Below are 57,671 nucleotides of genomic sequence, written 5' to 3'. Positions count from 1 at the left end.
ATCGCCGGCCAGCTTTTCTTCAACGCACGTGCGGAATACACGGAAGTGCTCTTCACGCAACGTGACGCGCTGGAGTCGAAGATTGATCTGATCGAGCTGAAGCAGGAGCAGTTGAATGCTTTTGTGAAAGCCTACAAGGCTCTCGGCGGCGGCTACAACCGTGCGGCGGACGGCTCCGGGAACACGACGAAGATGGCGGTGCCCAAGGTGGTGGGTGAGCTGAAAGGTGGCAACTAGCCGCCAACGCACCGGACGGTGCCTGCATGCTCAAAGCGTTGCAGGCACCGGCGGCTTTTGGAAAGGCGGTCTGAGCTGATCGTCCCGGAAGGTGGTGGAGCGCTTGGTGGTTTTGCTGAAGGCGTATTGATTGGCCACCTCCTCAATGACGCTGTGATCGGCCTTGCTCCAGCGCCGGAAGCAACGATCCACACGATGGCCGACCTCATGGTAGAGCAGATGGCTGCGAGTTTGTCGAGAGCCCCGCGCTTTTCGCCTTGTTTGATGCGGCTGACCGTCTTTATACGGACTCCCACCATGAAACCACGCCTTCTCCTTGCCGCATTTGCCCTGGCCGTCTCGATTTCTGCTTTCGCTGATGACTTTGTGTCACTCTTTGACGGCAAAACGCTCACGGGCTGGAAGAACCCGTATGAGTGGGGCCAGATTGACATTGTGGACGGGGAAATTCATCTCACGGGCGAGAAGAAGTTCTTTGTGGTGACGGAGAAGACGTACGGTGACTTCATCTTTGAAGGCGACATTCTGCTGCCTGCCGGCCAGGCGAACAGCGGGTTCATGTTCCGGGCGCATGTGGAGAAGAACAAGGTCTTTGGTTATCAGGCGGAAGTGGATGGTGATGCGAACCGCAAGTGGAGCGGCGGCTTGTATGATGAAGGCCGCCGGATGTGGTTTGCGAGTCCGATCAAGGGCAACAAGGAAAGCGAAGCGGCTTTCCGCGCGCGCGCGGGAGATGCCTTCAAGCGCAATGACTGGAACACTTACCGCATTGAGTGCCGCGGGAAGAGTCTGAAGATTTTCGTGAACGGGGTGCTGACGACGGATGTGGAGGACGACAAGGATGCGAGCGGCGTGATCGCCATTCAGCATCATGGTGAGAAGGGGCAGACGTACAAGTTTCGGAATCTGCGGATTCAGGAGCTCAAGTAGGGGCGGAGAGGGGTGGAGTTTCGGTTGAAGAGGCGAAAGGACAGAAAGGACGGAAGGGACGATATGATCGGGGGCTCTGGAACGGAGGGAGGGGGCGAGGCGGGGCGACTGGTGCTTGCAGAGGGCTGCGGACTGGAAGTCCGCGCTCCTTTGGCGCTGGGCTCTTGAGTGCGGCTACAAGCCCTGCATGGCATCCATGATGGCCTGGCTGAGTTCGGAGGCGGCCTGGCCATCGGTGTAGTGATTGATCATGAGGGCGTAGCAGTATTCTTCGCCGGATTTGGTTTTGGCGTAGCCGGTGAAGGTGCGGATGCCGGACATGGCACCGCCTTTCCAGATGAGGCCGTCTTTGGAGAGGAGCGAGGCTTTGTAGGCAGCGCCCAGAGGGCCTTTGCCGGCGAAGTACTGAAGTCGGGCGAGATCCAGCGGGCGGATGAAATCGGCGCGGGCGAGGCCGCAGCCGTCTTCCATGCGCAGGCCGATGAAGTCGAGGCCGCGTGACTTCCAGTGGTCGCGGATGACGTCTGCAGGGGGCTTGCCGGCCTTGATGCCGAGCATGCGAAAGACGCACTCGGTTTCCTGATTGTCGGAGGTGGCGTGGATGCTTTTGATGATTTCGAGCAAGGGGGGCGAGTCGTGTTTGAGCAAGGAGTGAGTGGCAGGAGCGGTGGATGCGCGACCGCCCACCTGAATGCCTGCGGCGATGAGAAGGGCACGGAAATGATGTGCGGCAAAACGTGCGGGGTCTGGCACGGCGCCTTTGGCCTGAAATTTTGCGGCGCCGAGCGGCACGGTGCCGCGAAGATGAATTTCTGAGGTTTTTTCGCCCCCGTGAATGACGGTGCCATCGCCAGAATCGGCGGGGCCGGTGGTGACCTCGTTGTTCCAGTTCGCGTCGGGGACTTCGAGATTGATGCCGAGGAGTTCCGAAGGAGAACCGACGGCGGGACCGGCGCGAAAGACGAGGATGTAGCGGTTGTGATTGAGGTTCAGGCCTGACACGCCGCTGCCGTAACCGTTGCCGATGTCTCCCCAGTTCCAGAAGTCATTGTAAAGGCTGCCGCTGAAGAGGCTGGCATCGATGCGAATGCCGCCGGTGACGCGGGTGAGGCCACGCTGTTTTAAATCGGCGGCCCAGGTTTTGAGGTCTTCGAGTTTCAGCATGGGATCGCCACCGCCGACGATGACCAGATCCCCCTGGATGATGCCGTCTTGGACAGGTGCGGTCGATTTGAGTTCGGTGGTGAAGTGGAAGTCCGGACCGAGGATTTCGAGAGCGGTGGCGGTGGTGAGGGTCTTGAGGCTGGAGGCGGGGATGAGGGAGGTGGTGGCGCTGACATCCTTCACGACTTCGCCTTTGCTGTTGATGAGGCAGAGGCCGATGGAGGCGCCGGCGAGTGCGGGATTGGCGCGGGCTTGCTCCAAGAGCGTGGCGAGAGCATCGGGTGGCAGGGGCGGCTCAACCACGGGAGCTTCGGGTGTGCCGTAACGAATCCACAGCAAAGCGGCCAGGGCCGAGGCCATGAGGAGGATGGCGGTTTTTTTCAGCATGTGCGAGTGTAGCCTGAAACGGGCCGGGGCCAAGCGAGGTGCTGAGAAATGGCGGCGGATTGATTCGAGCCTGTTCTTCGCTTGCCGGATCACCTGAGTGGACTCATTTTGCAACCATGATGGAACTGGCCCCTGAAAAATGGACGATGCAGGGAATGCTGCAGGGGTTTTTTATTTTCGGAGCGCTGATCGCAGGCGCGGGGCTGATATGGACCGCGAGCACGGCGTGGTTTCTTTACAGCTCTGAAAAGACCACGGGAGTGATTGTGGATGTGATCGCCATTCAGAGCACGCGGAGCCCCGGGGAGGAACCGCTGACCAAGCAGGTGACGAGCTACTACCCGGTGGTGGAGTTTCGTGATTCCAAGGGTGTGGTGCAGCAGGCCAAATCATCGAGAGCGGCGCGCTCGGATCTCTTCAAGCGGGGTGATGCGGTGGGCGTTTATTACGATGCCAAAGATCCGGCGCAGGTGTTCATCAAGGACGCGTGGATGCTGTGGTTCGCGCCTGGGGTCATTTTGGGCAGTGGACTGATCTGGATGATCGCTGTGGGTGGAATGATGAGGTTCAGCAAACGTTTTGATGCGGGCTTTGCCCAAGGAAAAGCGCGGTTTTACAGCCAGGTGGCCGCCTCAGACCCCGCGAACTCCGACAATGATTCTTCCAGCCGATGAAACCTGAAAAAGTGAAGTTTATGCTGATGGCCGCCGACATGAAGCGCGCGGTGGCGTTTTACCGCGATGTGATCGGGCTGGAGGAGATCTTTGTGAGCGATTTCTGGACCGAGCTGCGGTTTGGGGATGCGATCATCGCGCTGCATGGCGGGCACGATGGGTCGCGGAATCCGACGGGGCTGAGCTTTCAGTATGAGGACGTGCTGGTGATGGCGGAGAAGATCGCGGGGGCGGGGGCGAAGATTTTGCAGTCGCCGCAGCAACGTGAGGGAGAGCCGATTTTGCTGGGGGTGTTTCGGGATGCGGAGGGGAATGAGGTGTTTATGACGCAGTATGTGGGGTGAGGGGGGCTGAGCGAAGGACATTCAGGAAAGGGGAAGCGATCGCGTAGTTTTGAAAATGCTGACGTGGGGTGTCTCGTGAGCGCGTACGCGGCGGAGTGCATGACAAACGCTGCTGGAGGGCATGGGGACAGCGAGGTGCTGGGTTTGCTCCCCGTCCTGATGCCGAAAACCCAGGGAAGCACTCGCTAAAGCTCGGCATCCCTGGGCTGAAATACGGAAGGCCGTTGGCCTTCAGCAGACCGAATTCGGCGTTCGCCTTGGTTCCGGGCGTTGCATGGGGCGGCAGGCGCGTATTATATCCTCCCCCCACAAATGCAGACGACCTTCATTCCCACCCTTGATGCTCTCCCGGCGCGTAAAACGCCGCTGATGGAGCGGTTTGCCGGGCTGCTGGAGCCGAAGGGGCCGGCGCAGATTGAAGCGATGGCGAAGGAGTCGCGGATGATCACGCGGCGGAATTTTGGGCGGACGATGCGGCTGTTTGCGCCGCTGTATGTTTCCAATGAGTGCGTGAACAACTGCAGCTACTGCGGCTTTTCGCGGGATAATAATTCGATTTTGCGGGTGACGCTGACGATCGACCAGGTGGTGGCTGAGGCGAAGCATCTGGTGGCACAGGGATTTCGGAACATTCTGCTGGTGGCGGGTGAGCATCCGAAATTTGTGAGCGATGGGTATCTGGAGGAGTGCATCCGGGCGATTCGGGATTTTGTGCCGACGATCGGGATCGAAGTGGGGCCGATGGAGGCGCCGGAGTATGAGCGCATGGTGAAGGCGGGAGCGGAGGGCCTGGTGGTGTATCAGGAAACCTATGACCGCGGCCTTTACAAGGACATGCACACGGCGGGGCCGAAGAAGGATTTTGACTGGCGGCTGGCGTGCCCTGAGCGCGGGTATGCGGGTGGGTTTCGGCGCATTGGCGTCGGGGCATTGTTTGGACTGAGCGACTGGCGGCTGGAGGCGCTGCGACTGGCGGCGCATCTGGAGCATCTTTATAAGCACTGCTGGAAGTCGACTTTCACGGTGGCGTTTCCGCGACTGCGGCCGGCGGCGGGTGGGTTTACACCGATGACGGATTTTCCGGACTGGGCGCTGGTGCAGACGATCTGCGCGTTTCGGATTATTTTTCCTGAGGTGGGTGTGATTTTAAGCACGCGGGAGCCTGCGCCGCTGCGGGATGCGCTGGCGCCGCTGGGGGTGACGGTGATGAGCGCGGGGAGTCATACGGAGCCGGGCGGCTACACGGGCGCGGGGAATGAGGACCTGCACCTGACTGTGAAAGGAAAGCGCGTGGAGGTGGCTGAGAAGGCGGAGACGAATCGTGCCGAGGGGCAGTTTGGGATCGCGGATCAGAGGTCGCCGCAGAGTGTGGCGGAGATGCTGCGGAAGCAGGGGCTGGATCCGGTGTGGAAGGACTGGGATGCTTCGATTTTGGCAGCGTGAACCCCGAATTTTGATATGAAGATTACTTTGAACGGACAGAAGCGTGAGTTTGAAGGGCCTCAGACGGTGAGGTCGCTGCTGGAGAGCATTGGGCTGGGTGGGAAGCCGGTGGTGGTGGAGCAGAATCAGGTGGCGCTGCTGCCGCGGGAGATTGATGGGGCCGCAGTGAGTGATGGGGATGTGATCGAGGTGGTGCAAATCACGGCGGGAGGGTAGCCGGGAAATGACGAAGCCGGAATGACGAATGCGGGGAGCAGGTGGAATTCGTTGGCTCTGGGGTTTGGCGGAGCGCTGGGATCGAGGACGAGGACGATTTTGAATCAGCGGGAGACGCTGGCGTAGCCGTTGCCGCTGGAGCAGAGGCGGAAGAGGTGATTGCAGACTTCGTGGGCGGAGAGAATGCCGGTGCGGGGGAGGGAGTCGAAGTCGCCGATGAGGACGGGCCAGTCGGCGCGGTCTTCGGGGATGCGGCCGTGGGAGCCTTTGACGAGGGTGGCGTCGAGAGGGATGACGTCCATGAGCATGCGCTGGCCAAGGGCTTTTTTGGCGAGCTTGGAGGCGACTTTGAGCTTGGGCCACTTGATGGCGGGATCGAGGAAGAGCTCGGCGGGGTCGTAGCCGCATTTGCGGTGGATGTCCACGCAGCGGGCGAAGTCGGGGGCTTTTTTGTCGTCCTGCCAGTAGTAGTAGGTGAACCAGCTTTTGGCATCGGCGACCGCGATGAGATCGCCGCTGCGCTCGTGATTGAGGCCGACGAGATGCTTTTCCATTTTACCGAGGACCTGGGCGACGCCGGGGGTGGCCTCAAGGGTGGCGCGAACGGTGGCGAGGAGGCTGGGATCGTTGAGGTAGATGTGGGCGACCTGATGATCGGCGATGGCGAAGGCTTTGGAGCCGCCGAGGTCGAGGGTTTCGCGGCAGAGTTCGTCCTTGATGCTGAGCCAGCCTTTTTCGCGGAAGACGCGGTTCAGGTGGACGGGCTGCTCGACGTCTGTGATGCCGTATTCGGAGAGGAGGACGACCTTGATGTTTCGCGTTTCGTAGAAGCGGATGAGGTCGCCGACGACGTTGTCGATCTGGCGGAGGTCGACGTGGATTTTCTCCATGTCGATGCCGACGCGCTGGAGGTTGTAGTCGAGGTGGGGGAGGTAAACGAGGGAGAGGCCGGGCCAGTGCTTTTCCTCGATCCATTTGGCGCTCTCGGCGATCCAGATGGAGGATTTGATGTCGGATCCGGGGCCCCAGAAGTGGCGGAAGGGAAAGGGGCCGAGGTCTTTTTTGATGCGGTCCCGCAGCGGCATGGGCTGGGTGTGGATGTCGAAGACCTTGCGGCCATCGGCAGGATAGAGCGGGCGCGGGGTGATGGAGATGTCCGCGGTGGAGTACATGTTGAACCACCAGAAGAGCTTGGCGCAGGTGAACTGGGGATCGACGCGGCGGAGGGCCTCCCACAATTTTTCGCCGTGCATGAGCTGCTCGGGCTGCTTCCAGAAGCGGTGCTCGGCGTAGTCGCGGTCATACCAGCCGTTGGCGACGACGCCGTGATCGCGGGCGAGGCGGCCGGTGAGGTAGGTGGCCTGGGCCGTGCAGGTGACGGCGGGGAGGACGGGCTCGATGAGGGTGGAGCGATTGCGCTCGACGAAGGCACGGATGGCCGGGGTGTGCTCGCCGATGAGGCGGCTGGTGAGGCCGACGACGTTCAGGATGGCGGTGCGCTGCATGGGGGTCGCAGTTACAAGTTTAAGGTTTCAAGTTTCAAGTGGTATCGCCGCGCAGGGCAAACTTGGAACCTTTAACTTTAAACTTTAACTTCCGTGGAGCATCGCAGCACCGACGTAGGCGATTTTGCAGATGCAGTGGAGGAACTGGTCCTGGACGAAGGTGGTTTTGCCTTCGCACTTGGCGAGGTCGATGAGCCAGTGCAGGACGAGCTCGACAAGGCAGAGGATGAAGCAGCCGGTGATGGCCCAGACGGCGGCGGCATGGAGGATGCAATGGGCGGTCATGCACCAAGGCCAGATTTGAACCGGCCGGGTGGGATCATTCCGGAGGATCAGGAGATGCCGGTTCTTGCAGGTGGAGAGGAACTCCCCCTGCATGGGATAATCCATCAACGCATGACCGGCGAGCAGGAGAAAAATGACCTGGATGGCATCCAGCCAAGTGTGCGGAGGAAATGGCAGCAGGCCAGACATGAGGAAGTTTTCCATCGTGAAGAGCGGACTGAAACGCACGATTCAATCGTGCGCCAAACAATCCGCATCACTTGCATGCCTTAAGCGCTGTAGAAGGCGGCGATCTTCTCATTCACCGCGCGGAGACGGTGGGAAATGGTGCGGCCGACGCCGATGAGCAGCCAGGCGGCGGCACGCGGGTATTCGTTAATGTAGCTTTCGAGGGTGGCGCCGTCGATGCGCCAGACCTGGGAGAACTCAACGGCGGTCACGCTGGCGCTGGCGACATTGGGGTCGAGCAGGTTGATTTCGCCGATGGTTTCACCCTTCTGGATGGAGCCGAGGAGCACTTTGTGGCCGCCGCGCATGGCGGTGGCGTGGAACTTGCCGGAGACGACGAAGAAGAGGCTGTTTTGCTGCTGCCCCTCCTCGATCAAATGCTGACCGGGCTGCACCGGCAGGAATTCGCCGTAGCCGCTGAGGATGTCGCGGTCTTCGTCACCAAGAGGTTCGAGGATGCCTTGGGCCGGAAGTTTGGGAGACGAGAGGGAGCTCATGGGAATCAGTAAGGGTGAATTAAGCGGTCTTTTTTAAGCGGAGATGCTCAGAATGGCAAGCACGGTGAGCGAGAAGCCGTGGAAACGGTCCTGAAGTGAGAAACTGTCACATTCCGCAAAAGGGGTGTGATCCAACTTTCCCCCCTCTGATCGTTCATATCTGCGAAGCATGTACCTTCTAAATTTTGCTGGATTTCCAAGGGCACCGGTTCAGAATCGACGCCTCACTTCAACCAGCCACCCCGACCCCACTCATGTCCGACTCTTCCTCCTCCAAATGCTGCGGCAGCCTCAGTTACGATTTTGCACATCTTCTGCTCCGTCTTTGGGTCGGCATGCGCCTGTTCATGGCAGGCATCGACAAGTTTCGCTGGGGCAACGGACCGACGGTGAGCTTCGGCCTGGAGAATTATTCGAAGAAAACCGGCCCGCTGGCCAAGCTGATGACGGACAACAGCTTCATGCCTGCTTGGGCATGTGACGCCTTCGCCGCCAGCATCGGCTACATTCTTGTGCCCGTGGGCATCTGGGTGGCGATTGGCATCTGCACCGAGTTTGGCCTGCTGGCCGCCGGTTTGGTGTTCCTCTCCCTGGGCCTTGGACTTGCCGCCCTGCCGGATGACACGGAAGTGGTGAGCAACATCGGTCTCTCCATTCTGATCGTGGCAGCCGCCCTGGTGACCTCGAAGGCGAAAACCTTCTCACTCGACGGCCTCCTTTTCCGCAAGAAGGCATAACCACGACTTCACGTCGTCATTGGCAGTGAACCCACACGCCTGATTGCACCTATGAATTCCCAGCCTCCCTCCCCTTCCCCAGCGCCACTGTCCCGTTTCATGGACCGTCGCGGCTTCCTCCGCACCAGTGCTCTGACGAGCAGCGGAATCTACCTCGCCACCAGCAAGAGCGCGATCGCGCAAGCGACCGAAAAAGGCCGCACGATCAAGTGCGCGCTCGTCGGCTGCGGTGCGCAGGGCAACGCCCTGCGCGTGGCCTCCAAAGACGTTCCAGGCATCCAGTGGGTGGCCATGTGCGACATCTGGAAGTTCTCGATCGCGAAGACGCGCGGCGGCTTCCTCGGTGAGAACAAGCACCAGGTGGAAGGCGAGATCAAAATCTACGAAGACATCAACGAGATGCTCGACAAGGAGCCGTCCATTGAGGCCGTCTTCATCGCCACGCCGGACTTCATGCACGCTCCGTATTCGCGCCTCTGCCTTGAAAAGGGCAAGCACGTGTATTGCGAGAAGATGATGAGCAACACGATCGAGGGAGCACGTGACATGGTGCGCGCCGGCAAGGCGAACCCCGGGATTTTCCAGATCGGCCATCAGCGTCATTCCAACCCGCGCTACATCAACCTGCGCGACAACGTGATCAAACCCGGCAAGATGCTGGGCCGCATCACCCACGCGTATGCACAGTGGAACCGTGGTGTCTCCGGCAGCGCCCCGCAGGGTGCGGTGAAGGGCTACGACATTCCTCAGGATGTGCTGACGAAGAACGGCTATGGCAGCCTTGAGGAGTTCCGCAACTGGCGCTTCTTCAAGAAGTACGGTGGTGGTCCGCTCTCCGACCTCGGCGCGCATCAGATCGACATGTTCAACTGGATGTATGAGTCCACCCCGGTGTCGGTCATCGCCTCAGGCGGTGTGGATTACTTCGACGGCACGGAAGGCCGCCCGAAATTCGAGCTGCCGGACAACATGATGTGCATCTACGAATTCAAGACTCCTGCCGGTGCTCTGCGCGCCTACTACCAGGTGCTGACCACCACGGGTTCCCAAGGTGCGTATGAAAAGCACATGGGCATCGGTGGCACGGCGATCATCTCCGAACTCGACACGAACGGCAACCAGCTCTACGCCGAACCGGGCCAGGACTGGGAAGGGTTTGCCCTGGGTGAGAACCCGCCCATCATGAAGGCGGCGGACAAGGCGAAGAACAAGTTCTGGGAACATCCCCGTGACTGGGAAAAGCCGAAACCACCGTCTTACGGTGCCGTCAGCGTGGCCGACGTGCGCGAAAGCAAGGCCCTCTCCCAATGGGAGCTGGCCCGCAAGCTCAAGGTCAAGCCGCACACGCCGCACATCGCGAACTTCATCGAAGCTGTGCAGGCCAAAGACCCCGCGCACCTCACCTGCAACGTCGAAGCCGCCTTCCGGTCCTGCGTCACGGTGCTCAAGGCCTACGAGGCCACCGCCGCCGGCGGCAAGTACATCTTCAAGCCTGAAGACTTCCAGGCGTGATCTGCCACGGCGATTCAACATTCACCCAACCTCCAGCCAAGTTCCCCATGAAAAACACCCTCCACATCCTCACGGGCCTCGCGCTCGCCCTTAGCCTTGCCTCCTGCGGCAAGAAAGAAGAAACGAAAGCAGCGGCAGCAGCCCCAGCAGCTCCTGCTGGTGATCTTGTCGAGATCGCGCTCGAGTTCCCGAAGCCCATGTTCATCGGCACCCCGGTGCCAGCTGAGCTGCCGAACCTTGAGAAGGCCGACCCCAGCAAGGTGGTGAAAACCATCATGGTCCCGAAAGGCACCACCAACCTTGCCAAAGGCAAGACCGTCACCAGTTCTGACAGTGCGCCGATCATCGGTGAGCTGAGCCTCGTGACCGACGGCGACGCCGACGGTGCTGACGGTTCCTTCGTGGAACTGATGCCCGGCAAGCAGTGGGTGCAGATCGACCTGGGTGCCGAGTCGAACATCTATAAGATCGCCATGTGGCACTACCACAAGCAGGCCCAGGCCTACATCGACGTGGAAGTGCAGGTGTCTGACGATCCTGAGTTCAAGAAAGGCGTGACCACCCTGTGGAACTCCGACCACGACGACTCCTCCCAGATGGGCAAGGGCAGCGATCCAGCCTACGTGGAAACCAACCACGGCCGCGTCGTCGACGCCAAGGGCATCAAGGCCCGCTATGTGCGCCTCTGGAGCAATGGCAACACCAGCAACGACATGAACCACTACTGTGAAGTTCAGGTCTATGGCACGCCTGCCAAGTAAGCAGGGCTGACAGAGCTGATTGAATTAGAACCGCCGTGCAGCGCTGCTGCACGGCGGTTTTTTTGTGGTGTGGGAAGGCGTGGGGAAGACTTCTGAGCAGTGAACAGCAAACTGGTGGTACGCCTGCAAGGCCTGTGGTGGAACGGAGCGGCAGGATCGAGGACGAGTTCGAGTAGGAGGACGAGGACGATTTAGTGCGCTGCGCACGATGAGGTGATCACACGTCAACGACTTTGCCGGCTTTGGCTTGGGTGGCCTGCCATTCCTGGTAGCGCTCCAGTTCGCGCTGCACGAGTTTCAAACAGAAGGCGACGACGGTGGCATCGTCGAGATAACCGACACCGACAATGACATCTGGTATGACGTCGGCAGGATTGAGCACATAGAGCAGGGCCAGGGACACTGCGCTGATGGCCCAGTAGGGGATCTCGCGGTAGGTACCCGCCCAATAATCCTTCACCATGCTGAGCATGACCTTCGTTTGTTCGAACACTTTCTTGAGCTTGGGGAGCTTGTTTTCGATCTCTTGGGCGCGCTGATTAACCTTGGCTATGTCCAGATCGTGGTCGCCATTGGTGGGAGTGCTCATAGAAAAAAGTAACCAACGACATTTGTGAAGTCCAGCGTGCAGTGAGAGCATCTTGGTGGATGCAGGGCTTATGCATGAAAGGCCAACGACAACGCAGTGTCGCTTCTGAAGGACAAAAAGGACGGAAGCGACCTCAAGGAAACCTTATTCCATGACAGCCAGATATTTTACCGCTCCTCATGAGTCAACCCCAGGTGGGATGTGAAGATTCTGCTACGTGAGCCAATTTGACATGTCTGCCACTGTCCGAATCATCCACCCACTCATGTCCGCAGAAAAAGCTCAGCCTACTGCCACCGAGCCGATTGAATTATTGACCCGTGAACTCATCGAGTGCGGGCGGGATTTCCATCATCGCGGGTGGTCGCTGGGCACGAGCAGCAATTACAGCGTGGTGATTGACCGTGAACCGCTGACGCTGCTGATGACTGGCAGTGGTTTCGACAAAGGACGCCTGCAACCAGACCAGTTTGTGAAGGTGGATGAAAACGCACAGGCGCTGGGCGAGGATTTCCCCAAGCCTTCAGCGGAAGCGCTGCTGCATACGGTGCTGGCGAAACGCGGAGCTGGAGCGGTGCTGCACACCCACTCGGTGGCGGCCACCGTGTTGAGCGAGCATTTTTTGAAGGACGGCGGGCTGCGGATTGCGGGCTATGAAATGCTGAAGGGCCTCGCAGGAATCAGCACGCATGAGACTGAGGCATGGATTGAGATTTATCCCAACACGCAGGACATCGCTGCGCTGGCGACGGTGATCGATGCACGAATGCAAGATCCGGCGAGTGTGCTGCGCCATGGCTTTCTGATGGCGGGCCACGGCCTTTACACCTGGGGTGAGAACATTGGTGCGGCGCGGCGGCAGATTGAGGTGCTGGAGTTTCTCTTCGAAGTCGTCACACAGAAGCGATTGCTCTTCGGCACGTTTTAGCGAGCACTTCTTCCATGGCCTATCTCCGCATTCCTTCTTCAGACCGAGTGATCGAGGACGCGGAGAGCATCCGCCGTTTTCTGCTGCCACACGGCATTCATTACGAACGCTGGCCGGTGGCGGGGCGCATCGACCGCGATGCCACGCAGGAGGAAATCCTGGCGGCGTATGCGCCTGAAGTAGAGGCGCTGAAGGAGAGCGGAGGGTACATCACGGCAGATGTGGTCAATGTGACCCCTGACGTGCCCCATCTGCAGGAGATGCTGAACAAGTTTAAGCAGGAGCACCGCCATGCTGAGGATGAAGTGCGCTTCATCGTGAAAGGGCGCGGGATCTTTTACATCAATCCGGAAAATGGGGACCCGGTGTTTTCCATCGAGATCGAAGAGGGCGATCTCATCAATGTGCCTGCGGGCACGAAGCACTGGTTTGACCTGTGCGCCGACCGCACCATCCGTGCGATCCGTCTCTTTCGCGAAAAGGCTGGATGGACGCCGCTGTACACCGGTGACGCGATTGCGAGCGGGTATCAGCCGCTGTGCTTTGGGCCCAATCCCATCGCAACCAAAGGTTTCCGCATTGAGCAGGCTGCGGCCATCGCCGTATGATGACGTTTGGAGGCAAACTGATCCTGCTGGACATCGAGGGCACGGTATCGCCACTGGCGTTTGTGCATGATGTGATGTTTCCGTATGCGCGGCAGCATGCGGGAACTTATCTCGTCATGCACTGGAAGACGGCGTTGATTGCACAACTGGCACGTGATGCAGGTGTCGCCGCGTTTGCCACTCCTGCCGAGGCTGAGGCGGCGGTGCATCGGCTGATGGAAGCGGACGCCAAAGTGACCGGATTGAAGCAGCTGCAAGGACTGATCTGGGAAGAGGGATTTCGCAATGGCGAGCTGCGCAGCCGGATCTTTGATGATGTACCGCTGGCGCTGGCGGGCTGGTGTCAGAAGGGCCTGGATATTCGCATCTACTCCTCCGGAAGTGTGCAAGCGCAGAGGCTTTTCTTTGCGCACACGAAGCGCGGAGACCTCACCACGCACTTCTCAGGCTACTACGACACCACGACAGGGTCCAAACGTGAAAGCGCCAGCTACGAAGCGATCGCTGCGGACTGCGGCCTGCCGGCGGAGCAGATTCTCTTCATCAGTGATGTGGTGGAGGAATTGAATGCGGCGCAAAACGCTGGCATGTTCACGGCGCTCGCGGTCCGGCCTGGAAACAAACCGGTGCTGCAGCACGACCACCCTGCCATCACCTCCTTCGCCGAAATTTCCATTGCATGAACATTCACGGACAGCCGCACCGCTCTATTGAAGCCGATCACTCGACGCGAAGCGCGCGCATCATTGATCAAACCTATCTGCCGCACCAGGTGGAATGGCGTGATCTGCAGACGATGGAAGACGCGGCGGAGGCCATCCAAGTGATGCGGGTGCGGGGTGCGCCGCTGATTGGTGCGACGGCAGCGTTTGGCCTGTACTTTGCGTTGCGGGATGATGCCAAGGATGCGGCGCTGCAACGGGCGTATGTGGTTCTGCATGCCACGCGCCCAACGGCGATCAATCTGCGCTGGGCGCTGGACCGGGTGAAGCGTGTGGTGGCACCGCTCAATGTGGAACAACGCGCGGAAGCGGCGTGGAATGAGGCGCTGGCGATTTGCGAGGATGATGTGAGGACGAATCACGCCATCGGCAAACACGGGCTGGAATTGTTTCGAGCGATTCAGGCGAAGAAGGGCGATGCCTCTGCGACGCTGAATGTGATGACGCACTGCAATGCGGGATGGCTGGCGACAGTGGACTGGGGCACGGCGATCTCGCCGATTTATCAGGCGCATGATGCGGGCATGAAGGTGCATGTGTGGGTGAGCGAGACGCGGCCGCGCGGACAGGGGGCCTCACTGACGGCGTTTGAGCTCAAGGAGCATGGGGTGCCATACACTTTGATCGTGGACAACAATGCGGGGCACCTGCTGCAGCGGGGACTGGTGGATGTGGTGATCGTGGGCACGGACCGCGTCACGGCGCATGGGGATGTGGCGAACAAGATCGGCACCTACCTGAAGGCGTTGGCGGCCAAGGCGCATGACGTACCGTTTTATGTGGCGACGCCGGTGAGCACGATTGACTGGACGATCACGGATGGGATTCGGGAGATCCCCATCGAGCAGCGCAGCGCACGCGAGGTGACGCACATGCCCGGATTGAACGCGGCGGGGGTGCGTGAGGAGGTGCTGATCACTCCGGCTGGAACGCAGGCGCGCAATGATGGTTTTGACGTGACCCCAGCGTCTCTAGTGACGGCGCTGGTGACGGAGCATGGGGTGGTGCAGGCGACGGAGCGCGCCATGCGAGATCTTCTGGCTAAAATGCAAGCTCAGGGGTAGATCAGGGTAACCCATGATTTTTTTACTGTTTTGAACGGCAGCAGGGCATCGGACATCCGAATAGGCTTCGTCAGTTTTTACCTCAAAAAACAAGATCACTCTCCCCATGAATCGTTGCTTTGCCAGTGTGTTGACAGGATGGGCTTTGCTCATCGGAACCCTCAGTGCCCAGGCACAACAACCCGCCGCAGCCTCGCGGGCTATCATCGTCTTTGATGCCTCGGGCAGCATGTATGGTGAAGTGCCGGGCGGGGTGAAGATCGACATCGCGAAGAAAGTAGTGAGTGACATCGTGGGTTCGATTGATCCGGCGATGGAGCTGGGCCTGATGGCCTACGGGCACCGCAAGAAGGGTGACTGCGAAGACATTGAACTGCTGGTACCGCCGCAGCCTGGCAGCGCTGCCGCGATTTTGAAAGCCGTGTCCGGTCTGGAACCGAAGGGCAAGACGCCGCTGACGGCAGCGGTGATCCAGGCGGCGAAGTATTTGAAATTTGAAGAAGCCAGGGCGTCGGTGATCTTGGTGAGCGACGGGGTGGAGACTTGCGAGAAGGACCCGTGCATGGCGGCGGAGGAGCTGGAGCGGTTGGGCATTGACTTCACCTGTCACGTGATCGGCTTTGATCTCAAACCAGGAGAGTCTTCGGGGCTGGAGTGTCTGGCGAAGAAAACTGGTGGAATGTACCTCGCGGCCAAGGATGCAGCTTCGCTAAAGTCCTCTCTGGAAGTGGCAATGAAACAGGTGGCCAAGCCCGTGACGACACTGGTGATCGAAGCGAAAAAATCTTCTGGCGGTGCACTGATTGAAGGCGCGGCCTTCCAGGTCTTTGCGGAAGGTGGCGGAGAAAACGCCATCGCCACGGGCAGCGGCGGGCATTGGAGCACCGAACTGCCGAAGGCCGGGAAATACACGCTCAGCGCCAAGTTGAACGGTAAAGTGATCGAACTGAATGTGTCCATCAAAGAAGGTGAAACAGTGACCAAGGAAGTGGTCTTTGCCGAGACAGGCCTCAAGGCCGTGGCGTATGACAAGGAAGGCGGAGTGGCGTTTGAGAGAGAGGTTGCCTGGGAACTTTCCGGACCGGCGGACTCCGAAGGAAACCGTGCCAAGGTGGCTTACAGCTATGAGGCAAAGCCTTTCCTGAAGGTCGCCCCGGGCAGTTACCTTCTCACCGCCACGCGCGGCAATGCCAGCGCCAGTTTGGAGGTCACGGTGAAGGAAGGGGCGGCACAGGAAGTGAAGGTCATCCTTGGCAGCGGCAATCTCAAACTCAGTGCTATCAGTGCTGAAGGACAGCCCGCGATCGCCAAAGACCTTATCTGGGACATCCAGTCAGCACCGGATGCCGAGGGCCAGCGCAAGAAGCTCGGCTACAGCTACGATGCCCAACCCAAGCTGACCCTGCCTTCCGGCCCCTGCCTGATCATGGTCAGCTACGGCAATGCCAAAGGACAAAAAGAAGTCGAACTCAAAGGGGGAGAAACCCAGGAAATCGTCGTCCTGATCGGAAGCGGTAAAGTGAAGCTTTCCGTGGTGATGGATGAAGGCGGCACCGCAGTGGCGAAGGACGTGATCTGGGAAGTTCTGGGTGAAGCTGACGCCGAGGGCAATCGCCCGAAGGTCGCTTATAGCTACGATGCACAGCCCACGCTGTCACTGCCCGCAGGCACCTTCCAAGTGGGAGTGAGCGTCGGCAATGCCAAGGGCAAGGCCACGGTGGAGATCAAGGCGGGGACGATCACCGAAAAGGTGCTCACGCTCGGTGCCGGTCGTGTCAAGCTCTCCGCACTTGCCAATGAAGGTGCAGCACCGCTTTCCAAAGACACGATTTGGGAAGTTTTAGGTGCCCCGGACGCTGAGGGCAATCGCACGAAAGCTGCCTATAGCTATGATGCACAGCCGCTGCTCAGCCTGCCTGCAGGGAAGTATTTGGTAAAGCTCGAATGGGGAAGTGCCAAATCGAAAAAAGAGATCGAAGTGGTTGCGGGCAAGCTGACGGAAATCCCGATCAACATCAACGCTGGCACGCTGGCCCTCAGCGCCATCATGGCCGAAGGTGCAGATGCGGCCCCAAAAGGTCTGAATTGGGAGGTGTTTGGCGAAGCCAATGCCGAAGGAGAACGTCCCAAGGCGAGCTACAGCTACGATGCGCAGCCTAAAATCCACCTCACCGCCGGCAAATATCTCGTGGTGGCGACGCGTGGTGCTGCCGTGGCCCAGACTGAAATGGAAGTGCAGGCGGGCAAGATGACAACCAAGGCTCTGAACCTCAATGCCGGCACCTTGAAACTTAGCTCAAGCACTCCCGGCAGCTGGGACATCTACGGTCCGAAGGATGGTGAAGGTAACCGGAAAAAACTCACCTACTCGTATGATGCTGAGGCGAAGCTCTTTATTCCCGCAGGCAAAGTGCTGGTGGTGCGCAGCAAGGGCGACAAAAAGGCCGAGCTGGAAGTGGAGATCAAAGCCAATGCGCTCAGTGAATTGATGCTGGATGCGAAGTAATGCGCCAATCTAGTCATTTCTGTTATTGAGCTTGTAAAGTCTCCTGCATCACAGACGCTGCGCGTCCAGACTATGAAATACACACATCTTTTTCTTATCGGGCTGCTCGCGGGCAGCATCACCTCGTGCGACAAAAAATCACCTGAGGGCGCCAAAGCCGCTGAAGACACGAAGAAAGCGACTGAAGCCGTCAAAGAAGCGATCAAATCCAATGCTGACGTCGCAGCCAAGGACTTGGAAGCGGCCAAAATTGCTGCTGAAAAGAAGGCGACTGAGATGAAGATCGCCGCTGAAAAAGAGGCTGCGATCCTCAAGGAAGCTGCAGCCAAGAAGGCCGCCGAAGCAGCCAAGGCCGTGGAAGAAGCCGCAGCGAAGGCGAAGGCAGCGCTGACACCGGCACCTGCGGCTCCCGCAGTTCCGGCTGCGCCTGCGGCTCCAGCAACGCCACCGGCAGCACCTGCGGTGCCGAAATGATCGGCACCTTAGCTTGAATCACGCGAAAGCGTCAGGAGTCACTCCTGACGCTTTTTTTGTGTGGGGATATGTTCCGCAGCCCCTGAGCACCGCATCTCATCCAGCGCTCCATCTCCTGCAGCGTCCTTTTCCAGTTCACGGCCATGGCGATGCAGAAGGCTGCGAGGACGGCGCACCTTTTTGGACGCCTGCGAGTGCCGCAGACCCGAAAAGCGGGACGCGCACAACGCATCCCTACCAGCCCTGCTGCTGCGCGGCTGGAATGGGCATTTCGGGCATCAGCAAAACGCTCTATGCAAAAAAGCTCTTCAACAACAACCTAGGATCATACTGTCTTCGGGACTTCGAAGCCTGGACGATACTCGCGGGTGAGGAGGGCGAGGGCTGCTGGAGTGGCGGTGTCGCCGATGAAGGTTTCCTGGGCGGCGTCGATTTCCAGCATGGGACCCATCTTGATGTCGAGCTTGGAGGCATCGAGTTCGTTTTTGATGAGGTGCTCGTGGAAGTCGGCGATGACATCGTTCCAAGGCTGGAAGTCTTTCACGGCAGCTTCGGCTTGTTCGCGTTTGTACTTCTGACCGAGGCGGAAGGAGTTGTTGGCGAGATGGCACCAGGCGCTGGAAAAGTGGATTTTCTCGACCTCGCCTTTCAGGTCCTCGGATTTGCGGCTGCGGATGGCGTCGATGAAGTTGGCGGCGTGGGTTTTGCCGCCGTCGCCTTTGAAGATGTGGAGCTTTTTGCCTTCGGAATCAAAGGCGGTGCCGCCGCCACGACTGCCGGTGTAGTAGCCGCCTTCGCACTCGATGATGAGGAAGGCTCCGGTGCGGCGACGCAGATAGACGTCGGGGGCTTTGATGCCTTTCTGGCGCGGCAGGTTGTGGAAGTCGATGATGACCGGGATGCTGCCAGTATCCATGTAGGCGAAGTGGGTGTTTGGCGTCTCGCCGGCATCGTCCCAGGCGAAGCGTCCGCCGCCGGCGATGACGCGCTTTGGCAGAGCGACTTTGTCGCGGAAGACGACGTTGCGGAGGTCATCGAGGATGTGCGGGCCCCAGTTGCCCATTTCACCGTTGCCGGTGTTCCAATTCCAATGCCAGTCGTAGTGGAATTTTTCGCGGTAGATGGGCTCGTCTTTCGCGGGGCCAAGCCAGATGTCGTAGTCCACGGTGGCGGGAGGTGTGAGGGGCTGCGCTAGCTTGCCGATGGAGGCGCGCATGCTGTAGTGATTGCAGCGGACGTATTTGATTTTGCCCATGGTGCCGGCATCGAGGAAGGCTTTGATTTCGTCCTGAAGAGGATCGCTGCGCTGCTGGGTGCCGCCCTGGACGATGCGGTTGTACTTGCGTGCGGCTTCGACGAGTTTGCGGCCTTCCCAGATGTTGTGGGAGACGGGTTTTTCGACATAGACGTCCTTGCCGGACTGCATGGCCCAGATAGAGGCGAGGACGTGCCAGTGATTGCCGGTGGAGACGACGACGGCATCAATGCTCTTGTCTTCCATGACCTTGCGGAGGTCCTGGGTGGTCCTGGCGTTTGGGAAAACCTTTTTGGCCTTATCCAAGGCGGCGGTGTCGGGATCGCAGAGGTACGCGATTTCCACGCCGGGGACTTTGGACATGCGACCGGCATTGCCGAGGCCCTGGCCACCCAGGCCGATGGAGGCGATGCGGATGGTGTCATTGGCGCCGAGTACGCGACTGGCTGAGAGGGCGGTGAAGGCGAGGGCTGACTGCGTGATGAAGGAACGGCGGGAAGTCATGGATGAAGCTGGTTGAAGACAGAGGTTTTTGCCAGAACGAAGCGCTGGCTGCAACTCCTTCGTCGATTCTGCTTTTGTCGCTAGGCCAACGGTGTCCAAAGCTCGGAGGCCAAAGAGCCCTCATGGAGATGAATACGAGGGCATCGCAACACCTTGAGCGGGTTCGATATTTACCTGCGTGCCGGGGATTGCGAGTCCACATTGGGAGCGCTCTGCAGCTGCGCAACAACGGTGTCCAAAGCTCGGAGGCCAAAGAGCCCTCATGGAGATGAATACGAGGGCATCGCAACACCTTGAGCGGGTTCGATATTTACCTGCGTGCCGGGGATTGCGAGTCCACATTGGGAGCGCTCTGCAGCTGCGCAAACCGCTCAAGAAACCGCACCTTCAGAGTTGACTTCAGACGGTCATGAAATTTTTGTTTTTATGGCCTCACCCCCTTCTGACACTGCTCTTCCTGCGCGTTTTTTCACCCCGCTGCTCGACCTCCTCCCCGCCTGCGAGCACCGGCGGCACTGCCCCGATCTCGCCGACGCGGACTGGCTGCGCCTGGGCGTTCAACGCTGTCTCCAACCCCAGGTCAGCGGCAGGGGATTTTTGCAAACTCTGGCCACGCTGGGGGCTGGCTGCCGCCCCGAGAACTCGCACTTTTTTGAGTCTCTCAAAAGTGCGCGGCGGCTCGCGCTGTGCGCCGAAATCAACGCCCGGCTCTGCGCGCATGCACGCACCGTGCTGCCCGATGCGCTCGCCGCCTTCCCCTGCCTTGCCGGCTTCGATGTCCACGCCGGCGACGGCCACTACCATGCCCATGCCACGCATGACCCCGCCGACCACAAAGGCGACAAGCAGGCCGTGGGCCATCTCTACAGCCGCAACCTGCGCAGCGGCTGCCTCACCCACCTCACCGTCAACGACCAGCAGGCGCGCAAGAAGGAACACGACATGCGTGCGCTCAAACGCCTGGAGCTCGCCGCGCTGCGCCAGGGCGCACCCAAGGGGCGCAAAGTGCTCCACGTCTGGGACCGCGCCGGCATCGACTTCCGGCAGTGGCACCAGTGGAAGCAGGGCAGCGGCATCTACATGCTCAGCCGCTGCAAGGCCAACATGGCGCTGCTGCCCTGCGGCGACCTGCCCTTTGACCGCAGCGATGAGATCAACGCGGGCGTGCTGCGCGACGAACTCGTGGGCACCGCCACCAGCGGGCTGATGCTGCGGCGCATCACCTTTCATGACGTGGTCGCCGACCGGCACTTTGAGTTCCTCACCAACCTGCTGGAGAGCCGTGTGCCGCCGGGCGTGCTGGCGCACCTCTACCGCATGCGCTGGGAGATCGAGAAGAGCTTTGACGAGGTGAAGAACAAGCTCGGCGAAAAGAAGGCCTGGGCCACCAGCGCCACGGCCAAGAGCATGCAGGCGCAGTTCATCTGTCTGAGCGTGAACCTGCTGCAGCTGCTCGAACATGAACTCGATGCGCAAGGCATCCGCACAGAAGATCACGCAGCACTGCGTCAAACTCATCCGCTGGGTAGCTGCCCAGCTCTGGCTCAACATCCCCTGGCAGCAAGCCTGTGCCGTCCTTGTGACCCTTTACGCCAAGTTATGAACGGCCAATCTTGGACACCGTTGCGCTAGGCTGAAACAACGCCCGACTCCGCTGGTAGTGAAGGGCCTCTTGCAAGAGTGCTTATTTTTCAGCCTTGGGCTTTATTTCAATGTCAAACTCGTCCGATGCAGCCTTCATGAGCAGCATGTCGCGTTTCATTTCGAGCAAATTCTCTTCGACGGCCTGCATGTGTTTTTTATCTTCGGCCAAAACGCGGTCTTTGTTCAGCTTGTACCATTCCTTCCACTGCCCGGCGGCCATTTTGCGCTGCTCTGGATCCTGCGTAAATTTCCCTTCTGTCATACCAAACGACTGCTTTGAGGCTCCGGGAAGGATGTGACAGATGATGTCTTCCAACACCTTCCGTGATGCAGGGGGATAGTGGTCGAGATTTTCCAGCAGCGTCATGCAGGCTGGCAGCGTGTATTGCCGACCAATGCCGTTTGCCCATTTCCAGTAGGGCTGGTCCAGCAGCACTCCTGCGGCGAAGAGTTCCGGATCGCCTGATCTGGCGAATGATCCTGCATAGTCTTCCAAATCCTTGCGAACCGACGGGGTGAAGGCATGTCCAAGGCAGTTCGCTATGTCAGCGGCGTATTTATACAGGCTTTTCTGGTCAAGCTTCCCGGTGACGATCATTTCCCGTGCCGCATTCATCCTGGTGCGGATCTGGTACTTTTGAAATTCCGTGAAATAAAGCCAAGTGGCGAGCATCAGCAGAGCGACGACGGCAGAGACTTTGAGCAGGAGTTTCATGGAATTGATTTTGATTCCCGGGCAGAATGAATCAGACCACAACTCAAGACGATAAAAAAGAGGCCGCTTTGCAGCGGCCTCTTCGTGGGGGTTTTTGAGTGTTGGCGGATGAGGCTTAGCCGACGTCTTCGGCAGGGGCGGCGGCACCAGCGGCTGCAGCGGCGTCCTTTTCCTTCATGGCGGCCTTGCGGCTCATCTTGATGCGGCCCTTGTCGTCGATGCCAATGCACTTGGCGGAGACGATGTCGCCGGTCTTGACGACGTCTTCGGTCTTGTTGACGCGGAAGTCGGCGAGTTCGCTGATGTGGATGAGACCGTCCTTCTTGCCACCGAGGTTCATGAAGGCACCGAAGTTCGTGGTGCTGACGACTTTACCTGTGTAGATCTTGCCGACTTCGATTTCCTGGGAGGTGCCGCTGATCATCTCGACTGCGCGCTCGATGCCTTCCTTGCGGGAAGCATAAACGTACACCGTGCCGTCGTCTTCGATGCTGATCTCAGCACCGGACTCGGCCTGGATGGCCTTGATGTTCTTGCCGCCAGGACCGATGAGCTCACCGATCTTGTCTGGGTTGATCTTGATGATCTCGATGCGCGGGGCATACGGGCTGAGAGGCTTCACTTCAGCGATGGCCTGGGCCATGGCTGAGAGCACCTGGGTGCGGCCTTCCTTGGCCTTGACGATGGCTTCTTCGAGGATGCTCAAAGGCAGGCCGGGGAGCTTGAGGTCAAGCTGGTAACCGGTGACGCCTTCGGAGGTGCCGCAAAGCTTGAAGTCCATGTCGCCGAAGTGGTCTTCGCTGCCGATGATGTCGAGCATCGTGAGGTAGCGCTTCATGTTGTCGCCTTCGAACTCGGTGACGAGACCGACGCTGATACCGCCGACTGGGCGCTTGAGAGGCACGCCTGCATCAAGGAGGGCCATGACGCCGGAGCAGACGGAGGCCATGGAGGTGGAGCCGTTGGACTCCATGACTTCGCTGCTCACGCGGATGGCGTAAGGGAAGACTTCCTTGGCTGGGATGACAGGCTCGATGGAGCGCTCTGCGAGGGCACCGTGGCCGATCTCACGACGGTTCTGACCACCGAAGCGGCCGGTTTCACCGACGGAGAACGGAGGGAAGTTGTAATGAAGGATGAAGCGCTTGGAGTCCGGGCCACCTGCGTAGGTGTCCATTTCCTGAGCTTCGTCAGCCGGAGCGAGGGTGGCGATGGAGAGAGCCATCGTTTCGCCACGGGTGAAGCTGGCGGAGCCGTGGGTGCGGGGAAGCACGGAGGCTTCGCCGGAAAGCTGGCGGAGCTGATCGATGCCGCGGCCGTCGCAACGGTTCTTCTTGTCGAGGATGGAGATGCGGAAGGCTTTCTTCTGGAGGTAATCGAAGGCCTGGCTGACTTCGAAGCCGGTGGCTTCTGGGAACTTGGCCTTGATGGCTTCAGCGACTTCGTCCTTGAGAGCGCCGACGGCTTTGCCGCGAGCCACCTTGGAAGGGGTGTAGAGAGCGCCTTCGATGCGATCGCCAGCAACTGCGTAGGCGATTTCGAGGAGTTCGTCTTTGACGAGCATGAGAGGAACTTCGCGCTTGGCCTTGCCGGCGAGGCGGGTGAGTTCTTCCTGAGCGACGACGAGCTTGGCGACTTCAGCCTGGGCGAAGTGGAGGGCTTTGACGAACTCAGCTTCTGGCAGTTCGTTGGCGGCGCCTTCGATCATGACGACTTCGGTTTTGTTGCCGACGTAGACGAGGTCGAGGTCGCTGTCGAGGCGCTGGCTCTGGGTGGGGTTCACGACGAACTCACCATTGATGCGGCCGATACGCACGGCACCGACGGGGCCTGCGAACGGGATGTCCGACACGCAAAGAGCGGCGGAAGCGCCGTTCATGGCGCAGATGTCCGGATCGTTTTCGCCGTCAGCGCTGAGGAGGATGGCGACGACCTGGGTGTCGTAGTAGTAGCCTTTCGGGAAGAGCGGACGCAGAGGGCGGTCCGTCATGCGGCAGGTGAGGATTTCCTTTTCCGTAGGGCGGCCTTCACGCTTGAAGTAACCGCCGGGGAAGCGGCCTGCAGCGGAGGCTTTTTCCTTGTACTCAACGGAGAGGGGGAAGAAGTCCTGGCCGTCCTTCACTTTCGTGGCGGAGACAGCGGTGACGAGGACGATGGTATCGCCGAGACGCACGGTAACGGCGCCGTCAGCAAGCTTGGCAAACTTGCCGGTTTCGATTTCGAGGGAACCAGCACCGAGCTGGATTTTTTGTGTATGAATGGCCATAGGTTGGCTTGTGTGTGTTGTTTGGTTTGGGTGAAAATAGAATCCAGGCTTCAGCCCGGCAGGGATGCGCGAGAGTGCGCATCATGCAGCATGAAACATCGGCTGTGCCGACATGCGTGTAGTAAGCAGCCTGAAACAGAAAAAAGGGGCGATGCACGTGGCATCACCCCTCGTAAAATTCTGTTAGCGGCGGAGGCTGAGGCCTTTGAGCAGCTTCTGATAGCGCTCGTTGGCGGTCACCTTGAGATAGTCAAGCAGCTTGCGACGACGTGCGACCATCTGAAGCAGGCCGCGACGTGTGGAGTGATCTTTCTGATGCGCGGCGAGGTGCTGCGTGAGATCGTTGATTCGCTTCGTCAAGAGGGACACCTGGACATCGGCGCTGCCGGTGTCTTTTTCGTGGATCTTGAAGGAGTTGGAATCGGTGGTGGTTGCTTCGCTCATGGTTCGTTTGAATGGCCGGACAACTTGTCAGGCGGTGGGATAATCTGGGATGTGGGGCTGCGAAGGAACCATAGATGCTCTTTTTGGCAAGGGGAAGTTTGGGGGAAGATGGGGGAAGTTTGCGATTGTTTGCCATGGTTGGCGGTTGTTTGCAGTTGTTGCCAGAGGGGAGTTTACGGTTGTTTACAGTGGTTGACGATTGTTGACGGTGGTTTGGGGGAGCCAGAAGGCCAGAGAGGAGAGAATGGAGGGTCCCGCCTGTGATTTTCTGTGCCACTTGCCAGCGGGGGGATTTGCATGCACTGAAAGCCCCCCTTCCCTACCTATTTATGTCACGTACGTACAAACTCGCAGTCCTCCCCGGAGATGGTATCGGCCCTGAAGTCATGGCCGAGGCGCTCAAAGTCCTTGACGCTGTTGCCGCTCGTTCCGGGCTTTCTTTTGAATACAACCACCAGCTTGTGGGTGGTGCGGCGATCGATGCGGTGGGCAAGGCGCTGCCGGCTGAGACTGTGGCTGCCTGCGAGGCCAGCGATGCGATTCTTTTTGGCTCCGTGGGTGGGCCAAAGTGGGAAAAGCTGCCGCCGAACGAGCAGCCGGAACGCGGCGCGCTGCTGCCGCTGCGCAAGCATTTTGGCCTGTTTGCCAACCTGCGCCCGGGGATTTGCTACCCTGCCCTGACCTCCTCTTCGCCGATCCGGCCGGACTTGGTGGAAGGTGGTTTTGATGTGCTTTGTGTGCGCGAACTCACGGGTGGCATGTACTTTGGCCAGCCGAAGAGCCGTACGACGCTGCCGGATGGCGACATCGAGGTGATCGACACGATGGTTTATAAGAAGAGCGAGATCGTGCGGATCGCGCATGTGGCCTTCAAGGCAGCGCAACTACGCCGCAAGCATGTGACGAGCGTGGACAAGGCGAACGTGCTGACCAACGGCGTGCTGTGGCGCGAGACGATGGTGGAAGTGGCGAAGGAGTACCCGGATGTGACGCTGGCCCACCTGTATGTGGACAATGCGGCGATGCAGTTGATCAAGGCTCCGCGGAGCTTTGACGTGCTGGTGACGGAGAACCTTTTTGGCGACATCCTGAGCGATGAGATGGCGATGATCGCGGGCTCGCTGGGCATGCTGGCGAGTGCGAGCTTGGGCAAGCCGAAGGGTGATGGGCTGTATTTTGGTCTGTTTGAGCCTTCCGGCGGCACTGCTCCGGACATCGCGGGCATGGGCATCGCGAATCCGATCGCGCAGATTCTTTCCGTGGCGCTGCTGCTGCGCTTCTCGCTTGGTCTGGAAAAGGAAGCGGCGAGCATTGAGTCGGCGGTGAAGAAGGTCATCGACAGTGGTTTGCGCACTGGTGACATCTACAGCGGTGCGCCAGGCACGAAGAAGGTGAACACGAAGGAGATCGGCGAGGCGGTTATTGCGGCGCTGTGATCTGAGAGTTCTGAAAGATTCATTACCGCACCGAGTGACCGAGAGTTGCCGGTGCGGTTTTTTTTATGCAGGCACCGCCCGTCGATGTGGACGAGGCACGCACATGCCCGGGACGTTGCGACCAGGCGAAAGCGAATGGATCCGCTGCTTTGTCGAAGGTGGATAGTTCGAGAGCCGGGGGTGATGTGAGGACGTCGATCGACGGACAGGAGTGTCCATCGTACTAGCCGTTCACCACATTCACTGGCTTGCCTGCGAGGAAGGCTTGGAGATTGGCGGCGGTGATGTCGATGAGGCGGGCGCGGGATTCGCGGCTGGCCCAGGCTACGTGGGGGGTGATGAGGCAGTTTTTGGCGGTGAGAAGTGGATTATCGGCTTTGGCGGGTTCGACGGAGAGGACATCGAGTCCGGCACCGGCGATGCGGCCTTCGTTGAGGGCTTTGGCGAGGGCAGGTTCATCGACGAGGGGGCCGCGGCCGGTGTTGATGATCATGGCGGCAGGCTTCATCAGAGCGAGTGTGCGTTCGCCGACGAGGTGCTTGGTGGCATCGGTGAGGGGGCAATGCAGGCTGATGACGTCTGAGTGGCGGAAGATGTCGTCGATCTCGGCGGCTTCGACACCAGAGGGTGGTGGTTCTTTCCAGGTGCGCTTGGAAGCGAGGACTTTCATGCCGAAGGCGACGGCGATGCGTGCAACGGCGCTGCCGATTTCGCCGTAACCGATGATGCCGAGGGTACGGCCGGAGAGCTCGATGATGGGATGGTCCCAGTAGGCGAAGTCGGGGCATTTGACCCAGCCCCCGGCTTCCACACTCTGGGATGCGTGGCCGACGTGGTTGGTCATTTCCAGCATGAGGGCGATGACATGCTGAGCGACGGCGGGGGTGCTGTAGCCGGGGACATTGGTGACGACGATGCCATGCTCTTTGGCGGCGGCGACATCCACGATATTGAAGCCGGTGGCGGTGACGCCGATGTATTTCAAATCTGGCAGCGCGGCGATGATTTCGCGGGTGAGCGGGGCTTTGTTGGTGATGACGATCTCGGCCCCGGCGCAGCGGGCGACGGTTTGATCCAGCGGCGTGCGTGGATGCACCTCACAGTTGGCGATGGCTTCGAGGGGCTGCCAGGAGAGGTCGCCAGGATTTGCGGTGTGGGCGTCGAGAAGAACGATTTTCATGAGAGCGTGATCCTATGCCGACGATTTGACGGCGCTCCACTCAAATTCGTCGCAGCAAGATGCCACCCAGGAGCATGCCGAGTGCGCTCCAGGCAAACCAGTGACCGATGGGCTGGAGTTGCTTGGCTGGTGCGAGTCCGGCGGTGATGGTGGCGGTGTCGTATTTCGGCAGGGCTGTGAGGCTTTCCGGTGTTTTGCCATTGAGGCGGTATTCGGCGGGGTAAGGCGCGTGGTAGTGCTTCACTTCGAGTTTGTCGTGATCGCGGTCATGCATGCGGAGACTGAGGTGCCTGCGGGTGCCGATGGGGATGCGGGCCTCGTAACGGCCAAGGCCGGTTTCGCGAATGGTGACGTCCTGGGTGTTACCGTTTTCATCGAGAGATTGCGCGTTCCAATGGGTGCCGGAAATGGGTGCGCCATCGTCGCCACGGCGGTCGATTTTCATGACCCATGCGCCATCGCGGATCTCGCCGCGTGATTCCATGCCTTCGACGTCTGCCTTGCGCAGAGCGCCGCGCAGGACCTGGGCCCAGAAGCGGCCGCAGCCGTCCCAGGCGAGCCATTCGCCGCCCCAGATTTCGGTGAGATCTCCGGTGTAGGCGAGGCCGATGCCGAGACCGAAGCGGCCCACGGCGAGAAGGGGATCGCCATTTTCTGCGCCGAGGAGAACCTGCGCGGCGGGTTTGGCCTCGGTCATGACGTAGCCGAGGACGACGGGGAGGCCTGCGGATTCGTAACCGGAGAGCATGGGATGCTCCGTGATGCCGATGTGGGTGAAGACGCCTTCCTGCACGGCGCTCTTGGAGGCCTGTGTGGTCTCTTTGGTGAAGATCTGCGGGAGGGTGGCGGGGTCGTTGCTCTCGTAATAGCGCCCCTTCCCTGCTTCCGCGATTTGCTGGAGGAGCTCACGCGCAGAGCCTTCACCGAGACCGACGGTGGAGACGGTGACGCCGCTATCGACGAGCTGCTGAACAAGGCCCATGTGGTCTGCCTCCTGGGTCTGACCATCGGTGAGGCAGATCATGTGCTTCACTTTGGCGGTGGTACGCTCCAGCATGTCCTTGGCGGCAACCATACCGGTGTACATGAAGGTGCCGCCGCCTTCGGCAATGGAATCGATGGCGGCCTGAATGGTGCCCTGCTGTGAGGCGGGGGTCATTTCGCAGACGATTTGGGCATCTCCGTCGAACGCGACCACGGCGATCTGATCCTGCGGGCCGAGGAGTTCAGCGGCGCTTTTGGCGGCCTGGCGTGCCATTTGCAGCGGGAGGCCGGACATGGAGCCGCTTTTGTCGATGACGAGGGCCATGGCGAGGGAGGGCTTTTCCTTTTCCTTTTCGAAACGTGAGACGAGCGGCAGGACTTCTTCGACGGGTGATTTGTAGTAGCCGCCGAGGCCGAAGCTATTCTCGCTGCCGGTCATGACAAGACCGCCGCCGAAGTCGGAGACGTAGCTGCGCAGGAGGCTCATCTGGCGGGGTGTCATGTCGGTGGCGGACATGTTGGCAAGCACGATAGCGTCAAAGGAGAGCATGTCTTCCATGCCTTCCGGGAGGCCGCGTTTGCCACGGAGATCGACGTCGAAGTCCTGCTCCTTGAGTGCGCGGATGAAGGGGCGCATTTTCTTTTCGTCCTGATGGATGACGAGGATGCGGGGCTTGCCACGGACGGTGATGGTGGTGGTGGCTTGATTGTTGATGGGGAAGTGATCGCGCTCGGGGATGATCTCGGCGCTCCAGACGCTGGGGCCGGGAGTGGTCATCTCGGTGTCGAACCAGACGCGGGCATCTTCGCCGGGCTTTAGTGCGACCGTTTTTTCCTGAACGGCGACGCCTTTGTTGAGGAGGCGAACGCGGGAGTTCATGGGCTGGTTGGCCATGACACGTGCGGTGAGGCGGAGGACTTCGCCGTGGAAGGCGAAGGGCGAGGTGCTTTCCAGGCTGACGAGGGCGGCTTCGGGTTCGCTGAGGGTTTTGAGGGTGACGAATTTTACGTCCACGCCTTCCTGCTGGAGTTGCGCAAGGGAGGTATCCACGCCGGACTCGGTGTCGATGCCATCGCTGAAGACGATGAGGCGTTTGGCTTTGCCGGCGGGGAAAGCGAGACGAGCAGCGAGGAGGGAGTCGCCGAGGCGGGTATGGGAGCGGAAGGCGTCATCGGCGACGCCTTTGGCCCAGTCGTCGAGCATCTTGGTGAAGTCTGGGAGCTTTTTGTCGCGCAGGCCATTGGCCATGGCGAAGAGGGAGTGCGTGTCTTTTGGGCGAAGGGCTTTGACGCCGGCATCGACTTGTTTCAGAGCGTCTTTGGCGGATTCGAGATCGATGGACTGGGAGACGTCCACAAGGAAGACGACATGGGCTTCGTCCGTCTCTTCGCCGGCATAGGGCTGGCAGAGGGCGAGAGCGAGGAGGACGACGCCGAGGATGCGAAGGATGAAGGAGGTGATTTTGAGGCCGGTGGGGCGATCCACCAAGGAGCGCCAGTAGCCCCAGCCTGCGGCGAGGAGAATGAGGAGCCAGAAGAGAGGGGTGAAGGTGGTGAAGGTCATCCCACTTTCCTCCTGTCGTAGAGGATGGACTCGGTGACGAGGACGCCGAGGGCGAGGACGAGGAGCCAGTAGCTGGGGGCTTCGCCGCTGGCGATGGGTTTGACGCTTTCTTTGAGGGTGTCGTTTTTCAGCAGGCTTTCTTCGGGAGAGACGAGGGAGGCGGCGAAGGTCCAGGAGTCGGCTTCGTGGAAACCGGTGGTGAGCATGGGGCCGAAGGGAGTGGGATCGGCGCGGCCGGGGACGCGTGCAGTGGAGCCGGTGGGCAGCGTGGCAGGCGGCATGTCCTCGCGATGAGTGAGGTGAGCGGCGGCGTTGTGAATGAGGACGGGGAACCAGGCGCTGAGGTAGAACTGAGCGGCGAGGGGATCGAGATTCACGACGCAGAGGGTTTGTGCGCCTTGACGCATGAGGTAGATGAGCGGTGGGCCAGATTCATCGGCGACGAGGACGACTGCGCCGGTGGGGGCGGTGATTTGTCGTGCGCCGGCGAAGGTCATGGTTTCGGCATCGAGATAGCGCAGGAGCGGGTGGTCTTTGGCGAGGACCTTGGGGACAGGCGCGGCGATTTCAGCGCCGACTTTGGACCAGACGGGGGAGTCGCCAGCGGGCTGGAAGACGACGGTACTGATCTCCGCAGGGACCTTGCCTTTGCTGAGCATGAGCGTGGCGGATTTGGTGTCTTGTGCGAGGGAGAGGAGTTGATCGCTGCGCTCGAAGGCGCTGACGGCATTTTGGAAGAAGAAGGGATCATCGGCCAAAACACCGACGGGCACAGGCTGGCGTGGGGGGACGTAGAGGAAGGCGGTGTTGTCGCTTTCGAGGGCATCTTCCAGACCTAGTGTGGCCGTCCAGCGGCCGGTGGGTGCGTCATCGAGAGTGAGGGTGACGGCGGGATTTTCACCGGGCTGCAAGGTGACTGGGATGATTTTCACCATGCGGTTGGAATCGACATGCGTGAGGGTGATGTCGGTTTTGACGGGTTCAGTGAAGGAGGAGACGGGGAGGATGAAGAGACCGAGGCGGGCTGGTCCGCCGGGGACGCTGCGAAGATCAGCGCGGGCGATGCCGATGTTTTTGGCGGAGTCGGTGATGCGGAGTACTTCAACGTTGGGAAGGCGATCAGGCAGATCGAGGCAGCCGTCGGTGATGAGGAGGACGCGGGTGTCCTTCATCCATTCATCGCCGGGTTGCAGGGCACGCAGGGCTTCGACGCGTGAAGGGAGTTCCGTGGGCTGGATGGAGTCCACGGCTTCCAGGAGGGCTTTGCGATGACGCGTGGGATGCTCAAGCATGCGCGTGACTTCGGCGAAGGAGGCGACGGCGGCACGCTGAGTGCCGTTCATTCCGGCGATGAGATCGCGGGCACGTTTTTTGGCTTTTTCCAGGCGGGTGGTGGCGCCGTCTTTGGCGGACATGGACGCGGAGTGATCGACGACGATGAGGAGGTCTTTGCGTTCATCTCCGGCGAAATCGGGCTCCGCCAAGGCGAAGGCGATGGCGGCAAAGGCGAGTGCCATGAGGAGAAGGGAGAAGACATCGCGGAGCCGCTTGAAGAGAGCGGAGGCTTTTTTCTCGGTGAAAATTTTCTGCCAGAGGAAGAAGGCGGTGACGGGCTTTTTGCGCGGCCGCACCTTGAGGAAATAGATGGCCGCGAGCGGAGCGAGAGCCGCCAGGGTCCAGAGGAATGCTGGAGCTAGAAGCGTCATGTGACGAGACCTCCGCGACGCAGCAGGTCTGTGATGACGGACTCAAACGACACGTCGGTGTTGGTGGAGAGAAAGCCGAGGCCGCGTTTGGCACAGGCCTGTTTCAGGCCGAGGTTCCATTCAGCCATGGCTTCTTCGTAGAGTTTGGCTTCGCGAGGTGAGATGGTGACGCGTTCGCTGCGACCGGTTTCGACGCATTCGAGGGTGACGTCCCCTTTCCACTCACAGCGGAGGTCGTTGTCGTCGAGGGTTTGCAGGCAGAAGACTTCGTGCTTGTGCCATTGCAGGCGGCTGAGGCCTTCTTCGTAGCCGCCGGGCAGGAGGAAATCTGAGATGACGCAGACGAGGCCTTTGCGGCGGTGGCGTGCTTCGAACTCGCGTGCGCAGGCGTTGAGATCGGTGTTGCCGCCGAAGGTCTGTGCGGCGTCCAGGGAGCGGAGAAAGGGAATGACCTGATTGCGGCCACGGGCTGGCTCGAACAGGGGCAGGAGGCGGTCTGCGAGGCCGTAAACGGCGAGGCGGTCGAGGGTGTTGAGCGCGATGTAGCCGAGCGCGGCGGCGAGCTGTTTCGCGTAGGTGTGCTTGGTGGCCATCGAGGGACTGCCATCGACGAGGAGGTAGATGGTGGCGTCTTCTTCGAGTTCGAAGAGCTTGATGAGCAGGGATTCGAACTTGGCGTAAACGCGCCAGTCGATGCTGCGGTAGTCATCACCGAGGGAATACTGGGCGTAGTCGGCGAAGGTGATGCCCGCGCCTTTTTTCGTGCTGCGACGATCCGACTGCAACGAACCGCCCAGGATCTTGCGTGCGAGCAAGTAGAGGGATTCGAGACGGCGGATGAAGGCTGGATCGGTCAGGGTCATGCCTTCACCTTTTCGATCACATCAGCGATGACTTCGTCGGTCTTCACGCCTTCGGCTTCGCCTTCGAATGAAAGCAGGATGCGATGGCGAAGAGCGGGGGTGGCGGCTTTGGCGATGTCTTCACGGGCGACGTGGTAGCGGCCATCGAGGAGAGCACGTACGCGGGCGGCGGCGAGGATGGTCTGCGCACCGCGTGGCGAGGAGCCGTGGCGCACGTATTTTTTCACGCGGTCGGTGGCGTTCAAATCGGTGGGATGAGTGGCGCGGACGATTTTGACGAGGTAGTCCTGGACGCTGGCTTCGAGCGGGACTTCGCGAACGACCTGTCCCATTTGCAGAATGTCTTCGCCTGTGGCGACGGCGTTGATTTCGGGGGAGGACTTCCCGCCGGTGCGGTTGAGGATTTCGATGAAGTCGCCGTGGCTGGGGACGGGGACGTAGAGCTTGAAGAAGAAGCGATCGAGCTGGGCTTCAGGGAGCGGGTAGGTGCCGTCCTGCTCGATGGGGTTCTGCGTGGCGAGGACGAAGAACGGTGAGCCGAGATTGTGCGAGGTACCAGCGACGGTGACACGCTTTTCCTGCATGGTTTCGAGCAGGGCGGACTGGGTCTTGGGAGTAGCGCGGTTGATTTCATCGGCGAGCAGCACGTTGCAGAAGACGGGGCCCTGCTGGAACTCGAAGACTTTCTGCCCGCCGCGCTCGACGAGAATCTGCGTGCCCACGATGTCGGCAGGAAGAAGATCGGGCGTGAACTGGATGCGCTGGAATTTGAGATGGAGAGCTTTCGCCAGGGTGTTTACCAAGGCGGTTTTGCCGAGACCGGGGACGCCTTCGAGGAGAACATGGCCGCCGCAGATGACGGCGCTGAGCACCTGCTCAATGATGTCCTGCTGGCCGACGATGAATTTGGAGACTTCGGCGCGGAGTTTCTCAAACGTTTCTTTAAAGTGAGCGACGGAAGCGGGTGTGTCAGGCATGTGGATAGAGGAGAGAAATGACGGACGAAAAAGCGACCTCACGGGGTCAGCTACTTGGCGGCAGGGGCTGCGGCTTTTTCATCGCCGACCTGCTGGATGCCTTTGAAGTATTCTTTGACGCCTTCTTTGACTTCGGCGGGCACGTCTTCGCGCTGGATGAAGCTTTCGACCTGACGCTGGAAGGCTTTTTCCTGGAGGGTGGCGGTGCGGGTGGCGCGACCGCTGCCGCTGTCGGCGGATTCGATGCTGGTGTTGCTGGGGCCGCTGCCTTTCTGGCCGGTGAGCTGGTCGCGGTTGCCATTGTCCTGAGTGGCTTCGCTTTCAGCGCGGCGGCTTTCGACGGTAGCTGAACCGGCCTTTTTGCCGCCGGGTTTGATGCACTGACTCAGGCTCTGACACTCTTTATCACACATGAAGCCCTGGCATTTGCTGGTGCACTGGCTGAGCGACTGCAGCTTCTTCATCATGTCTCGCTTGGCGGAGGACTGGCACATGCTCTGGGTGAGGTTCTGCAAAGCTTGATTGGCCTGGCTTTGAGAGGACTTACACTGGCCGGGATTTTGACTGGGGTTCTGCTGCTGTTGCTGGAGCTGCTGTTCCAGATTCTGCACGGACTGCTCCAGAGCGGTCATCTGCTGATCCATGCTCTGCTGCCCCTGGCTGCCTTGCTGGCCCTGAGACTGCTGCTGATTCTGGCCGCTTTGCTGGGCGTTCTGGTTCTGACTGGACTGGGACTGATTGCCTTTGCCCTGATTCCCCTGCTGGCCGGTGCGCTGCTGGAAATTGCGTGCGGCGGCGGCCATGCGCTGGGAGGCGGACTTTAGTTTGGCGAGTTCCTTCTGGGCTTCGTCGGGTTTGCGGACATCGGCCTGAAGCTTCATCTGGCGCAACTGCTCAGCGGCGTGGCGGTAGTTTTGTTCTTCGAGCGATTTGGAGATGGGTTTGAGCTCGGCGGTCTGTTTCATTTCCTGCGCGGCCTTGGCGAGAAGCTGCTCGGTGTCGCGCTGGCTGAGTTTTTGGGCGGCCTCGGTGATCTTGCGCTCAAGTTCGGCGTACTGGCGCATGGCATCTTTGCGGTCTTTGGTCTCGCGCAGTTCCTTCACCCACTGGCGCCATTCGTCGGGATGCAGGAGTTCCTTTTCGTCATCGCTGGCGGTTTTGAGCAGTTCCTCGACTTCTTTTTCGAGCTCCTTGTTGATCTCTTCACTCTTGTTCAGTGTCTCGGTTTCCAGTGCGAGGCGCTCCACCACGATGGGAGAATCTTTTTTGAAGCCCATGACGAAGCAAGACAGCAGCAGCACACCGGCGGTGGTGAGCATGCGCCGCGGCCACTGCACGGGAATGCTGCGCGGAGAAAGCGACTGCACACGCACGGCGGTGGCTTCCGCCTGAAGCGCGATGAAATCGCCCTCGCGGTGCTCGTCGCTGAAACCCAGATGAGAGCTGATGGCGTCTTTCAAATCGAAGTGTTCATCGGCAATGCGCGCGGCCTTGCGCTGGGAGGCGCGGCCGAGGAACCAGGCTGCCAGCGCCATGACGGGCAGGGCGACCGCCGCCGCGATGTAACCGCTGGCGGGCACGGAGTAACCGCGCAGCACCCACACCAGACACCACAGGCATAGAGCCGAGCCGGTAACGAGAAGAGAGCCGCAGAATGCCCGGACCAACCAGGCGAGATCCAGACGTGCTTTCACAGCTGACAGAAACGCGAGGATTCGATCGTGAGCAGGCATGGTATGCGGAATTGCTGAGGGTTTTACCAGAGAGGGACGTGCGGGACAAGACTTTGCTTGGGACTATTTGGAAAGACGGGTGATGGCGGAATCGACGGATTTTTTAACACCGCCACCCAAGCGCTTCTCGTCGAGCGTTTTAAGCACTTGCAACGCCTCCGGCTTTTTGCCGGTGCGTTCGAGAACTTCGGCTTGTTTCACGGCATACCCAGCGGCGAGGCCGTAGTCTTTTTCGTTTTCTTTGCGGGCCTGCTCAAAGGCCAGCGCATAGAGCGGTACGGCCGCCTCATGTTTTCCGTTTGCGACCAGGAGGTCGGCGGACTCGCTGGCGGTGCGGCCCATGCGAGGGAGCGCTGTGGCGATTTGTGCCGCCACGGGAGCGAACTCGTCAGTTTTGAAGACGGTGCTTTTTTGAACGATGTCGTTGATGAGATTGGGGATGCCCGGGCCAGCGGCGGGATACTTTGCGGCACACCATTCATCCCTGGCCACAGCAACGATGAGCTGGGCGCGCTGCTCCGGTGTGAGGCGCATCTTTTTCTGTGTGCCTGCAAACTGACGGATGCAGGTCCACATCTCCCAGCGTTCCTGCACGTGCTTTTTGAAGTCGCGGCGGTCCTCCTCTTTCAAGCCTTTGCGCCATGATTCAAAGACGGCGGGCTCGTTGAGGATGAGGTGGATGAGCCATTTCTGAGTCACGCAATCGGCGACATGCATGTCGCGCAGATCGGCGGGAGTTTTGGTGATGATATAATCCAGGAAAGGCAAGACGGGGCGGACGTCCGGGGTGCGCCCAGCCTCTGACTCGCGGGACCAGAACCAGCCGCCGACCCATGTCGGCCCCCAACCGGTTTCTTTGACCGCAGAGCGCTGGTAGTAGCTCTGGCTGTAGCGGGCAGCCAGAGCGCGATCATAGGCGGCGATGTTGGGTTTCACATCGCCATGCGCAGCCTTCCAGCCATAGGAAAACTGCAGGGGCTTGAGCTGGCGCCAGTGCTCCCAGGTTTGATCCATAGCGGCCAGTGCCTCGATGTCGGTCTTGGCGGCGACTTCATCGACGGCATCATGGATCAGGTCTGCGGCATCGTAGAAATTGCAGATGATCTCGACGCAGTCTTTGCGCATTTCTTCATCGGTGAACTTGGTTTCCTTGAAGCGTTTCGCGAGGTCTTTGAAACGATCTTCGCGGTTCTTGAAGCCTTGAATGGCGGCCTGTTCGGACTTAGAGGGATCTTTGACGTAGGAGAGGTAAACCTCTCCCAGCAGGGCGAGGCCGGGATCGCCACAGGCGGCTTTGAAGGCAGGCAGGTTTTCGATGATCTCCCTGCTCCAGAGCAGTTCTTTTTGCGGGTCCATCAGGAAGCTGCGCCACTCGGCCTTGAAATGCTCTGCTGCGAGCTGCGGCTGACCGCCGAGCATGAGGCTGACGATGCCGGACTGCTCATTGCTGAGCGTATGATGGTGCTGGCGCAGCATGGCGCGCATCCAGTCATCGTTGTTCGCCCGGGCAGTCATGCGCAGCATGCTGTTGATGACCCAGTCGCAGGGCTGGTATTTGCTCAGGCCGCCATTGGCGAGACGAGCCAGCCATGCATCCCAGTGCTGCTGCGCGGCAGCCTGCCATGCGGCATCAACAGGCAGGAGATTGAAGGCGCGAATGATCCAGCCGTATTGATACCCGTGGATGCAGTGCTTCTGCTTCATGGATTCGAGCGCTGCGGCAACGCCGAGTCTGGCGCACTCAGGATCGATGTCGTCATGGGACCAGTAGGAAAGAAAATGAACGAGGGCCTGACGCACGCGCGCATTGGTTTTGTCTGCGCGCAGCAAGGCTCGATTGTGCTCCCACATTGGCTGCAGGCCGCCGAGTTCCTCGATGGCCTTTTGAGCAGCGATATTCTGCCGCGACTGCACATCCGTGCCGAGGAAGAAACGGCCCGCGTAGTCGAGTTCACGACCCAAGGCCGCCTGCGGGTGGGTCGCGGGCATTTTGGCAGCATACTTCATGGCGGGCACGCGCAGGCTCTGGGGCAGCTTCAAATAGAAATCGTAGAAGGCCAGAGGCAGAAGTGTGTGGGGTGTGTCCTGCATGACCTGCGCCGTGCGATTGAGCATGGCGTCAATGCCACGCCCCATGGCCGCAGCGCCGCTGTTGTTGCGCCAGATTTCGATCAAGGTCTGGCCATAGCCGCTGTTGGCCGCCCAGCCGTCCGGAGACAGGTTGCCTGTGGTGTCCTCGTGAAAGAGGCGCATGACGAAGGCCATCGTCTCCGGCTTGGGCCACTCCTTCTTAAGTTCATCCAGAATGTTTGCCCGGGTGAACCAGCCGTTGCCCCCCGCGTAGTTGCTCCATGTTAGGGATGAAGCCCGGGCCTCCATCAATTCACAGGCATGGAGAAAGAGCTTCCGAGCCTTTTCGACATCACCCGGGATGAGAGTTTTCAGAGTGTCTTTGAGCTTGTCCGCATAACTGCTGGCATTTGCCTGCACGTCTTCAACACGCTCGGTGGCGATCCAGCGGTCGATCTCGTCCATGGCCTTCTTCTGTTCAGCGCCGAGGAGCGGTGCGAGAACCTTCACCAGAGCGGGGTCCGCCGTGGCAGGCTGGTTGAGCGCGGTGATCTGCGACTTGAGCAGGCCCATGAAAGCGGGACCGCTCTTTACCGGGATTTTTTCCACATCCGAAGCACGGCGTTTCAGCATGGCGGAAAGCGGACCTGCCGGAACGTCCTGCAGGAGAGCCTCACAGAACTCCACCCCAAAAGTGCGCTGCTTCATGTCTACGAGTTTGAGACGCAGGTCACGCATCGTGTCGCGGTTTTCCCGCAGCTTTTTGAAGAACACAACCTGAAGGCAGTTTGGATCTTCCGGGAGGCTTACATGTTCGGCGGCTCCCATCCAGCCCATGTTGCCGAGTGCGGCAAAAGCATGCTCAGGGGACTTCACCACCGCATTCATGCTGTAGCTGCTGTTGCTCATCCAGTTGGGATCGCTCGTGGCACCCACGAGGGAAGCCATCTGCAATCCGGCGCCAAAGGTAGCGGGCTTTCGGATCATGCTGTCCATGACTCGCAGCAGCGAATAAGCTGCGGCGTTGTTATAAGAACCGCCACGTCCGTAGCGTGTGTCGATGGTGCTTTTCATGGTCTGGGCCCAGGTGCTTTGATTATTGCCAAGGGCCCCGGAAATAATCCGGGCAAAGAAGGGTTCCATCCCGGCTTCGGGGCGCAGCTGCTGGCGCAAACCCAGATAATGGGAGATGGCATAGCCTTCGCTGAAGCTGCGGTTTTGTTTCATGCTACCAGCGAGTATTTCATCCAGTGGCAGGCCTTCGATGCCGCGCTCCACCCAGCGGTCGATCAGCCATACCAGATGCGGTTCATCCCCATAGTTTGAACCGAGACGACTGGCGGTGGCGAGGTAGGTTTTGGCATTGTGCACGAAGGCTTCGGGCGGGCAGGACCATACAGTCAACTGCGCGCGCAGAACATTCTGCTGCGTGATGTCCAGAGCGGCGACAACCAAAGGCATGATGTCCTTTTGGACCTGCTCCAGCTGATTCTCCTTCCAACCTTTCCAGATGAGGAACTCCGCCGGCGTGGGGGCCCAGAGGCCGGTCACCTCCTCATAAAAGCCGTAGCGGCGTGTGATGCTGCCGCGCTGGATGCGAGGGGCCGACCTGGCCGCCTCAAGCAGCCGCCGGGCGGTGGCGGCCAGTTCATCCATTTTTTTGCCCTCATGGATCGTCAAACACGCAAAGCGGCGGAAACCTTCCTCTGCAAGCGCGGGTTGTTTCATGAGTGCCAGGCACATGCGGTCATGCACTTCGCGCCGTTTCAGCGCCTCGGGGGATGTCGAAGAGAGGTAGCCTTCGTCATCCTCGTGGCTGGCTCCCGGCCGGACATAGAGATGAGCCAGGCGGGGAGAACGATAGGTTTGGTGCGCGACCATGGCCGGCAGATCGATCATCCAATCCAGACCTTTGACCGCCGCTCCAGCAGGCGCGGCTTCCAGCATACCAGCCAGCGCATCGACGATGTTCATCCGGCCCTCAAACGGCAAGGAGTCATCCCGGCTAATGACTTCGGCGATGAGGCTGCCCACGCCGCTCTGCTGATAGGCCGAAAGAGGGACATCTTTCATCATTTTCACAGCACGGGCGGAGTCAGCGCCCGCAATCAGCGAGCAAAGGTGCAGACGCGCCTCGAAGTGCTTGGGGTTCATCTCCACGATTTTCTCCAGCACCTTGGTGGCGTCGGGCTTGCGGTCGATGAGGATCAGCAACTGCGCCTGGTCATACATTTTGGCCACCGTGGCATTTTCCCCGGGGTCAAAGACTGCCTGGACTTTTTCAAACAGGCCCGGTTTGCTGAGGAGGCGCTTGATCTCCTTGGCCCGGCTGGAGGCGTAGCTCTGATTGCCGTTACTGGCATAGGCCAGGGCCCGCTTGAGCTGGATGACAGCCTCCTTTACGATGGCATCCTCATCCTTGCCGGTGAGCAACGTGAGCAGTTTTTTCGTATCGATGCTGGTGCTGCTGACATAGCTGGTGGAACGCTGGCTGACCGACGGGGCCACCATGGCAATGCGGGACCACTGCTCCGCCTCATCTGCCATCTGCAGGCCCTTCATGGCAGCGAGCAATTCGTCCTTCTGCTCTGAAGTCACGCGTGTGCTGCGAAGGCGGCGCAGCGCCATCTGCGCGGGCTCCAGCAGGGGGCTGCCGGGCTGGGGTTTCAGCTTAAGCGCCGCATGTGCCAGCGCGGCATCAAAAGCAGGGCGAACACTGGCAGGAATGTTCATGCTGGAAGCGCGGACGAGCAGCTCGGCCGCACGGTCATATTTGTCCTCGATGCTGAACCATGACGCCGCGAGCAGGAGGTCATCCACGGTGGGATTCGGTGCAGCTAGGAGCTGGGCCACCTCCCGCTCCACACGCTCGCGTTCACCGGCCTTGTAGGCCAGCAGGGCACGCAGCGCTGGAGATTTGATGCCCTCGATGAAGGGCTTTACGCCGGCGTAATCTTCAGGCTCAGGCTCCAGCTTGTCTTCTTCACGCGGATTGTAGATGTCCCTGCGGCCAAAGTAGAGCACCAGAGTGTTGGGCAGCGTCGTCCCACCAGGGAAAGGCAGGCGGGCAAGCATGTCGCCGACGGGAGTCTGGGTTCGGCGGCTGAACTGCGTGGTGAAAGCCGCCCACGACTGACGTGTGGGAGCATCTTCAGTCCAGATCCGCACCTCACGCTCCATGAGGGCAACGAACTCCTTCCATGCTTTCTGCGTGCGGCAGGCGTTGGCCGCATTGGGAACGCCCATGCTGTAAACCCGAGCCGGCATGCCCGGGTCGGTCAGGTCGAGTTGACGCAACAGCATGGAAAGCATGCGGCGGCACAGCGGTTCAGGCAGTGAATAAGATGGAGGCCTCTGCTCCATGCTCTGACTGCCGCCGATCAAGTATCCCAAATAATAGCGCCCAGAGTAAGATCTGCGCATCTCATCCGACGACATTTTTTCGAGTGAGGTCACCACCTCATTGAGCAAAGGCACGCCTTTTTCACCTCCATCTGTCACGGCATGTCTGGCGGCCTGAAAGGCAAGATCCGGGTATTTGGATTTAAAATGCTCAAACGCACTGGCAGCGATCTCGAATGAAATGTTCTGCCCATTGCTGATGGAGTAGGCCAGCACCGCTTCATCATCTGGATATTTCTCCAGGGCGTCCGCGCTTGTGTTTATGCGGTAATATTGATCAATATCGAGAGCATCAAGATAACGCGCAGCGGGCGCACCCGCACTGGCAGCCTCAGCTTTCCATGCCGCCTTTTTCTGCGACGCCTCACCCTTCATGAGGGTGATGGCATGCGCCACCGACATGGAGCGGAGGACGTCCAGGCTGGAGGGCACCATCACCGCTTTGCTGGCATTCTGGCCCGAGAAGCGGATGGAATTCGAACGATAATTGTAAGCCTGGTAGGAACCTCCTGATGTGAGTCGAATCAGGTCTGCATAGCCCTTTGGGGTGTGCTTTTCCAACTCCTCAAAATAATTGCCTCCGATGGAGGGAGTCTTTGCCGCTGCTGTGATTGAGGGCAGTTCCTGGGACTGTGCCATGAGGCGGATGAACAGAGCCATGGCAGCGTCCGTTTTTCCCTCCTCCTCCAGCGCCACCGCCTGCAGATAGCCCAGCCGATAGTCCTCCGGGAAGCGCCGCAGCAGCGGCTCAAGAAAGCTCGCCACTCGCTTCCAGTCCTGATGGGCCGTCATGCTTTTGGCCAAAGTGAGAGCGTCATCGGCATCCATCTGCGCGCCACCGGCCAGCTCATAGAGCATGCGGTAGCCAGTGTTTGCATCACCGTATTCAATTTCGATGGAGGCAATCATCTGCTGCACGCGCCCGCCTTTGGAGCGACCGGCGAGGCGCTGCAATTCTTCGATGGCACGCTTCGACTGGCCCATCTCCAAATCCATATGCGCAACCTGCATGGCAAGGGTGACATCGTCAGGCCGCAGACGCATGGCCTCGCGCAGCGCACGCTCCTGCTCTGTGGTGCTGCCTGCCACCCGGTAGATTTCCGCGAGGGCCAGCCATGGCGCCGCATCTGCACGATTGGTGCGCTGACGTTCGAGGAATTTATCCGTGAGCGCCTTCATCTGGCCGCGCTCGCCGGCCAGACGCGCGAGGATGCCGACCCAGCGCATTTTGTCCTCCGGCTTGTCCTCCCTCTCAAACAGCGAGAGATAAACCCGCTCCGCGTCGCTCATCTGGCCCTGCTCGAGGTAGCCGGAGGCGAGGGCGTCCGCCACGGACTCGTCATCTTCAAATTTACGAGTGGCCGCCTGCAGCACCTTCAAAGCTTCGCGCCCTTTGCCACTGAGCTGCAGAAGCCTGGCCTCGCGCAGCCAAGGAGAAGCGGAGCCGGGAGAAAGTGTCTTCCATTCCGCCACCCACTTGAGCGCCTGATCTGGTTTTCCCGAGCGCTCAGACAGGTCCACCAGACGCTGAATGTTGGTGGAGTTTCTGCCCTGGGGCATGGCCAAGAGTTTTTCCGCCTCCTCCGTGGCGCGCAGCCAGTCCTGACGGGATTCCATCAGCTTGAGCAGCCGAGTCTGAGCCGCCAATGCATGCTCCGATGGAATTTCGCGAAGGATTTTCTCCGCGCCCAGGTGGTCCTGCTTTTCTTCCAGCAGCGTGGCGAGGAGAATGCGTTCCTGCACAGTCGGGATGCTCTTTTGCAAAGCTGCCAAGGTTTCGGCAAACTTTGGCTCGTCTGCTTTCAGACAAGCCACGACCTGCCGCAACGCATCATCCATGAAGCTGACGTCTGTGGTAGCACGCACGCGAGCGAGCGCCCACGGAATGGCCTCCACAGGTTTCTTGGCGCTGAGTGCAGAATTGATCAGCAGCCCAAGAAAGCGCTCATCGCCTGCAAACTCTGCGTGACGTGCCTGCAGAACTTCCAAAGCAGCCTGCGGCTCAAGACGTGCCATGAGTGCCTGCCCCACGGCCATGAGCTGGGAGAGATCGCCGTTTTTCGCGAGATCACGCCAGATGGCCAGCGCGGCATCCCGTTTGCCACTGCGGTGAAGGTAATGGGCCTGAGCTTCTTTGGCCGCACTGCTCTCTGGAAAAGCGGCGACCATGCGCTCGTAGGCCAGGGCGGCATCGTCACCACGCTCCCAGCTTTCATAAAGCCGCGCCACGCGGAGGTGATCAAACTCTGCGGTGTCTTTCGCGGCCAGAAACTTATCCAGCGTCGCCTTGGCGGCGGGTTGGTCCTTGGCACGTTCTTGCAGGGTCGCCAGGCGGATGAGGAGTTCACGATCATCGGGTGCCTGCTCCATCAATACGTTGGTTTGCGCGATGGCCTCCTTGAACTGCTCAAAGCGAGCCAGCAGATCGAGGTAGCTCTCGCGCAGCTCACGTTGGCCCGGTGTTTTTTGCAGCAGGGCCGCGTAGATGGTGAGGGCCTTGTCCTTCTCGCCCAGCTCGGCCAGAACCCGTGCGCGCTGGCGCTCCAGAGCGGTGCGCTGCGGATGGGCGGCCTGCAGCTTTTCCAGCTCCTTGACCAGCCCGCTGAGGTTCTCATCTCGACGAAACATCGTTTCAATCTGCGCGAGCACTTCGTCTTCGATCCAGGTGCCCTGCCCGGTGTCTGCCAGAGTCGAGGCGAGGAGGGCGAGAGCGGCGTCTTTCTTGGTGGCGCGGAGCTGGATCTCGGCCAGGCGCAACTGGCGCACTGCTTTGGCGTAAGGGTCTTTGGTTTTGGCGATCAATGCGAGCATCTGCGCCTCTGCCTCGGCGAACAGCCCTTCGTCGAGCTGGAGATCGACCACTTCCTCCACCAGATCTTCGTCATTCGCGTTTGCCTTCACCAGATCCCGCCATGCCTGCAGGGCGGCTTCCGGCTTGCCGGTGCGCAGCAGCCAGCGGCCGCGCAGCTGGCCGATCTCACGGCCCAGCTCTGCGTCTGCGCCACCTTTTTCCGCTGCTGCGAGCGATTTTAGGGCCGCTTCGAAATTCATCATGCGCGCCTCGAGTTTGGCGCGTTGCAGCCAGGCCCGTACGTTCGTCTGATCACGCTCCAGAGCCGAGGTGTAGGCTTTCAAGGCTTCGGCTTCGTTGCCACGCTGGTCGTGAAAAATGGCCAGGACGAGCAGGTCTGCGGTGGAGCCGGTGCGCTGGCGCAGAAATTCCGCCAGAGAGTCCGCCGTGCCTGTCTCCATCCACGCCGAGTAGAATCTGTCATAGACGAGGCCGGGTTGAGGACGCTTGAGCAGCATCTGGTGGTATTTCTCCGCCTCAGAAGCCGGGGGGGCGGCCTGTCCGAAACATGCCAGAGCCGAGACGAGGAAAATAAACCGGATTTTCATAAAAGAAATTTACCGATCCTTTTACCAAATTTCCTATACCAAGGACAAGATAGAACCGCAACCAATCGAGATTCATGCAAGACAGGACATGCATTCCGCGCATACTCGAACTCATAACCTCATCCGCCGCCATGCGTCCCCTTCTCATCTCCCTGCTGTCCATCGCCTGTCTGTTTGCTGTCGCCGCCCCGAAAGAAGAGGTGAAACCGCTCAAGGTTCTCATGATCACCGGCGGCTGCTGCCATGACTATGAGAACCAGAAGCTCATCCTCAGCGAGGGCCTCAGCGCTCGGGCGAATGTGGAGTTCACCATCGTGCATGAAGAAGGGCCGGAAGGTAAAAAGGACAAAAGCCACAAGATCTCGATCTATGAGAAGGACAACTGGGCCGAGGGCTATGATGTGGTCCTGCACAACGAATGCTTCGGCGGAGTCGATGACGTGGCCTTTGTGGAACGCATCGCCAAGGCACACCATAACGGTGTCCCGGCAGTGATGCTGCACTGCTCCACCCACAGCTACCGCACGGCCAAGACCGATGAATGGCGCAAGTGCGTGGGCCAGACCTCAATGAGCCACGAGAAGAACCGTGATCTGAACGTGAAGAACATCGCGGAGGGCCATCCTGTCATGAAAGGCTTCCCTGCGGAATGGCTCGACGCCAAGGACGAACTGTACAAGAACGAGAAGCTCTGGGAGCACTTCGTCCCGCTGGCCAAGGCCTATGGCGAAGACACGAAGATGGACCACAATGTGATCTGGGTGAACGAGTATGGCAAAGCCAAGGTCTTCGGCACCACGCTGGGCCATGGCAATGAAACGGTGCAGTCTCCTGTGTACCTCGACCTCGTGGCCCGTGGGCTGCTGTGGACCTGCGGCAAGCTGGGCGAAGATGGCAAGCCGCTGCCAGGCTACGAAGCCAAGCAGAAGTAGTTCAGCGACAGCGGCCACCAGTTTCAGCCGCCCCAGAAACTCCGGAGCAAATAAAGCGTCGCAGCAGTGATGCCGGACCAGCGCCCTGTGCCACGGTGCAGGCGGGAAACGTGCCGGGGGTGGAAGCAGGAAATTCAGTCATGCGTCGGGCGGGTTCGAACATGGAGTCGCCGCCAGGCCTGGCATGGGAATGAATTTCGTTGCATCCGCTTACAGGGAGGTGGGGCGCTGCGTGTTCAGCACGGAGTGAAGCACTTCCAGCAAAGTTTCCGCAGTGTATGGTTTGGGGATGAAGTGTGTGACGCCCGCGTTTGCGGCCCTGGCCACCATGTCTTTCACACCCAGGCCGCTGGCGGCGATGATGCGCACCTTTGGATTCATGCGCATGAGCACCTGAATTGTCGCCGGCCCGTCCATGACGGGCATCATCATGTCCGTAAGCACCACTGAGATTTCGTCTTTGTGAGTGGCATACAAAGTCGATGCCTCGACACCGTCTGCCGCCGGCAGGATGCGATAGCCAAAGGACTCCAGGGTCTGACCGGTGATGTGTCGTACGGGCTCCTCGTCATCAATCAAGAGCACAAGCTCGCCATTGCCACGCCGCAGCTCAGTTTGCAAAGGGGGCGGCATGCTCACGCCATCCACCATCTGCGCCGGCAGGTATACCTGAAACTTGGAGCCCTTGTCCAGTTCACTTGAGACACGGATGAAACCCTGATGGCTTTTGATGATGGTAAGAGCGGAGGACAAGCCCAGCCCGGTGCCTTTGCCCAGTTCTTTGGTGGTGAAAAACGGTTCGAAAATGCGGTCAACAACATCTGGCGGCATGCCTGTGCCGGAATCTTCCAGCTCGATGAGGAGATAAGGCCCGGGCCTTGCCCCGGCAATCATCGTCGCGCATTGCTCATCCAGCAGGTGATTGCTGGCGCTGATTTTTAAAGTGCCACCGTTGGGCATGGCATCGCGCGCATTGACACACAAGTTGAGCAGCATCTGATGAATCTGCGTGGGATCTCCCTGCACGACCCACAGATTTGCCGGGATATCACTGCTGACCCAGATGTTCTTGAGGAAAGTTTCATTGGCGATTTTCTCGATGCCTTTGAGAAGGTGCGCGGCCTGCACATCCACGCGCTGCCCCTCAATGCCCCGCGAAAATGAGAGCACCTGCCGCACCATGTCGGCCCCACGTCTGGCACTGTTTTCGATTGTTGCCAGCACCCCCATCCGCTGCGCATCCTGCTCATCAAGCTTCAGCAGTTCGATGGACATCATGATGGGAGTCAGGGCGTTGTTGAGATCATGAGCAATGCCTCCTGCCAATGTGCCCAGGCTCTCCATGCGCTGGGAGCGCAGAAGTTTTTCCTCCACTTTTTTGCGCTCGGTGATGTCGGTGTTGATCACCAGAATGCTGTGTGGCTGGCCTGCGGCATCACGCAGCAGGGTCCACCTGCCTTCGACGATGAGCTTGCGGCCATCTTTGCCCACCTGGTGCAGGTCACCGTCCCATTGCCCAGCCTGCATCACTTTTTCGAATGCCTGCTGAAAAACTTCAGAGTTTTGGTCTTTGAGCTCGGTCACCAGTCGTCCGACCGCCTCCGCCGCAGTCCAGCCATAGAGCCGTTCAGCGCTCTTGTTCCAATAGGTGACCCGGTGATCAAGGCCGCATACCAGGATGGCGTCTCTGGACAGTTCGAGCAGGGAGGCTTTTTCGTGGGCTGCCAGCTTGGAGGCCTCCAGCTCCTGCGTGCGCAGTTTCACACGTTGTTCGAGGTCCTGCAGATGCGATTTGGATTCCAGCAGCAAGCGTGATTTCTCCGTGAGTGAAATGGCCAACTGAAGCACCTCGATGATGTCGAAGGGCTTTTTCAAAATGAGCATGCGATCACGTGGCTTGATCTGCTCCTGAACCTCGCTCCAGCAGCAGTCCGCATAGGCGGTGCAGATCACGATCTGCATGTCAGGGCAGACCTGCCAGATCTGCCGTGTCGTTTCGATGCCGTCCCAGCCCGGGGGCATGCGGACATCGACAAAAGCCATGTCATAGGGCAGCCCCTCCGCCTGAGCCTTCTTGACCATCTGCAGTCCTTCCTCCCCCTGAGATGCGGTGTCGATGGTGAAAGTTTGTTTGGCAGCCTCTGTCTGAAGCGGGGCACCAAACAACGCGGCCTCAGCGGCCTCCAGCGCGTCATCTGCAGCGTTGACCGGCGCCAGGATTTTGCGGAAGTCATCATGAATGGACCGGTTGTCATCGATGACCAAAATTCGCCGATGCGCTGCTGTCGTGGTTGTTTGTGTCATGGTTGGATTAATTCTCCAATGGCAGTGTCAATGTGAAGGTGGCGCCCAGCCCCGGACCATCGCTGTGAGCTTTTAAAGTTCCGCCCAACTCCCTGGCGGCCAGCGCGCCGCTGTGCAGACCAAAACCGTGCCCCAGCTTTTTGGTGGTGAAGCCGTGTGAGAAAATGCGGCTGAGATTTTCGGGGGCGATGCCGGTGCCATTGTCGATGACGGCAATTTCCAGCAGCCCCTCCTGGTTTTGTGTCACACGCACCATCATGCGCCGGTCGCCCTCACTTTGATCCAGTGCGTGCTTGGCATTGCTCAGCAGGTTCACGAGAATCTGCATGGCTTTATGGCGGTCCGTTTTCAATGGAGGCACCTGATCGATTTCACAGACCACATTGACTTCGTGACGAGTCAAGCTTGCGGCATTGATGCGGATGCTGTCGTCCACCAAGTCGGCCACGGAAAGCACTTCGACGACCCCGGTGCCACGTGCGTAGCGCTGCTGCATGGCGACGATCTCCTTGATGTGATCGATGTTTTTTTTGAGCATTTCCATTTCCTGCAGAATGGCCTGCTGAGGCTCTGACAGATGCAGAGCCAGCTTGAGCAGGTAGTCCGGCAGCATTTTCCCGCGCGGATCCGTGGCGAGGAAGGCGGGCAGGTCTGCCGAGTTCTGCTGCAAGAGCTCGGCCACGTTTTTCAGGCTTCCGGTCCTGAACTCACGCACCTTGCTAGTCGCCAGCTCTGCCGAAACACCAACGCTGTTGAGGACGTTGCCCACATTGTGCAGAACGCTGGTGGCCACCTCAGCCATGCCAGCGAGACGCGAGGTTTCGAGCAATTCGGCCTGCGTCCTGCTTAATTCCGTCGTGCGCTCCACCACCTGACGTTCGATTTCCTCGTTGCTGCCTTCGAGTGTGGCGCGACGCAGGGCGATCTCGGACATTTCCTGGAGCATCCTGCGGATGGCGACAAACAGAATGATGTCTTCGAACAGCACCCACCCTACATGCTCGACCCAGCGCCATGAACTGGCGGTCAGCACACCGAAGACGGACTGAGGCCAGAACAAGTCGCGGAGGAGATGATCACCGGCCGCCACGATGGTGGCAGTCACGAGCACACGCCAGTCACGGTAGAAGGCGAGAAAAGCCAGGGAGCCGAAAATGTGGAAGTGTGTTTCGATGCGACCGCCGGTCAGATGGATCAGAAGCGCAGAAGTCAGCACCTGGGCGACGGCAATGACATGGCGGGTTATTACCAGGCCGGGATGCTGCCAAGCCAGCCATGCCGGAAAGCCGCTGATCGCGCCGCCGAGCAGAATTGCGGCCCAGACATGGACGTGGACCTGGCTCGAGTCACCAATCCAAGTGAGTGGGGAAATCCACAAGGCGGCGGCAATGCCCGCCAGCCACTGCACGATCATGAGCCGGGCAAACAGCTGATCTGTGTGGCGGTGCAGATCATTCTCTGCGGCGCGAAACAGCTCTGTCGCACGTTGTTGCAGTGCTGAGTCGGGCGGTGGCAATGGACGTGCCGCCGTGTCATCAACCAGCGGGCTGGTTTGCTGACGCAATCCACTGGAGGAGCCATGCAACACTGCGGGTGTTTGCTGCAACGGGTGGTCTTTTGACAGAGGACGCGCGGCTACGGCTGGCATGCGGTGCATTCCTTTTGAGTTTTCCCCCATCCGAGAGCACAGCCGAAAACAGGGGAACTGGTGGCCGGGGGGATTTTTTGCTTCAACAAACTCTCGATGGCATCTCGCCCGGGATTGTCTCCGGCATGGCCGCGGGCCAGGGTGATGCCGCCCTGAAAAACCAGCCCGCCATCGGCACCATAGAGCAGAGTCTGGCCCGAGGTGACCGCCTGAAAACGGCGCGCTTCTTCGCCTTCATGATCAATATTCACCTGAACTCCGGGGATGGAGGCTGCAGCATGCCATAAGTCGGTTTTAACCCATGCGTCATCCATGCCCTCCGGCTGGATAAACCACACCTGGGTGCTGAACTTTCCCGGGCAGTGCGCCACGAGCTGTTCGAGCTCGCCGAGGGTTGCGCGGGAGCAAGGGCAGCGAGGATGTAGAAACATCACGAGCTGGGAATGACCTGACTGACGATGTGCCCGGCTGGTTTCCGGCCATTGCGCTGGCGGGGTGCCCATAGCCCCGGCCGTTTGGGAGTAATGTGCCAACAGCAAGCCTCCTGTGAGAACCACCGAAAGCCAGGCCACGGCAAAAGTACTGATTTTCAATGCGGCAGAACCAAACCGCATCGGCCCGATCACCTTTTCAAGTGAGGGCGTTGAATGAGACGAGTTTGGCAAACCGGGGCTGATCACCCCTAAACATAAGGGTCGCCGCCAAGCCCCCCCAACTAAGCCATGCTTTATTTGACACGACGAGCCGCTGAGCGCCCAGACTTTCCGATTCTCGTTTTATCAATTGATTTCCAATGGTATATCACCGGAATCCGAGGATCTGCTGGGCTCAGGACTGCGCACAGCCCTTGCACCATTGAAGCTTTCGCTGTGTGCATGCTTGTAACCGGCTGGATCGAGCGTCTGCCAGAGCCTGTCCCTTCTTTCGCTGGAACAGCCGGTCTGGAGGAGAACGGCCAGCAGCCCTGGCAGTAGCAGCAGTCGCTGAAAACGGGGGGGAGAGAGTGGTTCGCGAGTTTTCATCAGTGAGGAAGGCTGGGGTTATTTCTGTCCGTAATACGCGCCCGGGCCGTGCTTGCGCAAATGATGCTTTTCCAGGATGTGGCCGGGAATGGGGCCTAAGGCAGGATTTAGAGTGGCGGAGCCGAGGGCCATGTGAGCACACATTTCGAGGGCGATGCTGTTTTTGAGCGAATCCAAGGAGTTTTTGCCAAAAGTGAAGGGTGCGTGATGAATCTGCAGGACAGCGGGCATTTCGAGCGGGCTGAGTTGCAGCTCGCGCAGGCGCTCGACGATGGCGACCCCGGTGAAATGCTCATAGTCCTGGGTCACTTCTTCGGGTGTGAGCGCGCGCACCAGTGGAACGGTGCCGTGAAAGTGGTCTGCGTGCGTGGTGCCAAAGCAGGGAATCTCACGACCTGCCTGCGCAAACATGGCGGCATGCAGGCTGTGCGTGTGGGTGATGCCGCCAATCTCGGGAAATTCGCGGTAGAGGACGAGGTGCGTTTTCGTGTCTGAGGAGGGCCGGAGGCTGCCCTCCACCACGCGGCCATCCAGGTCGAGAACAACGATGTCGGCGGGCTTGAGCTCCAAATAATCCACGCCGCTGGGCTTGATGGCCCAGAGACCGGAAGCGCGGTCGATGCCGCTGACGTTGCCCCAGGTCAGGCGCACGAGGCCGCTGGGCTCCAGGGCACGGTTGGCTTCACAGACTTGTTCACGGAGGTCTTGGAGGGTCATTGCCGACAAGAAAGCCCAAACGTCTTACAATTCCAGCAACATAAACCGGCCCATGGGGCGTTAATACACTGATCCTTGAGAGTTGACGCGGGGAACGCCCCCGTTGACCAGTACCGCACACACACATGCCAGCCTCCGTCGCCCCCCCTGCTGTTCCTGATCAGGAAGCCATCGCCAAAGCCTCCCTCTGGGTGGCTCCGCTCCGAACCGAAATCGCCCGCGTGCTGATCGGGCAGACCGCTCTGGTGGACCGCCTGCTGGTGGCGCTGCTGACCAACGGCCACGTGCTGCTGGAAGGTGTGCCGGGCATCGCCAAGACACTCGCCGTGCGCACGCTGTCGGGAACGTTGAAGGCGAAGTTTCAGCGCATTCAATTCACGCCCGACCTGCTGCCGGCGGATGTCATCGGTACCATGGTGTACCATCCGAAAGACGGCACGTTCACGCCGCGACTGGGTCCAATTTTTGCCAATCTGGTGCTGGCAGATGAGATCAACCGAGCCCCGGCCAAGGTTCAGAGCGCCCTGCTCGAAGCCATGCAGGAGCGGCAGGTCACGATCGGCGAAAACACACACAAGCTGCCGGACCCCTTCATGGTGCTGGCCACGCAGAACCCGATCGACCAGGAGGGTACGTATACGCTGCCAGAAGCCCAGCTCGACCGCTTCCTGCTCAAAATCCGCGTCACCTACCCGACACCGGTGGAAGAACGCATGGTGCTGGATGCGATGGCCACTTCGGCGCCGAAACTCGATGTGAACCAGATCACGGACGTGACGGCCATTAGTGCGAGCCGCGTGGTGGTGAACGAGTTGTTCATGGATGAAAAGATCCGCGATTACATCGTGGCCCTGATTCATGCCACACGCCACCCTGAGGCGCTGGCCCCGCACCTGAAGCTGCTCATCCGCTGCGGCGCCTCACCGCGCGGCACGATCAATCTGGCGCTGGCCGCCAAGGCGCTGGCCTTCCTCAACGGCCGCAACTACGTCATTCCGCAGGATATCAAAGACCTCGCCCCGGACATCCTGCGCCACCGCATTCTGCTTTCTTATGAAGCCGAGGCGGAAGGGGTGACGACGGATGATGTGGTGAAGACACTGCTCGACAAGCTGCCTGTTCCTTAACACCGCCCACACCGTGAACGGGGAAACTGTGCAGAACGACAACGACGCCAAACTCACGCGCATCCTCAAGCGCGTGCGGCGCATCGAGCTGCTCACGCGAGGCATGGTGAAGGAGATGCTGGGCGGCCAGTATCACTCCCGATTCAAAGGCCAGGGAATCGAGTTTGATGATTTCCGGGAGTACCAACCCGGCGACGATGTGCGCTTTATCGACTGGAACGTCACTGCGCGCATGAACGATCCGTTTGTGCGCAAGTACGTGGAGGAACGTGAGCTGACGGTGATGATCTGCGTCGATGTCAGCGGCTCGGGCGACTACGGCAGCCAGGAGGACTCGAAACGCGAACGTGCGGCGGAGATTGCGGCGGTGTTTGCCTTCAGCGCCGTGCAGAACCAGGACAAGGTGGGGCTCACGCTCTTTTCCGACGGCATTGAGCACTACCTGCCAGCCCGCAAAGGGGCACCCCATGCCCTGCGCATCCTGCGTGACATTTTAAACAACGAACCCAAGAGGCACGGCACGGACATCAAGCCCGCGCTTGACCTTGCGCTCGAACGCATCGCCCATCGGGCGCTGGTGATCCTGGTTTCGGATTTCATCACACCAGATCATGCCTGGGAGAAAAGCCTGCGGGCTGTTGCGGCGAAACACGACGTGGTGGCGGCGCAGATCCTGGACCCGCGTGAAATCACGCTGCCGGACGCAGGCCGCGTCTGCCTCGAAGACCCGGAGACCGGGGAGCAGTTTCTCGTCAACACTTCTCATCCGGCTGTGCGCGAGCAGTATGAACAACGTCTGGCGGAACGGCAGAACGCGCTGGTGCACCTGCTGCGGCGCTGCGGCGTGGAGCGCATCACGGTGCGCACTGACGAGGACTACGCGCCTGCCTTGAAAGCCTATTTCCGTTCGCGCAAAAGGAGGAAACGCGGATGAAGCCTGCGCTGCATTTTCTGCACATCCTGCTGGCGCAGTTTCAGGGGCCGGGCCCCCTGCCGCACCCTGAACTGCCACCACCTGACAGCGTGCAACTGCCGCCGCCATGGTGGATTCCATGGGCGATCGCGCTGCTGCTTTGCCTGTTGATCGCCCTCATCGTCTGGCTGCTTGTCCGGCCGAAGGAGACACCCTCAGCACCGCTGCGGCAGCCATGGAGTTCGGCCTTTCGCGCATTGAATGAACTGCGCGCACGTACTCAATCCATTCCGCCACAGGACGTGAGTCACAGGATCTCGCAGATTCTGCGGCGTTACCTGCAGGAACGCTACTCCGTGCCAGCGCCAGCCCGCACAACACGCGAATTGTTTGAAGGCAAAACAGACCGGCAGCCCGGCATGCCTGTGCCGCGATCCCAGGGAATGTGGCGCGAACGGTTTGAACCCGTGGCTCATTTGTGTGACGAGATCTCGTTCATGCCGGCTCCCCGTACGGAAGAGGAATCGACCATGCTCATCGATCAGGCGCTCGAACGCATGCAGGAGGAAAAGCCATGACGATCCCGGGCATCCCTGCATTTCAGATCTTCCACCCTCTATGGCTGCTGCTGCTGCCCTTGGTGCCGCTGCTGGCGATGCTGCGTGGTGCACGCGGCAAGCGAGCTGCCATCAAATTTCCCACCGCCGCACTGCTAGGTGAACTCGGCAGGCCGGCGCGCAGCCGACTGGGCGGCTTCGTCTTTGGCCTCATTCTAACGAGCCTGATCTTCGGCATCCTGGCGCTGTCACGACCGCAAAAAGTCCTGTCCTACGAGGAAGAAAAAGCCAATGGCATTTCGATCATGCTGACGGTGGATGTCTCGCTGTCGATGCTGATCGAAGACTTCTACATCGGGGGGCAGCCTGTGAACCGCCTTACAGCGGCCAAGCGCGTGATGGCGGACTTCATCAAAGGCCGCCGCAGTGACAAAATCGGCATCGTGGCCTTTGCCGGGGAAACCTACCTGCCCTGCCCGCTCACGCTGGACCGTGACTGGCTGATCAACAATCTCGACCGTGTGCAGACCCAGCGCGTGGGTGACGGCACCGCCATCGGGTCCGGCATCGCCTCCGCCGCCAACCGCATGCGTCGTGAAAAAACGCCGAGCAAAGTCATCGTGCTGCTGACGGATGGCGCGAACAATTCCGGCCGGCTCAGTCCGCAGGATGCCGCGAAGCTGGCGGCGACGCTGGGAATCAAGATCTACACCATCGCCATCGGCACGCCGGGCATTCACAGCATCCCGGATCCCCGACGCGGCACGTTCACGCCGGTGGGACAGCAGTTGTTTGATGAAGGTACGCTCAAGGAAGTCGCCGCCATCGGCAACGGCCAGTTCTACATGGCGCAAAACCTGAGCTCGCTCAGCGATGTGTTTGACACCATCGACAAGCTCGAAAAAACCAAAATCGAACATCACAAAATCATCGAAACGGAAGAGCTGTTTCCCTGGCCGCTCGCCGTTTCGGCCATCGCGTTGTTTCTCGCGCTGCTGCTGTCTTTGACCGTTTTGCATTCGGCCCCTGAGCCAGTCGCCACCTGATTGTCATGAGCTTTGCCCACCAACACCTGCTCTGGTTCCTGCTGATTATTCCCGCACTGGTGGGAATGAAGCTGCTGGTGGATGGGCAGGCCTCCAAGGCGGAGCGCCTTTTCACCGCAGTGCGTCTGCGAAAGACGCTCGTCATGGGCCGCTCTCTGTGGCGTTCATGGCTGGTGTATGGTTTGTACATCATGGCCATGGCCTGCCTGGTCGTCGCCGTGGCCCAACCGCGCTGGGGGGAAGAAAAGCTCGAGGTTCCTGACAAGGGGCGCAACATCTTCATCGCCATCGACACCTCACGATCGATGCTCGCGCGCGATGTGCCACCTGACCGCCTGACGCGGGCACGACTGGCAGCGCATGACCTTGTGATGGAGCTCAGCGGAGAGCGAGTGGGCCTGCTGGCCTTTGCCGGTCGCGCGTACCTGCAGGCGCCGCTCACGACTGACCATGACGCCATCATTGAGTCGTTGCTGGCCTTCGACCACACGATCATCGAGTGGGGCGGGAGCAATCTGGCTGATTTGCTGGAGGTAACGCTGCGTGCCATCAAAGGCCTGCCAAAGAGCAATTACGCACTGGTCATTTTCAGCGACGGTGGGGATGCTGATGCGAACCTCGTTCCCTACATCCAGCGGCTCACTGCTGCGGGAATCGTTGTCGTCACCGTGGGCGTGGGTACCGACACTGGAACTCTCATTCCGAATCCCGAGGTGGAAGGTGATTACATCCGAGACGAGGCTGGCAATGTGGTGCGGTCACAGCTGCAAAGCGGTGTGCTGCAACAACTGGCCACCGCCACCGGCGGACGCTTCCTCAAACTTGACACCCGGCCGCTCAACCGACAGTCCATTCAGCCCGTGCTCGACCGCCTGACGGAGCAGGAGTCCGCCAACCGGCAGACTTCGAGGCCGATTGAGCGCTTTGCCTGGCCGCTGAGTCTGGGTATATTCCTGCTCATGCTCGCCTGGATCATCAGTGCCCTGCCCCGTCCTGCCGCACGCCCGGTCGTGCTGGCGCTGGCTGTTGCCGCCTTTGCGCCTGCACCTTCTGCTCAGGCCGCTGGAGCAGGAGGGATGTTCGCCGCTCTTTTTGCAACGAGCGGACCCACACCGGATGATGCGCTCAAAGCACTCAAGGCCGGTGATTTCAAAAAGGCCCGCGACCTTTATGGAACGCTGCTGGAACGCGAGGACTTCGACGCGCACTCCCGGGAAGAACTCCTCTATGGTATGGCCACGGCGGAGCATGACCTCACCAACTACGATGGCAGCGTCAAGAACTTCAGCGAAGTGCTCCACACGCAGGACAAATCCCTGCGTGCACGCGCGCACCGCGGTCTCGGCCAGACGTTGTACGATCAAGGCGTGCGAGGTCTGCAGCAGCAGCCGAAGATCACGCTTCAACGCTGGACCGACGCGCTGCGTCATCTGGAAGCAGCGCAGGATCTCGCCCCTGAGAACAAGGAACTGCGCGAAAACCGAGACCATGTGGACAAAATGCTGGCCCAGCTGCGCCAGGTGATGAAGCAGATGGAAGAAAAGCAGGGCAAAAAAGGCGACAAAGGCAAGAAGGGGCAAAAAGGCGATAAGGGACAAGGCCAGCAAGGTGAAGAAGGAGACGAGGGAGATGCTGGCAAAGAAGGCAGCGACCCGAACGGTGAAGGTGACCCCAAGGAACAAAAAGAGGGCAAAGGTGAAAAGAAGGAGGCTGATGACGGCATCGGCGGCAAGGATGCCAAAGAATTGCCCGATGGACGGCTCCAGGCCGCAGGCAGCAACCCAGGCGAAAAAGAAGGCCAGAAGGGCAAAGAGGGCGAGAAGCCCGGTGGAGACGAGAAGAAAAAAACAGCCAAGGAAGGTCTGTCTGATCAACGCAACCCGCGCACCGGTTACACCCCCGGCGAGGCGGAAGGGATCATCCGCCAGTATATGGATGAAATCACCGCGCCGCTGACCAACCGCTACCATACCCCGCCGCCGAATAAAAAAGACTGGTGAGCAGCCGGTCTCCGGCAATGACGAACGAAATTTTCAAGCTCGAATGATTCAAAGCCTCCACAACCACTCACTCCAGGCATGGTCCGCAGTCATGACCGGTATTCCGAGAGTTCGTCCTTGGAAGTCCGCCCCTCATTCCATCTTGCTGCAGGTGCTGCTGTTCCTGACATTCCTTAGTTCCAGCGCCTCCGCAGCAACGGTGCGCGCTTATCTACAGCCGGACCATGCGCACACAGGTCAGGAGGTCAGCTACGTCATCACCGTACAAGATGGCATCATTCAAAAAGAGCCAGAATTGCGACTCCCGGTGCAAGTAGGCATGACCACTGCACTCGCCACCCGGCAGAAAATCGACATCCAAGGTGCGCAGCAGATCATCTCTTCGCAGTTTGTCTGGGGCGTCGCCAGCAACGAACCTGGCGAGTTTGTCATTCCACCGCAGGAGGTGCTTGTGAATGGAGAGATCCTCAAAACGAATGAGGTTCGCCTCATCGTCAGTGAATCTCCAACGGCCGCTTCCACTGCAGCCGAAGATCCCACCATACCGCTGTTTCAAATCGAAGTCGGCAAGACGGAGATCTACCAGGGCGAGGTGGTTCCCATCAGTGCCAGCCTGTTTGTGCCGCGCGGCAGCGTGATGCTGCGCCGGGTCGGCCTGATCGAGGTGAACAAAAGTGATTTTGCGATCGCCCGGTTTCCGCAGCAGGCCGACCAGAACCCGCAGCGCATCAACGACATTGATTACGTGGTCATCACCTACCGCAGCACGCTCTCCGCACTCCATGCGGGGGATTTGAAAGTGGGCCCCGCCACTTGTGAGCTGTTGTACGAGGTATTTGATGAAGCCACCCAGAGACAGATGAGCCGGGGGCTGCCTTTTGGCATGGTCATGGGTGGAGCGGAGCCACGAAAGCAGGTGGTCAAAAGCCAGGAGGTGAAGATCAAGGTTCTGCCGCTTCCCACCGAAGGCAAACCTGCAAACTTCAGCGGTGCCGTCGGTGATTTCAGCATCAGCGCCACGGCCACACCGAACGAACTCAGCGTGGGTGATCCGCTGGCGGTGGACATCACCATCGACGGTTCGGGCAATTTCGAGGCGCTCAACGCACCCGGTCTTGTGCCGCCTGAGGGTTGGAAGGCCTACCCTCCGCGGCGTTACAATGTGGACGGCCCGATCGACCCCAATCTCACACCCGCCATGCAGCGCCGCATTGGTTATTCGATGGTCTTTGTACCGGAGAAAGTGCATCCCCAGCTGCCACCGTTTGAACTGAGCTACTTCAGTCCTACGCAGAGGAAATACATCGCCGCACGGACCCCGCCGATTGCGCTGCGCATCAAGCCCGGTGCCATGGTGGCAGCTGCTGCAGGTGTGGAAAGCAGTGGCAATGGTGACACACCGAAGCCGCCTGCTGTGCAGCAGCCCAAGCCGCAGATCAGTGACATCCTCAT

Annotated in this window: 45 protein-coding genes (2 of these 45 cut by a window edge); 24 read left to right on the top strand and 21 right to left on the bottom strand. The window is 59.8% G+C overall.

Annotated elements, in window-relative coordinates; genetic code table 11:
• Window positions 1-237: the end of a TolC family protein gene (locus ACILSL_RS10200; protein ID WP_395731917.1), read on the top strand. 1,194 nt of this gene lie to the left of the window's left edge; the window shows 237 of its 1,431 coding nt (coding positions 1,195-1,431); the start codon falls outside the window, past its left edge; its stop codon occupies window positions 235-237.
• 30 nt (window positions 238-267) lie between these two features.
• Here the strand turns inward: ACILSL_RS10200 and ACILSL_RS10195 are convergent, their stop codons facing one another.
• Complete coding sequence (locus ACILSL_RS10195; RefSeq protein ID WP_395731916.1) at window positions 268-429, bottom strand: hypothetical protein; 162 nt, start codon at window positions 427-429, stop codon at window positions 268-270.
• A gap of 105 nt (window positions 430-534) precedes the next feature.
• On the opposite strand from ACILSL_RS10195, the gene ACILSL_RS10190 reads away from it, so the two are divergent.
• Window positions 535-1,167: a DUF1080 domain-containing protein gene (locus tag ACILSL_RS10190; RefSeq protein ID WP_395731915.1), complete on the top strand. Its 633-nt coding sequence runs from the start codon at window positions 535-537 to the stop codon at window positions 1,165-1,167.
• A gap of 174 nt (window positions 1,168-1,341) precedes the next feature.
• Here ACILSL_RS10190 and dacB read toward each other — a convergent pair whose 3' ends face one another.
• Complete coding sequence (gene dacB / locus ACILSL_RS10185; protein WP_395731914.1) at window positions 1,342-2,718, bottom strand: D-alanyl-D-alanine carboxypeptidase/D-alanyl-D-alanine-endopeptidase; 1,377 nt, start codon at window positions 2,716-2,718, stop codon at window positions 1,342-1,344.
• 116 nt (window positions 2,719-2,834) lie between these two features.
• On the opposite strand from dacB, the gene ACILSL_RS10180 reads away from it, so the two are divergent.
• The 4 genes from ACILSL_RS10180 (at window position 2,835) to thiS (ending at window position 5,395) form a co-directional block, all read left to right on the top strand.
• Window positions 2,835-3,392, top strand: coding sequence for a DUF3592 domain-containing protein (locus ACILSL_RS10180; RefSeq protein WP_395731913.1), 558 nt, complete (start codon window positions 2,835-2,837; stop codon window positions 3,390-3,392).
• Window positions 3,389-3,736 (top strand): VOC family protein, encoded by a 348-nt coding sequence (locus ACILSL_RS10175; RefSeq protein ID WP_294396656.1) that lies wholly within the window; start codon window positions 3,389-3,391, stop codon window positions 3,734-3,736. Before ACILSL_RS10180 ends, ACILSL_RS10175 begins: the two co-directional genes overlap by 4 nt.
• Before the next feature lie 312 nt (window positions 3,737-4,048).
• Window positions 4,049-5,179: a 2-iminoacetate synthase ThiH gene (thiH, locus tag ACILSL_RS10170; protein ID WP_395731912.1), complete on the top strand. Its 1,131-nt coding sequence runs from the start codon at window positions 4,049-4,051 to the stop codon at window positions 5,177-5,179.
• Window positions 5,180-5,194: 15 nt separating this feature from the next.
• On the top strand, window positions 5,195-5,395 hold the full coding sequence (thiS, locus tag ACILSL_RS10165) for a sulfur carrier protein ThiS (protein ID WP_395731911.1): 201 nt from the start codon (window positions 5,195-5,197) through the stop codon (window positions 5,393-5,395).
• A gap of 104 nt (window positions 5,396-5,499) precedes the next feature.
• Here the strand turns inward: thiS and ACILSL_RS10160 are convergent, their stop codons facing one another.
• The 3 genes from ACILSL_RS10160 to ACILSL_RS10150 form a co-directional block, all read right to left on the bottom strand.
• On the bottom strand, window positions 5,500-6,900 hold the full coding sequence (locus ACILSL_RS10160; RefSeq protein ID WP_395731910.1) for an alkaline phosphatase family protein: 1,401 nt from the start codon (window positions 6,898-6,900) through the stop codon (window positions 5,500-5,502).
• An 84-nt stretch (window positions 6,901-6,984) separates the two neighbouring features.
• Window positions 6,985-7,413 (bottom strand): DUF3307 domain-containing protein, encoded by a 429-nt coding sequence (locus ACILSL_RS10155; RefSeq protein ID WP_395731909.1) that lies wholly within the window; start codon window positions 7,411-7,413, stop codon window positions 6,985-6,987.
• Between the two features lie 41 nt (window positions 7,414-7,454).
• The gene (locus ACILSL_RS10150) at window positions 7,455-7,910 is read right to left on the bottom strand and encodes a Crp/Fnr family transcriptional regulator (protein WP_395731908.1); all 456 of its coding nucleotides are present in this window, start codon (window positions 7,908-7,910) and stop codon (window positions 7,455-7,457) included.
• Between the two features lie 254 nt (window positions 7,911-8,164).
• Between ACILSL_RS10150 and ACILSL_RS10145 the strand changes: the two genes are divergently transcribed.
• The 3 genes from ACILSL_RS10145 (at window position 8,165) to ACILSL_RS10135 (ending at window position 10,920) form a co-directional block, all read left to right on the top strand.
• On the top strand, window positions 8,165-8,647 hold the full coding sequence (locus ACILSL_RS10145; protein ID WP_395731907.1) for a hypothetical protein: 483 nt from the start codon (window positions 8,165-8,167) through the stop codon (window positions 8,645-8,647).
• A gap of 99 nt (window positions 8,648-8,746) precedes the next feature.
• The gene (locus tag ACILSL_RS10140) at window positions 8,747-10,159 is read left to right on the top strand and encodes a Gfo/Idh/MocA family protein (protein ID WP_395731906.1); all 1,413 of its coding nucleotides are present in this window, start codon (window positions 8,747-8,749) and stop codon (window positions 10,157-10,159) included.
• A 47-nt stretch (window positions 10,160-10,206) separates the two neighbouring features.
• Window positions 10,207-10,920 carry a discoidin domain-containing protein gene (locus ACILSL_RS10135; protein ID WP_395731905.1) on the top strand — a complete coding sequence of 238 codons (714 nt, stop codon included), beginning with the start codon at window positions 10,207-10,209 and terminating at the stop codon, window positions 10,918-10,920.
• 217 nt (window positions 10,921-11,137) lie between these two features.
• Here ACILSL_RS10135 and ACILSL_RS10130 read toward each other — a convergent pair whose 3' ends face one another.
• The gene (locus tag ACILSL_RS10130; protein WP_395731904.1) at window positions 11,138-11,509 is read right to left on the bottom strand and encodes a YkvA family protein; all 372 of its coding nucleotides are present in this window, start codon (window positions 11,507-11,509) and stop codon (window positions 11,138-11,140) included.
• Between the two features lie 265 nt (window positions 11,510-11,774).
• Here ACILSL_RS10130 and mtnB point away from each other — a divergent pair, with 265 nt between their 5' ends.
• The 6 genes from mtnB to ACILSL_RS10100 all read left to right on the top strand — a co-directional run bounded on the left by mtnB (window position 11,775) and on the right by ACILSL_RS10100 (window position 17,811).
• Complete coding sequence (mtnB, locus tag ACILSL_RS10125; protein ID WP_395731903.1) at window positions 11,775-12,437, top strand: methylthioribulose 1-phosphate dehydratase; 663 nt, start codon at window positions 11,775-11,777, stop codon at window positions 12,435-12,437.
• 14 nt (window positions 12,438-12,451) lie between these two features.
• Entirely contained in the window at window positions 12,452-13,045 is a 594-nt protein-coding gene (locus tag ACILSL_RS10120) for a 1,2-dihydroxy-3-keto-5-methylthiopentene dioxygenase (protein ID WP_395731902.1), read from the top strand.
• Complete coding sequence (gene mtnC / locus ACILSL_RS10115; protein WP_395731901.1) at window positions 13,042-13,728, top strand: acireductone synthase; 687 nt, start codon at window positions 13,042-13,044, stop codon at window positions 13,726-13,728. The genes ACILSL_RS10120 and mtnC overlap by 4 nt, the downstream gene beginning before the upstream one ends.
• Window positions 13,725-14,831 carry an S-methyl-5-thioribose-1-phosphate isomerase gene (mtnA, locus tag ACILSL_RS10110; protein ID WP_395731900.1) on the top strand — a complete coding sequence of 369 codons (1,107 nt, stop codon included), beginning with the start codon at window positions 13,725-13,727 and terminating at the stop codon, window positions 14,829-14,831. Before mtnC ends, mtnA begins: the two co-directional genes overlap by 4 nt.
• Before the next feature lie 106 nt (window positions 14,832-14,937).
• Complete coding sequence (locus ACILSL_RS10105; protein WP_395731899.1) at window positions 14,938-17,337, top strand: VWA domain-containing protein; 2,400 nt, start codon at window positions 14,938-14,940, stop codon at window positions 17,335-17,337.
• A 72-nt stretch (window positions 17,338-17,409) separates the two neighbouring features.
• On the top strand, window positions 17,410-17,811 hold the full coding sequence (locus tag ACILSL_RS10100; protein ID WP_395731898.1) for a hypothetical protein: 402 nt from the start codon (window positions 17,410-17,412) through the stop codon (window positions 17,809-17,811).
• 325 nt (window positions 17,812-18,136) lie between these two features.
• Here the strand turns inward: ACILSL_RS10100 and ACILSL_RS10095 are convergent, their stop codons facing one another.
• Window positions 18,137-19,570 (bottom strand): Gfo/Idh/MocA family protein, encoded by a 1,434-nt coding sequence (locus ACILSL_RS10095; protein WP_395731897.1) that lies wholly within the window; start codon window positions 19,568-19,570, stop codon window positions 18,137-18,139.
• A 426-nt stretch (window positions 19,571-19,996) separates the two neighbouring features.
• Between ACILSL_RS10095 and ACILSL_RS10090 the strand changes: the two genes are divergently transcribed.
• Window positions 19,997-21,202, top strand: coding sequence for a transposase (locus ACILSL_RS10090; RefSeq protein WP_395731896.1), 1,206 nt, complete (start codon window positions 19,997-19,999; stop codon window positions 21,200-21,202).
• Window positions 21,203-21,254: 52 nt separating this feature from the next.
• On the opposite strand, the gene ACILSL_RS10085 is transcribed toward ACILSL_RS10090, so the two are convergent.
• The 3 genes from ACILSL_RS10085 to rpsO all read right to left on the bottom strand — a co-directional run bounded on the left by ACILSL_RS10085 (window position 21,255) and on the right by rpsO (window position 24,639).
• Window positions 21,255-21,929, bottom strand: coding sequence for a hypothetical protein (locus ACILSL_RS10085; protein ID WP_395731895.1), 675 nt, complete (start codon window positions 21,927-21,929; stop codon window positions 21,255-21,257).
• 115 nt (window positions 21,930-22,044) lie between these two features.
• Complete coding sequence (locus ACILSL_RS10080; protein ID WP_395731894.1) at window positions 22,045-24,195, bottom strand: polyribonucleotide nucleotidyltransferase; 2,151 nt, start codon at window positions 24,193-24,195, stop codon at window positions 22,045-22,047.
• 183 nt (window positions 24,196-24,378) lie between these two features.
• Window positions 24,379-24,639: a 30S ribosomal protein S15 gene (gene rpsO / locus ACILSL_RS10075; protein ID WP_395731893.1), complete on the bottom strand. Its 261-nt coding sequence runs from the start codon at window positions 24,637-24,639 to the stop codon at window positions 24,379-24,381.
• A gap of 329 nt (window positions 24,640-24,968) precedes the next feature.
• Between rpsO and leuB the strand changes: the two genes are divergently transcribed.
• A complete protein-coding gene (gene leuB / locus ACILSL_RS10070; protein WP_395731892.1) occupies window positions 24,969-26,075 on the top strand; it encodes a 3-isopropylmalate dehydrogenase in 1,107 nt (368 codons plus the stop codon).
• Window positions 26,076-26,298: 223 nt separating this feature from the next.
• On the opposite strand, the gene ACILSL_RS10065 is transcribed toward leuB, so the two are convergent.
• The 7 genes from ACILSL_RS10065 to ACILSL_RS10035 all read right to left on the bottom strand — a co-directional run bounded on the left by ACILSL_RS10065 (window position 26,299) and on the right by ACILSL_RS10035 (window position 43,953).
• A complete protein-coding gene (locus ACILSL_RS10065) occupies window positions 26,299-27,255 on the bottom strand; it encodes a D-2-hydroxyacid dehydrogenase (RefSeq protein ID WP_395731891.1) in 957 nt (318 codons plus the stop codon).
• Window positions 27,256-27,295: 40 nt separating this feature from the next.
• Complete coding sequence (locus ACILSL_RS10060; RefSeq protein WP_395731890.1) at window positions 27,296-29,803, bottom strand: VWA domain-containing protein; 2,508 nt, start codon at window positions 29,801-29,803, stop codon at window positions 27,296-27,298.
• The gene (locus ACILSL_RS10055; RefSeq protein WP_395731889.1) at window positions 29,800-31,509 is read right to left on the bottom strand and encodes a VWA domain-containing protein; all 1,710 of its coding nucleotides are present in this window, start codon (window positions 31,507-31,509) and stop codon (window positions 29,800-29,802) included. The genes ACILSL_RS10060 and ACILSL_RS10055 overlap by 4 nt, the downstream gene beginning before the upstream one ends.
• On the bottom strand, window positions 31,506-32,372 hold the full coding sequence (locus tag ACILSL_RS10050) for a DUF58 domain-containing protein (RefSeq protein ID WP_395731888.1): 867 nt from the start codon (window positions 32,370-32,372) through the stop codon (window positions 31,506-31,508). Before ACILSL_RS10050 ends, ACILSL_RS10055 begins: the two co-directional genes overlap by 4 nt.
• Window positions 32,369-33,349 carry an AAA family ATPase gene (locus ACILSL_RS10045; RefSeq protein ID WP_395731887.1) on the bottom strand — a complete coding sequence of 327 codons (981 nt, stop codon included), beginning with the start codon at window positions 33,347-33,349 and terminating at the stop codon, window positions 32,369-32,371. The genes ACILSL_RS10050 and ACILSL_RS10045 overlap by 4 nt, the downstream gene beginning before the upstream one ends.
• Before the next feature lie 50 nt (window positions 33,350-33,399).
• A complete protein-coding gene (locus ACILSL_RS10040) occupies window positions 33,400-35,082 on the bottom strand; it encodes a hypothetical protein (protein ID WP_395731886.1) in 1,683 nt (560 codons plus the stop codon).
• A 63-nt stretch (window positions 35,083-35,145) separates the two neighbouring features.
• Window positions 35,146-43,953: a hypothetical protein gene (locus ACILSL_RS10035; RefSeq protein ID WP_395731885.1), complete on the bottom strand. Its 8,808-nt coding sequence runs from the start codon at window positions 43,951-43,953 to the stop codon at window positions 35,146-35,148.
• Window positions 43,954-44,084: 131 nt separating this feature from the next.
• On the opposite strand from ACILSL_RS10035, the gene ACILSL_RS10030 reads away from it, so the two are divergent.
• The gene (locus tag ACILSL_RS10030; protein WP_395731884.1) at window positions 44,085-44,885 is read left to right on the top strand and encodes a ThuA domain-containing protein; all 801 of its coding nucleotides are present in this window, start codon (window positions 44,085-44,087) and stop codon (window positions 44,883-44,885) included.
• Window positions 44,886-45,095: 210 nt separating this feature from the next.
• Here the strand turns inward: ACILSL_RS10030 and ACILSL_RS10025 are convergent, their stop codons facing one another.
• From ACILSL_RS10025 to araD, 4 genes are all read right to left on the bottom strand, one after another.
• Window positions 45,096-47,189, bottom strand: a complete 2,094-nt coding sequence (locus ACILSL_RS10025; protein ID WP_395731883.1) for a response regulator — start codon at window positions 47,187-47,189, stop codon at window positions 45,096-45,098.
• A 7-nt stretch (window positions 47,190-47,196) separates the two neighbouring features.
• On the bottom strand, window positions 47,197-48,837 hold the full coding sequence (locus ACILSL_RS10020; RefSeq protein WP_395731882.1) for a sensor histidine kinase: 1,641 nt from the start codon (window positions 48,835-48,837) through the stop codon (window positions 47,197-47,199).
• Window positions 48,825-49,517, bottom strand: coding sequence for a RedB protein (locus tag ACILSL_RS10015; RefSeq protein ID WP_395731881.1), 693 nt, complete (start codon window positions 49,515-49,517; stop codon window positions 48,825-48,827). Before ACILSL_RS10015 ends, ACILSL_RS10020 begins: the two co-directional genes overlap by 13 nt.
• 360 nt (window positions 49,518-49,877) lie before the next feature.
• Entirely contained in the window at window positions 49,878-50,576 is a 699-nt protein-coding gene (gene araD, locus ACILSL_RS10010) for an L-ribulose-5-phosphate 4-epimerase AraD (RefSeq protein WP_395731880.1), read from the bottom strand.
• A gap of 125 nt (window positions 50,577-50,701) precedes the next feature.
• Between araD and ACILSL_RS10005 the strand changes: the two genes are divergently transcribed.
• The 6 genes from ACILSL_RS10005 to ACILSL_RS09980 all read left to right on the top strand — a co-directional run.
• On the top strand, window positions 50,702-51,703 hold the full coding sequence (locus ACILSL_RS10005; RefSeq protein ID WP_395731879.1) for an AAA family ATPase: 1,002 nt from the start codon (window positions 50,702-50,704) through the stop codon (window positions 51,701-51,703).
• A gap of 13 nt (window positions 51,704-51,716) precedes the next feature.
• The gene (locus tag ACILSL_RS10000) at window positions 51,717-52,637 is read left to right on the top strand and encodes a DUF58 domain-containing protein (RefSeq protein WP_395731878.1); all 921 of its coding nucleotides are present in this window, start codon (window positions 51,717-51,719) and stop codon (window positions 52,635-52,637) included.
• Window positions 52,634-53,194: a DUF4381 family protein gene (locus ACILSL_RS09995; protein WP_395731877.1), complete on the top strand. Its 561-nt coding sequence runs from the start codon at window positions 52,634-52,636 to the stop codon at window positions 53,192-53,194. Before ACILSL_RS10000 ends, ACILSL_RS09995 begins: the two co-directional genes overlap by 4 nt.
• Complete coding sequence (locus ACILSL_RS09990; RefSeq protein ID WP_395731876.1) at window positions 53,191-54,219, top strand: VWA domain-containing protein; 1,029 nt, start codon at window positions 53,191-53,193, stop codon at window positions 54,217-54,219. The genes ACILSL_RS09995 and ACILSL_RS09990 overlap by 4 nt, the downstream gene beginning before the upstream one ends.
• 5 nt (window positions 54,220-54,224) lie before the next feature.
• Window positions 54,225-56,219: a VWA domain-containing protein gene (locus ACILSL_RS09985; RefSeq protein ID WP_395731875.1), complete on the top strand. Its 1,995-nt coding sequence runs from the start codon at window positions 54,225-54,227 to the stop codon at window positions 56,217-56,219.
• Window positions 56,220-56,310: 91 nt separating this feature from the next.
• On the top strand, window positions 56,311-57,671 hold the 5' portion of the coding sequence (locus tag ACILSL_RS09980) for a hypothetical protein (protein WP_395731874.1). 1,204 nt of this gene lie beyond the right edge of the window; only the first 1,361 of its 2,565 coding nucleotides appear in the window; it begins with the start codon at window positions 56,311-56,313; its stop codon lies off the right edge, out of view.

Source organism: Prosthecobacter sp., from assembly GCF_044222345.1.
Classification (GTDB): Bacteria; Verrucomicrobiota; Verrucomicrobiia; order Verrucomicrobiales; family Verrucomicrobiaceae; genus Prosthecobacter.
The sequence above is the reverse complement of the archived record's forward strand: the minus strand, read 5'-3'. Positions and strand labels throughout refer to the sequence as shown.

What these genes read in the sequence shown, in the direction of transcription:
- ACILSL_RS10190 (WP_395731915.1), top strand. Translation starts at nt 535, where the DNA reads ATGAAACCACGCCTTCTCCTTGCCGCATTTGCCCTGGCCGTCTCGATT.
- dacB (WP_395731914.1), bottom strand. Translation starts at nt 2,718, where the DNA reads ATGCTGAAAAAAACCGCCATCCTCCTCATGGCCTCGGCCCTGGCCGCT.
- ACILSL_RS10180 (WP_395731913.1), top strand. Translation starts at nt 2,835, where the DNA reads ATGATGGAACTGGCCCCTGAAAAATGGACGATGCAGGGAATGCTGCAG.
- ACILSL_RS10175 (WP_294396656.1), top strand. Translation starts at nt 3,389, where the DNA reads ATGAAACCTGAAAAAGTGAAGTTTATGCTGATGGCCGCCGACATGAAG.
- thiH (WP_395731912.1), top strand. Translation starts at nt 4,049, where the DNA reads ATGCAGACGACCTTCATTCCCACCCTTGATGCTCTCCCGGCGCGTAAA.
- thiS (WP_395731911.1), top strand. Translation starts at nt 5,195, where the DNA reads ATGAAGATTACTTTGAACGGACAGAAGCGTGAGTTTGAAGGGCCTCAG.
- ACILSL_RS10160 (WP_395731910.1), bottom strand. Translation starts at nt 6,900, where the DNA reads ATGCAGCGCACCGCCATCCTGAACGTCGTCGGCCTCACCAGCCGCCTC.
- ACILSL_RS10150 (WP_395731908.1), bottom strand. Translation starts at nt 7,910, where the DNA reads ATGAGCTCCCTCTCGTCTCCCAAACTTCCGGCCCAAGGCATCCTCGAA.
- ACILSL_RS10145 (WP_395731907.1), top strand. Translation starts at nt 8,165, where the DNA reads ATGTCCGACTCTTCCTCCTCCAAATGCTGCGGCAGCCTCAGTTACGAT.
- ACILSL_RS10140 (WP_395731906.1), top strand. Translation starts at nt 8,747, where the DNA reads ATGGACCGTCGCGGCTTCCTCCGCACCAGTGCTCTGACGAGCAGCGGA.
- ACILSL_RS10135 (WP_395731905.1), top strand. Translation starts at nt 10,207, where the DNA reads ATGAAAAACACCCTCCACATCCTCACGGGCCTCGCGCTCGCCCTTAGC.
- ACILSL_RS10130 (WP_395731904.1), bottom strand. Translation starts at nt 11,509, where the DNA reads ATGAGCACTCCCACCAATGGCGACCACGATCTGGACATAGCCAAGGTT.
- mtnB (WP_395731903.1), top strand. Translation starts at nt 11,775, where the DNA reads ATGTCCGCAGAAAAAGCTCAGCCTACTGCCACCGAGCCGATTGAATTA.
- ACILSL_RS10120 (WP_395731902.1), top strand. Translation starts at nt 12,452, where the DNA reads ATGGCCTATCTCCGCATTCCTTCTTCAGACCGAGTGATCGAGGACGCG.
- mtnC (WP_395731901.1), top strand. Translation starts at nt 13,042, where the DNA reads ATGATGACGTTTGGAGGCAAACTGATCCTGCTGGACATCGAGGGCACG.
- mtnA (WP_395731900.1), top strand. Translation starts at nt 13,725, where the DNA reads ATGAACATTCACGGACAGCCGCACCGCTCTATTGAAGCCGATCACTCG.
- ACILSL_RS10105 (WP_395731899.1), top strand. Translation starts at nt 14,938, where the DNA reads ATGAATCGTTGCTTTGCCAGTGTGTTGACAGGATGGGCTTTGCTCATC.
- ACILSL_RS10100 (WP_395731898.1), top strand. Translation starts at nt 17,410, where the DNA reads ATGAAATACACACATCTTTTTCTTATCGGGCTGCTCGCGGGCAGCATC.
- ACILSL_RS10095 (WP_395731897.1), bottom strand. Translation starts at nt 19,570, where the DNA reads ATGACTTCCCGCCGTTCCTTCATCACGCAGTCAGCCCTCGCCTTCACC.
- ACILSL_RS10090 (WP_395731896.1), top strand. Translation starts at nt 19,997, where the DNA reads ATGGCCTCACCCCCTTCTGACACTGCTCTTCCTGCGCGTTTTTTCACC.
- ACILSL_RS10085 (WP_395731895.1), bottom strand. Translation starts at nt 21,929, where the DNA reads ATGAAACTCCTGCTCAAAGTCTCTGCCGTCGTCGCTCTGCTGATGCTC.
- ACILSL_RS10080 (WP_395731894.1), bottom strand. Translation starts at nt 24,195, where the DNA reads ATGGCCATTCATACACAAAAAATCCAGCTCGGTGCTGGTTCCCTCGAA.
- rpsO (WP_395731893.1), bottom strand. Translation starts at nt 24,639, where the DNA reads ATGAGCGAAGCAACCACCACCGATTCCAACTCCTTCAAGATCCACGAA.
- leuB (WP_395731892.1), top strand. Translation starts at nt 24,969, where the DNA reads ATGTCACGTACGTACAAACTCGCAGTCCTCCCCGGAGATGGTATCGGC.
- ACILSL_RS10065 (WP_395731891.1), bottom strand. Translation starts at nt 27,255, where the DNA reads ATGAAAATCGTTCTTCTCGACGCCCACACCGCAAATCCTGGCGACCTC.
- ACILSL_RS10060 (WP_395731890.1), bottom strand. Translation starts at nt 29,803, where the DNA reads ATGACCTTCACCACCTTCACCCCTCTCTTCTGGCTCCTCATTCTCCTC.
- ACILSL_RS10055 (WP_395731889.1), bottom strand. Translation starts at nt 31,509, where the DNA reads ATGACGCTTCTAGCTCCAGCATTCCTCTGGACCCTGGCGGCTCTCGCT.
- ACILSL_RS10050 (WP_395731888.1), bottom strand. Translation starts at nt 32,372, where the DNA reads ATGACCCTGACCGATCCAGCCTTCATCCGCCGTCTCGAATCCCTCTAC.
- ACILSL_RS10045 (WP_395731887.1), bottom strand. Translation starts at nt 33,349, where the DNA reads ATGCCTGACACACCCGCTTCCGTCGCTCACTTTAAAGAAACGTTTGAG.
- ACILSL_RS10040 (WP_395731886.1), bottom strand. Translation starts at nt 35,082, where the DNA reads ATGCCTGCTCACGATCGAATCCTCGCGTTTCTGTCAGCTGTGAAAGCA.
- ACILSL_RS10035 (WP_395731885.1), bottom strand. Translation starts at nt 43,953, where the DNA reads ATGAAAATCCGGTTTATTTTCCTCGTCTCGGCTCTGGCATGTTTCGGA.
- ACILSL_RS10030 (WP_395731884.1), top strand. Translation starts at nt 44,085, where the DNA reads ATGCGTCCCCTTCTCATCTCCCTGCTGTCCATCGCCTGTCTGTTTGCT.
- ACILSL_RS10025 (WP_395731883.1), bottom strand. Translation starts at nt 47,189, where the DNA reads ATGACACAAACAACCACGACAGCAGCGCATCGGCGAATTTTGGTCATC.
- ACILSL_RS10020 (WP_395731882.1), bottom strand. Translation starts at nt 48,837, where the DNA reads ATGCCAGCCGTAGCCGCGCGTCCTCTGTCAAAAGACCACCCGTTGCAG.
- araD (WP_395731880.1), bottom strand. Translation starts at nt 50,576, where the DNA reads ATGACCCTCCAAGACCTCCGTGAACAAGTCTGTGAAGCCAACCGTGCC.
- ACILSL_RS10005 (WP_395731879.1), top strand. Translation starts at nt 50,702, where the DNA reads ATGCCAGCCTCCGTCGCCCCCCCTGCTGTTCCTGATCAGGAAGCCATC.
- ACILSL_RS09995 (WP_395731877.1), top strand. Translation starts at nt 52,634, where the DNA reads ATGAAGCCTGCGCTGCATTTTCTGCACATCCTGCTGGCGCAGTTTCAG.
- ACILSL_RS09990 (WP_395731876.1), top strand. Translation starts at nt 53,191, where the DNA reads ATGACGATCCCGGGCATCCCTGCATTTCAGATCTTCCACCCTCTATGG.
- ACILSL_RS09985 (WP_395731875.1), top strand. Translation starts at nt 54,225, where the DNA reads ATGAGCTTTGCCCACCAACACCTGCTCTGGTTCCTGCTGATTATTCCC.